Annotated in this window: 40 protein-coding genes; 28 read left to right on the forward strand and 12 right to left on the reverse strand. The window is 68.3% G+C overall.

Annotation, left to right across the window (positions count from 1 at the left end; translation table 11 throughout):
• The first annotated feature begins 640 nt into the window (after positions 1–640).
• The 14 genes from Pth03_RS19005 to Pth03_RS19070 all read left to right on the forward strand — a co-directional run bounded on the left by Pth03_RS19005 (position 641) and on the right by Pth03_RS19070 (position 15,927).
• Complete coding sequence (locus Pth03_RS19005) at positions 641–1,123, forward strand: macro domain-containing protein (protein ID WP_203945657.1); 483 nt, start codon at positions 641–643, stop codon at positions 1,121–1,123.
• Between the two features lie 117 nt (positions 1,124–1,240).
• Positions 1,241–1,885: an acyl-CoA-like ligand-binding transcription factor gene (locus Pth03_RS19010; RefSeq protein WP_239119169.1), complete on the forward strand. Its 645-nt coding sequence runs from the start codon at positions 1,241–1,243 to the stop codon at positions 1,883–1,885.
• 78 nt (positions 1,886–1,963) lie between these two features.
• Entirely contained in the window at positions 1,964–3,577 is a 1,614-nt protein-coding gene (locus Pth03_RS19015; RefSeq protein ID WP_203945658.1) for an FAD-dependent monooxygenase, read from the forward strand.
• 228 nt (positions 3,578–3,805) lie between these two features.
• On the forward strand, positions 3,806–5,023 hold the full coding sequence (locus Pth03_RS19020) for a glycosyltransferase (protein ID WP_239119170.1): 1,218 nt from the start codon (positions 3,806–3,808) through the stop codon (positions 5,021–5,023).
• Positions 5,023–5,754 (forward strand): polysaccharide deacetylase family protein, encoded by a 732-nt coding sequence (locus tag Pth03_RS19025; protein ID WP_203945659.1) that lies wholly within the window; start codon positions 5,023–5,025, stop codon positions 5,752–5,754. The genes Pth03_RS19020 and Pth03_RS19025 overlap by 1 nt, the downstream gene beginning before the upstream one ends.
• A gap of 91 nt (positions 5,755–5,845) precedes the next feature.
• Entirely contained in the window at positions 5,846–7,312 is a 1,467-nt protein-coding gene (locus Pth03_RS19030; protein ID WP_203945660.1) for a serine/threonine-protein kinase, read from the forward strand.
• Positions 7,313–7,452: 140 nt separating this feature from the next.
• Entirely contained in the window at positions 7,453–8,634 is a 1,182-nt protein-coding gene (locus tag Pth03_RS19035; RefSeq protein ID WP_203945661.1) for a cytochrome P450, read from the forward strand.
• 230 nt (positions 8,635–8,864) lie between these two features.
• Entirely contained in the window at positions 8,865–9,563 is a 699-nt protein-coding gene (locus tag Pth03_RS19040) for a FadR/GntR family transcriptional regulator (RefSeq protein WP_239119171.1), read from the forward strand.
• A 132-nt stretch (positions 9,564–9,695) separates the two neighbouring features.
• The gene (locus tag Pth03_RS19045) at positions 9,696–10,478 is read left to right on the forward strand and encodes a creatininase family protein (RefSeq protein WP_203945662.1); all 783 of its coding nucleotides are present in this window, start codon (positions 9,696–9,698) and stop codon (positions 10,476–10,478) included.
• Between the two features lie 53 nt (positions 10,479–10,531).
• The gene (locus Pth03_RS19050; protein ID WP_203945663.1) at positions 10,532–11,437 is read left to right on the forward strand and encodes a substrate-binding periplasmic protein; all 906 of its coding nucleotides are present in this window, start codon (positions 10,532–10,534) and stop codon (positions 11,435–11,437) included.
• Positions 11,438–11,447: 10 nt separating this feature from the next.
• Positions 11,448–12,230, forward strand: coding sequence for an amino acid ABC transporter permease (locus tag Pth03_RS19055; protein WP_203945664.1), 783 nt, complete (start codon positions 11,448–11,450; stop codon positions 12,228–12,230).
• Between the two features lie 4 nt (positions 12,231–12,234).
• Positions 12,235–13,002 (forward strand): amino acid ABC transporter ATP-binding protein, encoded by a 768-nt coding sequence (locus tag Pth03_RS19060; protein ID WP_203945665.1) that lies wholly within the window; start codon positions 12,235–12,237, stop codon positions 13,000–13,002.
• A 56-nt stretch (positions 13,003–13,058) separates the two neighbouring features.
• Positions 13,059–14,060, forward strand: a complete 1,002-nt coding sequence (locus Pth03_RS19065) for a CE1 family esterase (protein WP_203945666.1) — start codon at positions 13,059–13,061, stop codon at positions 14,058–14,060.
• Between the two features lie 274 nt (positions 14,061–14,334).
• The gene (locus Pth03_RS19070; RefSeq protein WP_239119172.1) at positions 14,335–15,927 is read left to right on the forward strand and encodes a purple acid phosphatase family protein; all 1,593 of its coding nucleotides are present in this window, start codon (positions 14,335–14,337) and stop codon (positions 15,925–15,927) included.
• A 70-nt stretch (positions 15,928–15,997) separates the two neighbouring features.
• Here Pth03_RS19070 and Pth03_RS19075 read toward each other — a convergent pair whose 3' ends face one another.
• Complete coding sequence (locus Pth03_RS19075) at positions 15,998–16,642, reverse strand: phosphatase PAP2 family protein (RefSeq protein WP_239119173.1); 645 nt, start codon at positions 16,640–16,642, stop codon at positions 15,998–16,000.
• Positions 16,643–16,822: 180 nt separating this feature from the next.
• On the opposite strand from Pth03_RS19075, the gene Pth03_RS19080 reads away from it, so the two are divergent.
• Complete coding sequence (locus tag Pth03_RS19080; protein WP_203945668.1) at positions 16,823–17,383, forward strand: cysteine hydrolase family protein; 561 nt, start codon at positions 16,823–16,825, stop codon at positions 17,381–17,383.
• Positions 17,384–17,388: 5 nt separating this feature from the next.
• Here Pth03_RS19080 and Pth03_RS19085 read toward each other — a convergent pair whose 3' ends face one another.
• A complete protein-coding gene (locus Pth03_RS19085; RefSeq protein WP_203945669.1) occupies positions 17,389–17,994 on the reverse strand; it encodes a cysteine hydrolase family protein in 606 nt (201 codons plus the stop codon).
• A 129-nt stretch (positions 17,995–18,123) separates the two neighbouring features.
• Here Pth03_RS19085 and Pth03_RS19090 point away from each other — a divergent pair, with 129 nt between their 5' ends.
• From Pth03_RS19090 to Pth03_RS19115, 6 genes are all read left to right on the forward strand, one after another.
• A complete protein-coding gene (locus Pth03_RS19090; RefSeq protein ID WP_203945670.1) occupies positions 18,124–18,663 on the forward strand; it encodes a nucleotidyltransferase domain-containing protein in 540 nt (179 codons plus the stop codon).
• A gap of 44 nt (positions 18,664–18,707) precedes the next feature.
• The gene (locus Pth03_RS19095) at positions 18,708–19,199 is read left to right on the forward strand and encodes a GNAT family N-acetyltransferase (protein ID WP_203945671.1); all 492 of its coding nucleotides are present in this window, start codon (positions 18,708–18,710) and stop codon (positions 19,197–19,199) included.
• A 208-nt stretch (positions 19,200–19,407) separates the two neighbouring features.
• On the forward strand, positions 19,408–21,270 hold the full coding sequence (locus Pth03_RS19100; RefSeq protein ID WP_203945672.1) for a bifunctional metallophosphatase/5'-nucleotidase: 1,863 nt from the start codon (positions 19,408–19,410) through the stop codon (positions 21,268–21,270).
• Between the two features lie 221 nt (positions 21,271–21,491).
• Positions 21,492–24,086 carry a metallophosphoesterase gene (locus Pth03_RS19105; RefSeq protein WP_203945673.1) on the forward strand — a complete coding sequence of 865 codons (2,595 nt, stop codon included), beginning with the start codon at positions 21,492–21,494 and terminating at the stop codon, positions 24,084–24,086.
• Positions 24,087–24,176: 90 nt separating this feature from the next.
• On the forward strand, positions 24,177–24,860 hold the full coding sequence (locus Pth03_RS19110; protein ID WP_239119175.1) for a formylglycine-generating enzyme family protein: 684 nt from the start codon (positions 24,177–24,179) through the stop codon (positions 24,858–24,860).
• Positions 24,861–24,961: 101 nt separating this feature from the next.
• Complete coding sequence (locus tag Pth03_RS19115) at positions 24,962–25,753, forward strand: GNAT family N-acetyltransferase (protein WP_239119176.1); 792 nt, start codon at positions 24,962–24,964, stop codon at positions 25,751–25,753.
• Positions 25,754–25,780: 27 nt separating this feature from the next.
• On the opposite strand, the gene Pth03_RS19120 is transcribed toward Pth03_RS19115, so the two are convergent.
• The 3 genes from Pth03_RS19120 to Pth03_RS19130 all read right to left on the reverse strand — a co-directional run bounded on the left by Pth03_RS19120 (position 25,781) and on the right by Pth03_RS19130 (position 27,503).
• Positions 25,781–26,371, reverse strand: coding sequence for an HD domain-containing protein (locus Pth03_RS19120; RefSeq protein WP_239119177.1), 591 nt, complete (start codon positions 26,369–26,371; stop codon positions 25,781–25,783).
• Positions 26,372–26,459: 88 nt separating this feature from the next.
• A complete protein-coding gene (locus Pth03_RS19125) occupies positions 26,460–27,152 on the reverse strand; it encodes an SDR family oxidoreductase (protein WP_203945674.1) in 693 nt (230 codons plus the stop codon).
• 9 nt (positions 27,153–27,161) lie between these two features.
• Positions 27,162–27,503 (reverse strand): SCO4225 family membrane protein, encoded by a 342-nt coding sequence (locus tag Pth03_RS19130; protein ID WP_203945675.1) that lies wholly within the window; start codon positions 27,501–27,503, stop codon positions 27,162–27,164.
• A 405-nt stretch (positions 27,504–27,908) separates the two neighbouring features.
• On the opposite strand from Pth03_RS19130, the gene qcrB reads away from it, so the two are divergent.
• On the forward strand, positions 27,909–29,531 hold the full coding sequence (gene qcrB, locus Pth03_RS19135; protein WP_203945676.1) for a cytochrome bc1 complex cytochrome b subunit: 1,623 nt from the start codon (positions 27,909–27,911) through the stop codon (positions 29,529–29,531).
• 204 nt (positions 29,532–29,735) lie between these two features.
• Positions 29,736–30,275, forward strand: coding sequence for a hypothetical protein (locus Pth03_RS19140; protein ID WP_203945677.1), 540 nt, complete (start codon positions 29,736–29,738; stop codon positions 30,273–30,275).
• A 59-nt stretch (positions 30,276–30,334) separates the two neighbouring features.
• Here the strand turns inward: Pth03_RS19140 and Pth03_RS19145 are convergent, their stop codons facing one another.
• Positions 30,335–30,955, reverse strand: coding sequence for a DUF305 domain-containing protein (locus tag Pth03_RS19145; RefSeq protein ID WP_239119178.1), 621 nt, complete (start codon positions 30,953–30,955; stop codon positions 30,335–30,337).
• A 165-nt stretch (positions 30,956–31,120) separates the two neighbouring features.
• Here Pth03_RS19145 and Pth03_RS19150 point away from each other — a divergent pair, with 165 nt between their 5' ends.
• Both Pth03_RS19150 and Pth03_RS19155 read left to right on the forward strand, forming a co-directional pair.
• The gene (locus Pth03_RS19150) at positions 31,121–32,542 is read left to right on the forward strand and encodes an LVIVD repeat-containing protein (RefSeq protein WP_239119179.1); all 1,422 of its coding nucleotides are present in this window, start codon (positions 31,121–31,123) and stop codon (positions 32,540–32,542) included.
• 306 nt (positions 32,543–32,848) lie between these two features.
• The gene (locus Pth03_RS19155; RefSeq protein WP_203945678.1) at positions 32,849–35,023 is read left to right on the forward strand and encodes a phosphocholine-specific phospholipase C; all 2,175 of its coding nucleotides are present in this window, start codon (positions 32,849–32,851) and stop codon (positions 35,021–35,023) included.
• Between the two features lie 130 nt (positions 35,024–35,153).
• Here the strand turns inward: Pth03_RS19155 and Pth03_RS19160 are convergent, their stop codons facing one another.
• The 5 genes from Pth03_RS19160 to Pth03_RS19180 are packed head-to-tail and all read right to left on the reverse strand — an operon-like array spanning position 35,154 to position 42,017.
• Positions 35,154–37,817 carry a DUF5682 family protein gene (locus tag Pth03_RS19160; RefSeq protein WP_239119180.1) on the reverse strand — a complete coding sequence of 888 codons (2,664 nt, stop codon included), beginning with the start codon at positions 37,815–37,817 and terminating at the stop codon, positions 35,154–35,156.
• The gene (locus Pth03_RS19165; RefSeq protein ID WP_203945679.1) at positions 37,814–38,920 is read right to left on the reverse strand and encodes an ATP-binding protein; all 1,107 of its coding nucleotides are present in this window, start codon (positions 38,918–38,920) and stop codon (positions 37,814–37,816) included. Before Pth03_RS19165 ends, Pth03_RS19160 begins: the two co-directional genes overlap by 4 nt.
• A gap of 9 nt (positions 38,921–38,929) precedes the next feature.
• A complete protein-coding gene (locus Pth03_RS19170; RefSeq protein ID WP_203945680.1) occupies positions 38,930–40,165 on the reverse strand; it encodes a vWA domain-containing protein in 1,236 nt (411 codons plus the stop codon).
• The gene (locus Pth03_RS19175; RefSeq protein WP_203945681.1) at positions 40,162–41,526 is read right to left on the reverse strand and encodes a hypothetical protein; all 1,365 of its coding nucleotides are present in this window, start codon (positions 41,524–41,526) and stop codon (positions 40,162–40,164) included. Before Pth03_RS19175 ends, Pth03_RS19170 begins: the two co-directional genes overlap by 4 nt.
• Positions 41,526–42,017 (reverse strand): hypothetical protein, encoded by a 492-nt coding sequence (locus Pth03_RS19180; RefSeq protein WP_239119181.1) that lies wholly within the window; start codon positions 42,015–42,017, stop codon positions 41,526–41,528. Before Pth03_RS19180 ends, Pth03_RS19175 begins: the two co-directional genes overlap by 1 nt.
• Before the next feature lie 175 nt (positions 42,018–42,192).
• Here Pth03_RS19180 and Pth03_RS19185 point away from each other — a divergent pair, with 175 nt between their 5' ends.
• Positions 42,193–42,780, forward strand: a complete 588-nt coding sequence (locus Pth03_RS19185) for a mycothiol transferase (RefSeq protein WP_203945682.1) — start codon at positions 42,193–42,195, stop codon at positions 42,778–42,780.
• Between the two features lie 87 nt (positions 42,781–42,867).
• Here the strand turns inward: Pth03_RS19185 and Pth03_RS19190 are convergent, their stop codons facing one another.
• Positions 42,868–43,797 (reverse strand): multicopper oxidase domain-containing protein, encoded by a 930-nt coding sequence (locus Pth03_RS19190; RefSeq protein WP_203945683.1) that lies wholly within the window; start codon positions 43,795–43,797, stop codon positions 42,868–42,870.
• A gap of 670 nt (positions 43,798–44,467) precedes the next feature.
• Between Pth03_RS19190 and Pth03_RS19195 the strand changes: the two genes are divergently transcribed.
• Together Pth03_RS19195 and Pth03_RS19200 are read left to right on the forward strand one after the other, a co-directional pair.
• Entirely contained in the window at positions 44,468–48,469 is a 4,002-nt protein-coding gene (locus Pth03_RS19195; protein ID WP_203945684.1) for a ThuA domain-containing protein, read from the forward strand.
• Positions 48,470–48,680: 211 nt separating this feature from the next.
• The coding region (locus Pth03_RS19200) for a cupredoxin domain-containing protein (RefSeq protein ID WP_203945685.1) at positions 48,681–49,107 on the forward strand (427 nt) is incomplete at its 3' end.

The raw sequence follows: 49,107 nt of genomic DNA on the forward strand, positions 1-49,107 counted from the left end.
GCTCGCCGTAACGGTCTTACCGGCTGCCAGGTTGGGGCCTGCCGCTGAGGCCGGCAGAACCGGTCCGGCCAGAACGAGCAGGCCGGCCGCGAGCATGGCCGCGACCAGCCGTAAAAGGTGGTGCTTGTTATTCATCGCGTTCGCTAACTCTCGTCAGGGACCAAGGGGAGCGGTGCGGAGAGTCCACCGCTGGGTGCTGATCTCAACGCAAAGGCTGGAAAGCGCTGGTTGTCGCCGCTCAGGGCGGCGATCGTCCGCGCAATGCCGTAGCCGACATCACCTGCGGCCTCCATGGGGAGATGGGGGCGGGGCGAGTGCACGGACGCGGTGCGCTCCAGACAGAACTTGCGAATTATGGAGAGAAGAGAACGGATAATTGCAAAATTCTTACAGGACGTTGGCCAAAGGTTACATACGTGCTACGGCCTCGTCAACGGGTTGAAAGCAGCTTTCCCCTTCGGCTCGACCTCATATGTGACAGAGGGTCATGGGCGGCGTGAACGCCTTCATGAAATGCGGCCATAAATCCAGTTATTTGCTGATGAAGTGCCCTGGGCCGATGCGCATGATCGCCCAGCGGGCGAAATGTCAGACGCCCTTGATATCCCTGGTACGGCCGGCCGGCGAGTAAGGGGGCGCTTTGATCACCGATGCCACGGGCGACCTGCTCCGCGACGACGCCCAGGCGCTCGTCAACGCCGTCAACACGGCGGGTGTCATGGGCAAGGGAATCGCTCTGCAGGTCAAACGTGCCTTCCCCGACGTGTTCGCCGCCTACGCCGACGCATGTGCGAAGGGGCGGGTTCAGGTGGGCCGCGTCTTTCCCGTACGGCTGGGCGACGGCGATCGGTGGGTGCTGAATTTTCCGACCAAACGCCACTGGCGGCGGCCGTCCCGGCTGGAGGACGTCGAGGCGGGGCTGGACGACCTGGCCCGGCTCCTCGTCGACCTCGGCATACGAAGTGTGGCGATCCCCGCGCTGGGCTGTGGCCACGGCGGGTTGTGCTGGTCCCAGGTCCGGCCGCTCATCGTCGCGAAAGTCGGCCATCTCGACACCGACGTCCGGCTCTACGGGCCCGTCACTTCGCCGTCCGAGGGGCGCCGCGACGGCCGGCCCCGTTGACCAGTGCCGGCCTGGCGCGCGATCCAGTGCCCGCACCGCCGGTGAAGGCGTTACGCCCGATGAATCTTGCGTGACGCGCATCTTTGCCGATCGCGCAACTTCGGTTAGGGTGATGGTGTGAGCACAGAGGACGGCGCCCGGATCGGGTTGCGCGAGCGTAAGAAACGCGAAACCAGGGCGGCGCTCAGCTGGGCCGCCGTGCGTCTGGCCGTCGAGCGCGGGTTCGACAACGTCCGCGTGGACGACATCGCCGAGGCGGTCGGGGTGTCTCCGCGCACGTTCAACAACTACTTCTCCAGCAAGGCCGAGGCGATCGTCGCGCGTCACCTCGACCGGTGCCTGCGCGTCGCGGAGGAACTGCGCCGCAGGCCCACGACCGAGCCGCTCTGGGACTCCATCACCCACGCCGTGCTCGCCCAGTTCGCCCTCACCCCCGAGATAACGGCGAATCCTCCGATGGCCGACGCTCAGCAGTGGGTCGCCGGTGTCCGGCTGATGGTCGCGGAGCCGGCGATGCAAGGCGAGTTTCTGCGCGCCGGCGCAATCGCCGAGGAGGAACTCGCCGTCGCCGTGGCCGAGCGCACCGGCACCGACGCCGAGCGCGACCTGTACCCGCGGCTCGTGGCCGGCGCGGTCATGGCCGCCACCAACGCGGCCATGCAGCACTGGATGCGCGCCGACCCGCCCATGGAACCCCTGGGAATAGCGCCGCTGTTGTCGGAGGCTTTCGCCCAGTTCGCCGCTGGTCTGCCGACGCCCTAACCCGTTCACCACCTGTCCTGTTCAACCCGGCGCCGCCGGGTCTGTTCACCATGCCTGCCGAACTTGGAGGACATTGCCATGCCCATCGATGTCGTCATCGTCGGCGCCGGGCCCAACGGCCTCATGCTGGCCTGCGAGCTGGCGCTGGCCGGCGTCCGGCCGCTCGTGCTGGAGCGGCTTTCCGAACCGTCCACCGAGCAGCGGGCCAACGGGCTCGTCGGCCAGGTCGTGCGGATGCTCGACCGGCGCGGCCTGTACGAGCGGCTCAGCGGCGGCATCACACCGCCGCACCCCGTACCTCACTACATGTTCGGCGCGTTTCCGCTAGACCTCGCATCCCTGCCCGGCAACCCCGTCTATCTGCTGATGGCGCCGCAGCGCCGCATCGAGCAGATGCTGGCCGAGCGGGCCTCCGAGCTCGGCGTCGAGGTCCGGCGTGGCCACGAGGTGACCGGGCTCGCCCAGAACCCCGACATGGTCACGGTCGAGGTCGCAGGCCCGGCTGGGCCGTACCGGATCGAGACCCGGTTCCTGGTGGGAGCCGACGGAGGGCACAGCGTCACCCGCAAGCTCGCCGGGATCGAGTTCCCCGGCGTGACCACCGACCGCACGGTCTCCCGCACCGCCCACGTCAGCCTGCCGGCCGAGCTGATCGACCCGGTCGGGGGCGGTCTGGCCGTTCCCGGGTACGGCACCGTGCCGCCGTTCATGCACCACCGCACCGAGCGGGGGCTGATCGCGTACGCGCCGTTCCCGAGCGGCCCGCCGGCGGTGACGACGATCGAGCTGCGCACACCCGATGACCGCCTGAACCAGCCGCTCACCATTTCCGAACTGCGGGAGAGCGTCCGGCGGGTGCTGGGGGCCGACGTCCCGCTCGGCCCGCCGGAGGGGGAAGGGCCGCACCTGATGCGGCGGCTTGCCGGCGGCAACACCCGGCTGGCCGACCGGTTCCGCGAAGGCCGTGTGCTGCTGGTCGGAGACGCCGCCCACGTGCACTCGGCGATCGGCGGGCCCGGGCTCAACCTGGGCCTGCAAGATGCGATCAACCTGGCTTGGAAGCTCGCCGCCGAGCTGAACGGGTGGGCGCCGACGGGACTGCTCGACACCTACGAGTCCGAGCGGCGGCCGGTCGGGCGACGCGTGACCATGCACACCCAGGCGCAGTCCGTGCTCATCGGCCCCGGCGGTGAGGTCACCGCACTGCGCGAGCTGTTCGGCGAGCTGCTGGCCGACCGTCACACCGTACGGCGTCTTGCGGACCTGGTGGCGGGAGCGGACATCCGCTACGACATGGGCCCGGCCTCCGGGGACGCCGGCGCGCACGCCCTGACCGGCCGCTGGGCGCCCGACCTGGTGCTGCACACGGAGACCGGCACGGTGCGGCTCGCCGAGCTGACCCGTACGGCCCGGCCGCTGCTGCTGGACCTCACCGACGGCGGGACGCTCGCCGGAGAGGCGGCGCCGTGGAGCGACCGGGTCGACGTCGTGACCGCACGATGCGACGACCCGGACGTCGCCGCGCTGCTCCTGCGGCCGGACTGCTACGTCGCCTGGGCGTCGGCGTCACCGCGTCCCGACGGCCCGCAGCGCGAGGGGCTGCGGTCCGCCCTCACCTGCTGGTTCGGGCATCCGGGAGACGCGGCCGAGGCCGGAAGCCGATCGGCGGGCGGTGTGCCGGCCTCTCGTTGATCGCCCACGTCACGTCAGCTTCTCCGCACGGGTCGCCCCAGGGGCCGGGCGAGGCGTGTGCTTGTATGGCCGCCGGTTGCCAACTCTGAATCGTTTGCCCTACAGTCCAACCAGCTTCTACGCGCGTGTAGAAGTTGGTTGTGTCTCGGAGGCTCACCGGCTCCTGGCCGCATCTGCTGATCGAGCGTTTCACCACGCCCCACGGGCCAGCACCAGAGAAGACGACCTATGCGCTTTTCCAGGCGCCGTGCGCTCATGCCGGCGGCCGCTCCCCACCGGATCACGATCGTTTCCGCGAGTGTGGGCGCCGGGCACGACGGTGCGGCCGCCGAACTGACCAGGCGGTTGCAGGCACGAGGATTCGGAGTCGACCGCTACGACTTCCTCGACCTGCTTCCGTTCCGGCTCGGAAGGCTGCTGCGGCGGATGTACGCACTGCAACTGCGGGCCGCGCCGGGAAGCTGGGGCTTCCTGCTGGACGCGGTGGAACGCTGGGCCGTGATGGAGGTGGCCGTACGCGGGCTGGCGAGGCTGGCCGCGCGCCGGACGGCGGCCGTGGCAGGACCGGACACCGTCGCGGTCGTGTCGACATATCCGCTGGCCAGCCAGGCGCTGGGCGGGATGCGGGCGCAGGCGTCGCTCCGGGTGCCGGTGTTCACCTATCTGACCGACCTGTCGGTCCACCCGCTGTGGGTCGCGGACGGGGTGGACGCGCATGTGGCGCTGCACCCTGTGGCGGCGGCACAGGCGCAGCGGCTGGGCGCACGCGACGTCCAGGTCACCGCCCCCGCCGTCGCACCCGCTTTTCGCGCGGCGGAGTCCGCGCTGGAACGGCACGCCGCCAGGCTGGCGTTCGGGCTGCCCCCGGACCGCCCGCTGGCGCTGGTGGTCGCCGGCTCCTGGGGGGTGGGCGAGGTCGGCCAGACCGCCCGCGACATCGCCGCGCACACGCCGGCTGTTCCCGTCGTCGTCTGCGGGCACAACGCGGGGCTGCGGCAGGCGATCGAACGGCGGGGAGACGGGATCGCGCTGGGCTGGGTGGACGACATGCCGGCCCTGCTGCGCGCCTGTGACGTCGTGGTCCAGAACGCCGGCGGGCTGAGCTGCCTGGAGGCGATGGCGACCGGGCTGCCGGTGATCAGCTATCGGTGCCTGCCGGGGCATGGCCAGACCAACGCCGCCGCCCTTGAGGAGGCCGGCTGGGCCCCCTGGATTCACCGGCCGGAAGACCTTCCGGATGCCCTGCACGCGGCACTCCACCCATCCGACGGGGCGGCCGGTCCGCTGCCTGCCGCCGGGATCCGGCTGGGCCCCGACCCCTCGGCGATCATCGCCGACCTCGTTTGTGACAGGGCGGGGATACGGATCCCGCGGCCGTTGAAGCCGCCGGCCGGCCGGGATCTGCGGTCGCCGGAGACGATGCCGTCCGCGCTGGGAGCGCGGTGATGCTCGGCGTGGCCCGCATCTGCCTGGAGGCCACCGCCGTGAGCGCGACCGCGGTCGCCGCGCACGCCGGTCCCGCGCTCACCTCGGTCGCGCCGCTCCGGCGGCTGCTGCTGCCGCGGCTGTCGGGAGTCGGCGACCGCGGTCATGTGGCGCTCAGCTTCGACGACGGGCCTGATCCGCACTCCACGCCTGCGTTCGTGGAGGCGCTGGCCGAATACGGCGTGAAGGCCACCTTCTTCCTGCTCGGCCGGATGCTGGAGGCCGCGCCCGAGCTGGGGCGTGAGCTGCTTCAGGCCGGGCACGAGGTGGCGGTGCACGGCTGGGAGCACCGGCCCATGCCGCTGCGCGGACCGCGTGCCACCTTCGCCGACCTGGCGCGGGCCACCGACCTGATCGCCTCGGTCACCGGTGAGGCGCCTCGCTGGTACCGGCCGCCGTACGGCGTGCTGACCGCGCCCGCGATGAGAGCGGCCCGGCGGCTCGGCCTCACCCCGGTGTTGTGGACCAACTGGGGGCGCGACTGGGCCGGCGGCAGCACCCCCGAGTCGGTCCTGGCCACGGTCACCCGCGACCTGAGCGGCGGTGCGACGGTGCTGCTGCACGACTCCGACTGCACGTCGGCCCCCGGCTCCTGGCGCAACACCCTGGGTGCGCTGCCTGCCCTGCTGGAAGAGATCGACCGGCGAGGCCTGACCGTCGGGCCGCTCCGCGACCACGGGCTCGACCGGTAACGAGCCGCTGCGTCGCCCGTAAGTGTGATCCACCATGCGCCGGGGGTAGGTTTGGCCGTTATTGCTGGGCCTGAAAGCTATTGGTGGAGGTATGCCGGAAGTGGTGTCGTCCTTGCTGGTCGGCCGGTATCAACTGGACGAGATGATCGGCCGCGGCGGGATGGGCGAAGTGTGGCGGGGCCGGGACCTGCAGGCCGGCCGTCCGGTGGCGGTCAAGATGCTGGTGTCGCAGGCGGCCGAGGTCGGGGGGCGGGAACGGTTCGCCCGCGAAGTGCACGCCGTCGCGCGAATCGTGCATCCCAATGTGGTGACGGTGCTCGACGTGGGCGAGCAGGCAGGGCAGCCGTTCCTGGTGATGGAGCTGCTGACCGGTCGCAGCCTCGCCGCCGAGCTGGCCGAGCGGGGCCGGTACGCCGTAGCCGAAGCGTGTGACCTGATGAGCCAGGCCGCCGCCGGGCTGGAGGCGGCTCATCGCGTGGGCGTGGTGCACCGCGACGTCAAACCGGCCAACCTGCATCGGACCGCGCAGGGCGTGCTCAAGGTGGTCGACTTCGGGGTGGCGCACGTGTCGAGCGAGGCGGCGCGGCTGACCATGGTGGGCACCGTGGTGGGCACCGCGGCCTATCTCGCGCCCGAGCAGATCGCCGGTCGTGGCGGGGAGCCGGCCTCCGATCTGTACGCGCTGGGTTGCGTCCTTTACGAGCTGCTGTGCGGACAGCCGCCGTTCGTCGGACCGGTGCCGCAGCTGATGTACCAGCACATCCAACAGCCGCCGGTTCCGCCCAGCCGCCATCGGGCGGACATCCCGCCGGAGCTGGAGGGACTGATCATGGCGTTGCTGGCCAAGGAGCCCGGCGCCCGGCCCGCAAGCGCCGGAGTGGTCCGCCAGGTGCTCGACGCGGTCGTCCGGTCGGCGGCGACCGGCGGTGGCCGGCGCCCGGGCCTGTCGATGCCGCCGGCACCGCCGGCTCGTGGAGGGGACACCGCGCTCCTCGATGCGCCGCCCGTCGGCCTGCCTCCCACACCGCCATCTCTCACACTGCCAGCTCCCGCACCGCCGTCGAGGGGACGGCGACCGCTCGTCCAGGTCGTGGTGGCCGTGGCGGCGGTGGTGGCCGTCGCGTCGGTCGCGGTGGCGTTGTCCACGGGTTCGGGCGAATCTCCGCCCTCGGCGGCGCCCTCCGTGGCCGCCTCGGAGCAGGCGACGACCACCCCGCCGGCCACGTCCGAGTCCGCCACATCCGAGCCCGCCACTGCACCGTCGACGCCTCCGCCGTCGCCTGAGGGATGGCTGGCCGACCTCGATCGCGCCGTGCTCGCGCAACAGGCGCAGGGCGGCATCGATCCCGATCTGGTTCACTCGATCCGCGAGAAGATCCAGAAGGCGCTTTCGGAGGACAAGGGGAAGGGCAACCGGGCGCCGAAGCAGATAAGGGACCTGCGCCGTGATCTGACCGATGCACAGCGGAAGGGGAAGATCGCGGCCGGCGGCCCGCTGAGCACATTCCTGAACGCATCAGGCCTCAGCGGCGACGGAGGCGACGACGAGGACGAATAGCTCGTCTCCCACAGGTCGTCCCGTGCCCCCGGCCGCACGACCGCGAAGCCGGGGAGAGGAACTGTCTCTTGGCATGCGCGCGGGCCGCGGTTACCGTCCGGGTAAGAGCGAGCCCTGGAACGCGTCCACGAGGAGACTCGATGATCGCCAGCTCGGACAGCGTGTTCCGTAGTCGTTCCTCATCCCCGGCGGCCTTCGGGAGCAGTTTGGCCGCCCTGGGCCGCGAGCAGCCGGTCGTCCACGACGAGTTCATGGCCGCGCCCCTTGTGCTGCGCCACAGGGATGTCTCGGCGGCTCTGCGCGACACGGCGACCTTCGGCAACCAGTTGTACGGCGTGGGCCCGATGAGCTCGTCCATGATCGCCCTCGATGGGGCGGAGCATAACCGCCAGCGCCGCATCCACAATCGGTTCTTCAGCGCGGTGGCCAGCGCCAGATATGCGAGCATCGTGGCGCCGATCGCCGAGCGCACATTCGGCGCGCTGGCCGCGAAGTCCGAAGCGGACCTCGTCGAGGACGCGGGGGCCCGGTATCCGATGGAGGTCTTCCTCGGACTCCTCGGCATCCCCGACGAGCTCGGCGACCAGGGACTGCAGTGGGTGCGCACCATCGTCACCTGGCTCGGGTCGCCCATGAACGAGGAACTCGCCGGCCCCGGCCGGCAGGCCTTCGCGGACCTCGAGGCCTACACCAGGCAACTGGTCGAACGAGAGCGGCGCAACCCGGGCGACAACCTGCTGGGTGAGGTCATCCGGGCCTACCTCAGCGAAGACGCCTACTCACCGGAAACGGTCGCGATCGCCCTCATGGGCCTGCTGCTCGGCGGCTTCGAGACGACCATCCAGATGTTGTCGGCCACCATCGCCTCGCTCCTGCTCAATCCGGAGTCGCTCGAACGGGTCCGCGCCGACTCCGGCCTCGTCGACGCCGCGATCGACGAGGCCTTCCGATGGGCCAACCCGTCGGCCGGGCTCTACCGGTTGGTGCGGCAGGACACGCGGATCGCGGGAACCGACATGCCCGCAGGGAGCATCGTGTATCTCTGCATCGCGGCCGCGCACTTCGACGAGCAGGCCTACCCGGATGCCGGGCGCTTCGACGTGGATCGGCGCGGCGGGCATCTCGGATTCGGTCTGGGACCGCACTTCTGCGTGGGAGCGCCGCTGGCCCGCATCGAGGTGCGGGCCGCGCTCACCGCGCTCCTCGCCGCCTGCCCGGGCATGCGCCTGAACCCCGGCTCCCCGCCCGAGTTCTACTACGGCGCGCGAGGCTTCGTGCAGCACGGCACGGACACGCTTCGCGTCCTTCTCGACCGCCGATAACGCGGCCGGCCACCGCTTTCACCTCGTGACCCGTACGCCCGGTCTCTCCGGCGTCTACCCGGCGGGCGTGTAGCTCCGTCCGCATGGGGTGCGGTCACCCCTGCGCGTCGTCCTGCCCGTCTGTTTCAGGAAATTTCCCGTTACGTCGCCGTTGACAGAAGGTCGCTCCGCTGCCAAAGTCACCAAGTGACTAGTTCACTTGGTCGTTACGAGTTGGAAACAGGGGAAACATGGCGGAGTACGACGCTCCGGTCTCCCCGTCGGTGAGGCCCAGCCTGACCGACGGATTGATGACCCAGATCTTGGAGATCATCAGGCAAGGGCACCTGCGCCACGGCGACGGGCTGCCGACGGTCCGGGAGCTGGCGAAGCGGTTCTCCGTCACGGCTCCGACCGTCCGGGAGGCGCTTCGGGGCCTCCAGGCGACGGGAACGGTCGAGTTGCGGCACGGCTCCGGTGTCTACGTGGGAGCCGGTGCTTCCCGGATGGTCCTCGCCAATCCCCATACGACCGGGATCACCACGGAGGCCACCCTCCAGCTCGTTGAGGCCCGGTTGATGATCGAACCGACCATCGCCATGCAGGCGGCGCTGCACCGCACCCCGGAGAACCTCGACCGGCTGCAGGCGGCGCTCGCGACGGCGCTGCAACCGCGCGACGACGGACAGCCCGAGGCGCGGCTGAACTTCCACCGCGAACTCGCCGCGTCGTCGGGCAACACCGTCATCTACGAGGTGATCGACTCGCTGCTCGCCGTACGCAGACGGGAGCAGCGGGAGGTGCGGCGGGTCTACGACCACCGGGCCGACTACGACCAGCACGTCGCCATTTTCGAGGCGGTGGCCGGCCAGGACGCGGAGCGGGCAGGCGAGCTGACCCGCGCGCACCTGATGGAAATTCGCAACGCGGTCGCCTCGCGCCTGTCCTGACATCGGGCCGCCCCCGGCTTCTGTGCTCACGGGCGTGTCCGGCTGTATCGAGAAGACTGGAGAAACACAGTGCAAGGGGTAGGGCCGCAGCAGCAGAGTCGCACTCGGGGGAGCGGTTACCTTCTCGCCGAGATGACCTGGCCCGAGGTGGAAGCCGCCCGCGAGGCGGCGCCGCTGGTGATCGTGCCGCTCGGCTCATGCGAGCAACACGGCCGCGGCATGGCCCTGCAGACGGACACGGTCCGCGCTGTCGAGATGGCCAAGCTGGTCGCCGAACGGATGGCGCCGCAGGCGGTGATCGCGCCGGAGACGACGGTCGGCCTGTCGGAGCACCACATGGGCTTTCCCGGCACGATCACGCTGACACCGCAGACGTTGCAGCAGGTCATCTACGAAATCGTGCACAGTCTGTACCGCCACGGCTGGCGCAAGGTGTTCCTGCTGAACGGACACGGTGGCAACAACGCGGTGGTCGACATCGCCTCGATCCGGATCCGTACCGACTTTCCTGACATGCACCTGGCCTCCAGCGGCATCTCCGCCCTGGTGCCGGATGTCATCAGCCAGGAGGGAGTCAGCGAACTACGCGGTCATTCGTGTGAGGTGGAGACCTCACAGGCCCTCTATCTGGCGCCGGAGCTGGTGCGTAAGGAGAGCCTGGTCCGGGGCACGGATCGGCGCGCGGACCTCGACGCGGCGGGCCGGCTCAGCCGGATGCACTCCGCGATCCACTTTCCCCAGCCCTACCACCGGCTCGACCCGAACGGCGCCCTGGGTGACGCCACCGCGGCGAGCGCCGACTTCGGTGAGCGGCAGGTGTCGGCCGCCCTCGACCGTCTCACCTCGTTCTTGGAGCAGTTCATCGCCCTGCCCCTGCCGGATTCCGGCTCGGCGTCCGGCCCCCGATCCCTCTGAACATCGGCCTGTTCTACGCAGAAACCCTCCGTTCGACACATCAAGGAGCCACCATGCCCCCCGCATCCGTACGCGATAGACGCCGGACCTCCTTACGGCTGGCCACGGTAGCCGTGGCGGTCGCGCTGGCCGGCACGGCCTGCGGCGGCACCGGCGCCACCGATGCCGGCACGCAGAGCGGCGCCGGCTTGGGGCTGATCAAGCCGGGCATCCTGTCCGTCGCCTTCCGCACCGACGACAAGCCCGCGTCGTTCCTGCAGGACGGCAAGGCCACGGGCATGTACGTCGACCTCATGGATGAGATCGCCAAGCGCATGGGACTGAAGGCGACCTACGTCTCCAGCGACTTCGCGAGCCTGCTCCCCAGCGTGCGCAACCACCGGTACGACACCGCCGCGTTCGGCGTGCTCGTCACGCCGGAGCGGGAGGCCGTCACGAACTTCACCGCCGCGGTTTCGTACGGCGAGGCGCAGCTGATCTCCCTCAAGAAGTCGCCGCTCGCGGCCATCAAAGACTCGGGGGGCAAGACGGTCGCCATCACCCGCGGGAGCGCGCTCATCCCGTTGCTGCAGAAGACCGCTCCCACGGTGGTCATCAAGGAGTTCCCGAACATCGCGGCGAGCGCGAACGCCCTGACCGCGGGTCAGGTGGACGGGCTGTTCTCCGGCACGGCCACCGTGCGCGAGTTGCTCGCACAGCATGACGACTTCACCGCCTCTGAGGTGATCACGTCGGGCAAGACCGCGTTCCCGGTGGCCAAGGACAAGCAGAAGCTCCTCGACGCGGTCAACAAGAACCTCGACAGCATGATCGAGGACGGCACGTACGCCCGGCTGTTCTACAAGTGGAACCCGGCGGACGCGCAGATCCCCGAGGAACTGGTCGCCGAGCATCCGGGCATGCCGACGACCGCACCCGCCGGGGCCGCATCGTCCACGGCGCCCTCCTCGAGCTCGTAGGAGGCCGCAGATGTTCGACGGGCTTCAACGCGTGTGGGAGACGTTCTTCGACCTCGACCTCATCGGGCAGACGCTGCCGACATTGCTGCGGGTCGGCCTGCTCAACACGCTGCTGCTTGCGGTGCTCGCCAGCTTGATCGGCGTCGTGGTCGGCGTCGTGATCGCGGCCGGGCTGATGTCGTCCAAGGTGGCGGTCCGCCTGCCGTGCCGGGTGTACGTCGACGTCCTGCGCGGCCTGCCGCACATCCTCACCGTGTACCTGGTCGGCCAGGGGCTGCCGCTCGCCGGCGTCACCCTGTTCGGTGAGAACACATACGGATATGCCGCGCTGGCGATCGGGCTGCTCGAAGGGGCCTACATGGCCGAGATCTTCAGGGCGGGATTCCAGAGCGTCGAGAAGGGACAGATCGAGGCGGCCCGCGGCCTCGGCCTTTCCCACCTGGAGACGCTGCGGTTCGTGGTCTTCCCGACCGGCGCCCGTCGTGTCCTGCCGCCTTTGACCGGGCAGTTCATCCTCGTCATCAAGGGCACTGCGCTGGTCTACCTCCTCGGCCTGACGGCCGGGCAGCGGGAGATGTTCGCGATCGCACAGGACACGGCGGTCCTCCACGCGTCGCTGTCGCCGCTCGTCGCGGCGGGCCTCCTCTTCCTGGCGATCACCGTGCCGATGACGTACGCGGTCAACGCCTGGGAACGGCGGCTGCGGGAGGGGCGGCAGGACATCGCGGCCGACACCGCGAGCGACAGCGCGAACGACAGGGACCGGGCGCTCGCCCCTCAAGGCACGGGATGACCCCATGACGACACAGACCACATCGCAGACCCCCACGGCCCGCGGCACCTCGGTGACCTTCGAGCACGTGAACAAGAGATTCGGGCGGACGCAGGTCCTCCACGACATCTGCCTGCAGGTTCCCGGCGGTCAGACCACGTGCATCGTCGGCCCCTCGGGCTCCGGCAAGTCGACTCTGCTGCGCTGCACCAACCGCCTCGAGGAACCCGACGAGGGCAGAGTGCTCCTCGGCGACACCGAGGTGACCGACCGGTCGGCGAACATCGACGCGGTCCGCGCGCGGGTCGGCATGGTCTTCCAGAACTTCAACCTTTTCCCCTACCGCACCGCGCTGGACAACATCACGCTCGCGCTCCGGCGCGTACGCAAACTGCCGGCGGAGGAGGCGGCCGAGCGGGCCCGCGAGCAGCTGGCGTCCGTGGGCCTGGCCGGCCTGGAACACCGGAGGCCGGCACAGCTGTCCGGCGGCCAGCAGCAACGCGTGGCGATCGCCCGCGCCCTCGCGATGGAACCAGAGGTGATGCTGTTCGACGAGGCGACGTCCGCGCTCGACCCCGAGCTGGTCAAAGGCGTGCTGTCCATCATGCGCGACCTGGCCGGACAGGGAATGACGATGATCGTGGTGACGCATGAGATGCGCTTCGCCCAAGAAGCCGCCGGACAGGTCGTCTTCCTCGACCACGGCAGGCTGATCGAGAAGGCTGCTCCCGACAAGTTCTTCGGCGCGCCCGAAAGCCCGCGACTCCAGGCGTTTCTGAGCGCGGTCACCTGACACCGCCGCTCCTCGCACCCCCCACCCGCAAACCTTCGACAGAAGGCTGGTTCAGCATGCGCAAACACACCCCCAAACTCCTGCGCGCCACAGCGTTGGCGGCGCTCGCCGTGTCGCTCGTCGGGGCGCCGGCCGTTGCCGCCGTGACGCCGGCGTCGGCGGAGCCGGTACGGCAGTCAAGCCCGCGCGGCCATCAGTCCGGGATCGTCGACCACCAGGTCCCGACCCGCGGCTGTTCGCGACAGCTCACGGGAGAGCCCGGCGTGTCGGAAGAGCGCACCATCGTCTCCGGCGGCGTGACCCGCTCCTACGTCCTGCACCTTCCCGCGGGCTACCGGCCCACCAAGAAGACGCCGCTGGTCATGGCATTCCACGGCCGCAAGGGCAGCGGCCAGCAGATCGAGGGCTTCTCCGGCATCTCGGCGCTCGACGCGATCGCCGTCTACCCGCAGGGCCTGATAGGGGAGGGCGACCACACCGCGTGGCAGGGCGCCCCGTACGCGTCAGGCGCCGACGACGTGCTGTTCGTCAGCGACCTGCTCAACGAACTGCAGAGCACCCTCTGCGTCGACCCGGCCCGGATCTACGTCACGGGAAAGTCCAACGGCGGCGGCTTCGCCGGCGTCCTGGCCTGCCGTCTCTCCCGCCGGATCGCCGCCGCCGCACCGGTCTCGGGCGCCTTCTACCAGGCCGGGGAGGAGAACTGCGCACCGCGGCGGGCCGTACCGATCCTGGACTTCCACGGCACGGCCGACTCGATCGTCGACTATCTGGGTGAGCCCGAGGACGGCCTGCCCCCGGTGTTCGACTGGACCGCCGCGTGGGCCAAGCGCGACGGCTGCGACGACACCGCGCAGACGATCGTCGCCAAGGACGACATCACCGCCTTCCAGTGGACGGGCTGCCGCGCCCATTCGGAGGTCGTTCACTACCGCATCGAGGGCGGCGGCCACACCTGGCCGGGTGAACTGGCCGACAGTGGCCCCGGGCACGTCACCAAGACCATCTCCGCCACCGCGGTGATGTGGGACTTCTTCAAGGCGCACCCGCTGCGATGAGCATCCGAGGCCGAGAGGTGACGGTCTGAACCACTTCGGCGGAGGCGGCTTTCGTCACGGAGGCCGCCTTCGTCGACGCTCACGGAGCAGGCCGGCCAGGCCGTACGCGAGCGGGGCCGCGTCGCTTAACGCGGCGCGCATGAACGCTTTATGTCGGCTTTACGCCCACCCATGTTTGTTAGACCGTTTCGCCGTGATCGGCAAGGTCGTGTTCACGGCGTGCCCATCGTGGTGCGCCAGTGTTCCTGCGTTCGTATGTAACGAAAGGGACATTGTGGACACTTCCCACAACAGCGAGGAAAAGCCCAGCCGGCTTTCCCGCCGCGGCGCTCTCGGCCTGCTTGGATCGGTCGGCGCCGGTGCCGCCGCCATCCCGATGCTCTCCGCCAGCCCCGCCGCGGCGGAGACCGGGTTCGACGCTCCCGCTTTCATCGCGACCCCCGACAGCGCCAACGCGTCGCCGGTGCAGGGTCTCCACCTCACCTTCGGGGCCGACCCCAGCACCCAGATGGTCGTCTCGTGGATCACGGACGGCGTCGTGAAGAAGCCCCGCGTGATGTACGGCACGCTGGAGCACGGATTCGGCTCCCACGTCGACGCGACCACGCGCACCTACGTCGACGGCAAGTCGGGCCGGACCGTCTACGTCCACCACGCGAAGCTGAACCGGCTCAAGCCGGCCACCGACTACGTGTACATGGTGACGCACGACGGCGCCTCGCCGGACAGCGCCATCTTCAGGACCGCGCCGCGCGGCCGCGTGCCGTTCACCTTCACCAGCTTCGGCGACCAGGCGGCCCCGCAGGTGACCTGGGGCTCGGACGGTTCGGTGACGCTCGACAACAACTCCACGGCGGCGAGCAAGGACATCGTGACCGGCATCGAGCAGGTCGCGCCGCTCTTCCACCTGCTCAACGGCGACCTGTGCTACGCCAACAGGGACGTCGACCGGGTCCGCACCTGGAACAACTTCTTCACCAACAACACTCGGTCGGCCCGCTTCCGTGCGTGGATGCCCGCGGCCGGTAACCACGAGGTCGAGTCCGGCAACGGCCCGATCGGACTGGGTGCCTTCCAGACGTACTTCGAGCTGCCCGACACCGAGTCGGATGCCGAGCTCAAGAACCTCTGGTACGCGTTCACCGCCGGCTCGGTCCGGGTCATCGTGCTGCAGAACGACGAGGTCGCGCTCCAGGACGGCGGCGACTACTACATCCGCGGCTACTCCGGCGGCCGCCAGATGGCCTTCCTGGAGCGGGAACTGAAGGCCGCGCGGTCGTCGCGTGACATCGACTGGATCGTCGTCGCCATGCACCAGGTGATGGTGAGCTCCTCCGACGCCAACGGCGCCGACCAGGGGCTGCGCCAGGCGTACGGCCCGCTGTTCGACAAGTACCAGGTCGACCTCGTCGTCTGCGGTCACGAGCACAACTACGAGCGGTCGCTGGCCGTGCGCGGCGTGGTGAGCGGCAGTGAGACGCTCACCCCCAACCCGGTGTCCAGCCGTACCGACATGATCGACACCTCGCAGGGCACCGTGCACATGATCCTTGGTGGCGGCGGCGTGTCGGGCACGACCAACCAGACGTTCTTCAAGGACGGCACCGCCAAGGTCATCCACGACGTGCAGATCGGCAGCAACGGCAGGGGCTCCTCGGTCTACGTCAAGGAGGAGGCCGTCTGGGTCGGCGTCCGCGACATCGACCACCCGTACGGATTCGCGGCGTTCGACGTCGACCCGGGCCGCCACCCCGGCGACACCACCAGCATCAAGGTGACGTACTACAACGTCAACAAGCCGAACGGCGACCTCTCGATCTTCGAGCAGTTCGTCCTGTACCGCAAGCGGTCCGACGGCCATCGCTGAGCCGTCGTAGGTTCGCCGGGTCGTGTGCGCGGCCCGGCGGACTTTGTGTGACGGCGGCCACGGGCCGCCGTCACACCCGTTGTCCCAGCCGATCCGGCGGTGGTGTGGGCGGTGGCGCGGCCCGGGTGCGACCCGGCTCGTGCCGCCACGTGCCGAACGCCGCCGCGGTGGCGGCGATCACGGCCGTTCCGAGCAGGGTCCCGGCGACCACGTCGCTCAGCCAGTGAACCCCGAGCGCGATCCGTGTGTAACCGACCGACAGGGCCAGGAAACACGCGAGGGCCCAGGCGACGCGCCGGCCCCACCGGGGCAGCATGGGCGCCACGACCAACACGACGACCCCCACGCCGAGCGTCGCGTTGAGCGCATGGCCCGAAGGGAAGGACTCGCCCGGTGCGAAGGCGACCGGGTGGGGCAGGTGGGGCCTGGCACGGCCGACGACGACCTTGAGCGCGCTGCCGAGCAACCCGCCCGCGGCCATGGTGGCGAGCGCCCACACGGCAAGCCGGTGCGCTCCGGTGCGCAGCAGCCATACGGCGAGCGCGGTGACCACGATGCGCCACGGCCAGGGTCCGAAAAGATCCGTCCACACGATGAGCAGCCCGGTCACGCCGGAATGAGTGACCGCGTAGTCGTGCAGCGTCTCTGCGGTCCGCACATCAAGCCGGCCTACGGTGAATCTGAGGATGACGAGCAGCAGAGTGAACGGGATCATGACGTGCGGTGCTCCCGTTCTCTGTTTGTCCATGCCCATTGACCAGCGGCGATGCCGATTGTAGAGGGTCGTGCGGGCATCGCAGGGTGTGGTGGGATGCTCCGTACCGCCGCGTGTTGTCGGTGGCCTTGCCTACTGTGGGGGCGGCACAGGATCCGCATCGAGCATCAAGAGGTTTCCATGACGACCCTGCCCGATCGCCCGAACACGGCGTTACTCGTCATCGACGTGCAGAACGGCGTGGTGGCCGGCGCCCACGACCGCGACGGCGTGATCGCGAACATCAACACCCTGGTCGGCAAGGCTCGTGCGGAGGACGTGCCCGTGGTGTGGGTGCAGCACTCCAGCGACGAGTTCCCGATGGGCAGCGAGACCTGGCAGTTCGTGCCGGAGTTGGTCCGCCACGATCCCGAGCCTCTCGTCCACAAGACCTACGGTGACTCGTTCGAAGACACCGACCTGGAAGATGTGCTGGCCGGGCGCGGGGTGGGCCGGCTCATCGTCACGGGCGCCCAGACCGACGCGTGCATCCGCTCGACTCTCCACGGGGCCATCGTCCGCGGGTACGACGCGACGCTGGTCGGCGACGCGCACACGACGGAGGACCTCAGCGCGTACGGCGCGCCGAGCCCGGACCAGGTGATCGCGCACACCAATCTCTACTGGCAGTGGCAGAGCGCACCCGGTCGCCGCGGTGGCACGGTCAAGACGGCGGAGGTGGACTTCGGGGACGCAGGCTGAGCCGTTCAGGAGAGCAGTCCGAGCACCTGCTCCGACGTCAGGCAGCCGGCGGTCGCCAGGTCCAGGTTGGCCAGTGACGCGATATGCGCCTCGTCGGTCGCGGCCGTGACGCAGTCGCTGACCGTGTGCACGGTGAAGCCGAGGTCGGTGCCGTGCCTGGCGGTCTGCTCGACGGTGAGGTTGGTGGCGACTCCGGTCACCAGCAGCGTGCCGATTCCGCGCTCGGCCAGCCATTGCGGGAGGCGGTTCCCGGCCAGGCCGGACAACTTCTGGTTGTCGACCACCTGGTCGGGCTCGGCCGGCTCGAGCATCTCCGGGATCAGCTGTGCCCCCGGAGCATCCGGCCGGAAGGCCTCCTGCGCGTCGCCGACGGCATTCATGAAGCCCGTGTTGCGGACCAGCTCGCCTTCTCCCTCAGGGACGGTGAACCGGGTGAAGACCACCGGCACTCCCGCGGCGCGAACGGATCGGTGGAACCGTACGGCGCGTTCCACGACGCCGCTGCGCGCGACCGGTTCGGCGAGCATCGCGCCGAAGAACCCCTCGGGTTTGATGACGTTCACCTGCCAGTGCAGGGCGAGAACGGCGGTAGTGCGCGGGTCGTAGCTCATGGTCATGATCCTGCCGCATCTGCATCGTGGCCAGGTGGAAAATCCGCTTCCTTCAGGAGCAACCCGCGCAAGAGTGCTCACGACAAATGGGATGCCTCGGAGGGTGGCTCCCGCCTAGGGTCCGGGGCTATGAGTGCAGGGCGTGAGGCCGAGCAGTTGCGCGTCATCGCCGAGGTCGTGGGGATCGCCGCGGAACGCGGCATCGAGGTCTGGCTTCGCGGAGGCTGGGCCATGGATTTCTACCTCGGTGAGATCACGCGTGATCACCGGGACGTCGACTGGTTCGCCTGGGCTGAGGACGCGCAGTCTCTTGCCGGAGAGTTGCTGAAGCGCGGTTACGAGCCGCTGCCCGGTCCGCCGCCGGAACAGCAACTCGACTTTCTCCGTGACGGTGTCGACGTGAGCTTCGCTCTCCTGGCCCGAGACGAAGTCGGCCGCGTGGTGGTCGGCGGCGGTCCCTGGAGGGGCGAGCCGTGGCCGGAAGGCATGCTCGACGGGCCTCCCGGCCGCCTGGGCCGGCTACGGTGCGCCATCGTCAGCCCGGAGGCCCAGATCGAGATCAAGCAGATGATGCCGGTCTGGGTTCCGGGCATGCCGCGCCGGGCGAAGGACGCCGACGACATCGCCCGGCTGCAAGCGGCGTTGCGCGACAGGGACGGCATCGCCTGATACGGGTTGCCGCTCGGGCTGATCTGACGGCAGTGTTGCCCGACGTGATCGAGCTTCGTGTGGTGACGCAGGAAGACTGGGCCCTTTGGCGGCGGCTTCGCCTTTCCGCGCTGGCGGAAGCGCCCCACGCCTTCGTCTCACGCCTGTCGGACTGGCAGGGAGAGGGAGACCGTGAGGAACGCTGGCGTGCCCGGCTGGCCATCCCCGGGTCGCACAACCTCGTCGCCGAGTTGGACGGGGAACCGGTCGGGATCACCAGCGGCGTCCCGGGTGAAGGAGCCGGCGTCGCGACGCTGATCTCTATGTGGGTGAGCCCGCAGGCCCGGGGTCGTGGCGTGGCCGACCGTCTGATCGGCGAGGTCGAGCGGTGGGCCCTGCAGACCCGGGCCGAGGTGCTCAAGCTGGCCGTGACGCCGGGAAACGAGCACGCGATCGTGCTCTACCGCCGTAACGGCTTCGACGACGCCGGAGAACCCGGCGATCTCATGCCCGACGGCTCGGGACGAGAACGGGTCTTGTCGAAGAAGCTCCGCTGACCGACGGAAAGTTCGGCGGCGGTTCTCCGCCCGCCTCTGGACTCCCTTACTGGAATGGACGACATCGGTGTGGTCGAACTCCGACGTGGGCGCGGTCGCAAGATCTGCCAACGTTTGAGAGCTGAGATCAGAGGGTTTAACCGTAACTAAGGGTGCGGCCGGACTCTAACGTGACTGCGCTTCTCAAGAAGGAAGGAAGTCATCAGTCATGACGAGTCCAGGGGGCCGACCCGGCCCAGCGCCTCGGTGGTGTTCCTGCCGCGTCGAGGATGAGGCAACGGAAAGTCGCGGTGTCAGCCGCAGGCAGGTGCTCGGCGGGCTGACCGCCGCGAGTGCGCTCGCTCTCGCCGGCTGGCCCGGCTCGGCTGAGGCGGCGACGACCGCAAAGGGCGCAGGCCATTCGGTGACCATCACCGTCATGGGCACGTCCGACATCCACACGCATGCGGTGAACTGGGATTACTACCAGGACGCCGCGTACAGCGACAGCGCGGGGAACGTGGTCGGCCTGGCGCGGGTGTCGAGCCTGGTGAAGCAGATTCGCGCCGACCGCGGGCGTGAGCGGACTCTGCTCTTCGATGCGGGAGACACCATTCAGGGCACCCCGCTGGGGTTCTACTACGCCACGGTGGAGCCGATCACGAAGACCGGGCACATCCACCCGATGGCGCTGCAGATGAACGCCATCGGCTTCGATGCCGTGGCACTGGGCAACCACGAGTTCAACTACGGACTCGAGTTCCTCGACAAGTGGATCAGCCAGATGAAGGCGCCGGTGCTGGCCGCCAACGCCGTGCACGCGGGCACCGACCGGCCGGCGTACCGGCCGTACATGATCAAGACGATGCACGTCAAAGGCCACCCGCCGATCAGGGTCGGCCTGCTCGGCCTGACCAACCCGGGCGTCGCCATCTGGGATAAGGCCAACGTCGCCGGCAAGCTGGACTTCCTCGACCTGGTCGAGACGGCGAAGAAGTGGGTGCCCGTCATCCGTGCGCAGGGCGCCGACGTGGTCGTCGTCAGCGCGCACGCCGGTGACAGCGGCGTGTCGTCCTACGGCACCGACATCCCGGTCGAGAACGCCGCCGCCATGGTGGCCCAGCAGGTGCCCGGGATCGACGCCATCCTCTTCGGCCACGCGCACAACGACGTCCCCCAGCGGTTCGTCATCAACGACATCACCGGCGAGACCGTGGTGATGAGCGAGCCGAAGTGCTGGGGCGAACGGCTGTCGGTCTTCGACCTCACGCTCACCCGCGACCGAGGCCGCTGGAAGGTCACCGGCAAGTCCGCCACGACGGTGAACACCAACACGGTGAAGGACGACCCAGAACTCGTCGCGCTGGTCAAGAAGCAGCACGACGCGGTGGTCGCGTACGTCAACCAGGACGTGGCGAACTCGACGGAGGCGATGTCCGCGGCCGAGTCCTGCTGGAAGGACACGGCCATCCTCGACTACATCCACGTGGTGCAGATCGCGTACGTCAAGGAGGCCGTCGCCGGCACGGCCTACGCGTCGCTGCCGGTGCTGTCGATCGCCGCGCCGTTCAGCCGGGCCGCCACCTTCCCGGCGGGTCAGGTCACGATCAAGGACATCGCCGGGCTCTACATCTACGACAACACGCTGCTGGCCAGCGTCCTTACCGGCTCCCAGATCAAGGCGTACCTGGAGTACTCGGCGAAGTACTACCAGCAGGTCGCCGCCGACGCGCCGGTCGCTCCGCAGTCGTGGACCAACGCCCACAACCTTCCCGACTACAACTACGACCAGTTCTCCGGCGTCACCTACGACATCGACATCGCCCAGCCCGAAGGCGCACGGATCCGCAATCTCGCCTACAACGGCACGCCGGTCGCCGACGACCAGCAGTTCGTGGTGGCGGTCAACAACTACCGTCAGTCCGGCGGTGGCGGCTTCCCGCACATCGCCGGCGCCCCGGTCGTCTACAACGCCCAGGTCGCGATCCGGGAGGCGATCGTCGCGTACGCCTCCGCGGCCAAGACCATCGACCCCTCCACGTTCCACGAGGAGAACTGGAGGCTGGTGCGGAACGGCGTGCCGGTCTTCTGAACCCGTCCGCATTGGCATGTACGGCCCGCCACAGGCTCCTGTGGCGGGCCGTTCGCATCGCTCAAATGCGTCGGCGACCAGCAGGCGGCCGTTTATGCGTGTCATATGACCTTGTGTGCGTATTCGTCGCGCATTCATCTCGTCGTGCGATCTGAGGCTTAGTGTCCGGCGCGACCATGGCCAAATCGCGCAGAGGTTGAAACGTGCTATTCGCGAGAAGAGTGCTGTCAATACTGGTGGCGGCCGCGGCGGTGATGACCGCGGCGGTCCCTCAGGCGGCCCAGGCGGCCGGAACCGGGATTGAGCGGATCACCCCTGCGGTGGACCCCGGTAAGCCGATGCAGGACCAGATGGTCCTCGCCGTCATCGGGGACTACGGCGGTTGCGGTGCGGACCGGGCCTGCGCCTCGGAGAACCAGGTGGCCGACATGGTCCACTCGTGGAACCCGGCCTACATCCTGACCGTCGGCGACAACACCTACCAGCAGGGACGCCCCGAGGAGGTCGTCAAGGCGCAGGCGCCGTACAAGGCCGACATCGACGCCGGCAGGTTCTTCCCCATCATGGGCAACCACGACTACGGCAACGGCTGCACCCCGGAGAGCGTCCAGCCCAGCGTGGACTTCTTCAAGGTGCCGGTGGCGTACGTGGCCGGGTTCGGCAACGGCCTGGTCGACTTCGTCAACCCCGACGCCAACTGTCAGACGTCGTCGGGCACCACGATGCCGCCCATCTACGACGCGTACAGGAACACGGTCGACGACAGCGCGGCGGCATGGGTGCTCAGCGGCGGCCACCAGCCCATCTACTCCTCCGGCAAGGCGGGCAACAACCCCGACCGGGCGTGGATGATGACACCGGGCGTCGACCTGATCCTGTCCGGCCACGACCACCATGCCGAGCACATCGTCACCCCCGGCGGCTACAACATCGCGATCACCGGCAACAGCGGCGAGGGCGTCACACCCTTGTTCAGCACGGCTCCGGGGAGCCTCTACCGCGAGGCCGAGGACTTCGGAGCGATGCGGCTGACCGTGACCAAGGACTCCCTGAAGGCCGAGTTCCTGACGCTGCCGGGCAAGGTCGACTACTACTTCATCCTGAAGAAGGACGCCCAGGGAAAGGCGTACGTCGCGGAGCGCTCCAACTGGGTCGACCCGAATCCCGACCCAGGACAGAGCCCGGTTCCCAACAAGGACAACGTCTCGTTCGACGTCGCGGCCGGCGCGAGCGACGGACTGACGTACAAGACCTATGAGGACGGCCCCTACCTCGAGACCACCGTCGACGGCCGGAAGGCGCTCCAACTGCAGAAGAACCCCTTCGGCGGCGCCAACCAGCTCTACATGTTCGTCGACGACGCGGCGATCTCCGGCGGGCCGTACTCGGTCAAAGCCACGATCACCTATCGGTCCTCGGTCCCGGGCACGTTCGCTCTCCAGTACGACTCCGCGACGAGTGGCTCGGCGTACCAGAAGTCGGCCTCGGTGACGATCGGAGCCGGCCAGGTGAACCAGTGGCTGACGTCGACGATCGAGATCCCCGACATCCGGTTCACCAACCGGGAGAACGGCGGCGCCGACATGCGGCTGTCGGCTCCGGGCAACCTCCCGCTCGCCGTCTCCGGGGTGAGGATCGACGTCAATACCCCCAGGCCGGTCGTGACCCACGTGTCGATGGACTTCTCCGGCGAGCCCAACGGGTTGGACTGGATGCCGTACGAAAGCGGCCCGGCCCACGAGATCACCGTTGACGGCCGCCGCGCGCTGCAGGTGGACCGCAACACCTTCAACAGCGGAAACAACCTCTACCTCGTGGTCGACGACAAATACATTCACGGCGGGCCGTACGACGGGAAGGCGACGATCGAGTACCGCTCTCCGGTGTCCGGGTCGTTTGTCCTGCAGTACGACTCCGCGGCCACCGGGTCGGCCTACCAGAGCACCACTCGCGTGCAGATCAGCTCGCAGATGGTGAACACCTGGCAGACCGTGACGCTGGACATGCCGCAGGTGATGTTCCGCAACCGGCAGAACGGCAACGCCGACATGCGCATCGTCGGGGCCAACAATCTGCCCTTCATCATCGGGTCGATGAGCGTGGACGTCGCCGGGGGAGAGGACGAGGCGCTCGAGGACGCGGAGAACGCGGTCGCCGCCGCAGAGGCTCACCCGTCCGCGGAGACCGTTCAGGCCGCCGAGTCGGCCATTGCCGAGCTTCCCGCCGGGCCGGACGCCGACGCGCTGACCCAGCGGCTGGAGGCGGTGAAGGCGATCATCCGGGCGCAGGAGCTGAAGGCCGCTCAGGATGCGGTCGCCGCCGCCGAGGCTCAGCCGTCCGCGGAGGCCGTTCAGGCCGCCGAGGCCGCAATCGCCAAGCTTCCCGCCGGGCCGGACGCCGACGCGCTGACCCAGCGACTGGAGGTGGTCAAGGCAGTCGTTCACGCTCAGGAACTGCTCGCGGGGATCGCTTCCCGCGACCTGACCGGCGAGGCCGGGATCGACACCTCCATCGCCGACCTCGCCCAGGTGAGGACGGTCATCGACGGGCTGCCCGACGATCGCCGCGGGTCCCTGCCGTCGGACGCCGCAGCCGCGCAGCGGCGGATCGTGGAGGCGATCACGACGCTCCTCACGGCACCGCACCAGGGGGAGCCGGCTTCGGTCGCCCGCCCCTGGCTGGACCTGCTCATCTCGGACACGTATGCGAGGTACGGCAAGGACAACCTGCAGGGCCAGGTGATGCGGATCGTGGCCGGCCACAGCACGGGCCACGAGGTCAAGGCGGCGATCGAGGAGTTCCTCGCCGCCGAATGAGCGGGTGAACACTGACAAGGGCCGTCTCCGCTGCGGAGGCGGCCCTTTCCGGCTTGACGCGAACCGCTCGTGCAGGTTGGCTCCTGCGAGATGAGCCTTGAACCGACGCCGCTCCGGGGGACGGCCGAGCACATGATCGAGATCCCGGCCGGGGAGATCGTCCTGCGGGACGAGGGCACGAAGACGAACTGGAACGTCGAGGTCGGAGCCTTCCGGCTGGCGGCGTATCCCGTCACCCGCGAGCTCTATGCCGCCGTTCAAGGCGAGGCGCCCGAGAACCCGGCCGCGCCGGTGACCGAGGTCTCCTGGACGGATGCCGTGCACTTCTGCAACATGCTCTCGCAGGCGGCGGGGCTCAGCCTCTGCTACTCGATGGGCGACGACCCAAACGGGCGGGACGTGGCCTGCGACTGGGAGGCCGACGGCTACCGCCTGCCGTCCGAGGCGGAGTGGGAGTACGCGTGCAGGGCCGGGACTTCCGGTGTCCGCTATGGAGAGCTTGACCAGATCGCCTGGTACCGCGAGAACTCCAGCGGCGAGGTGCACGACGTCGGCACCAGGGCGCCGAACGCATGGGGTCTCCACGACATGATCGGCAACGTGTGGGAGTGGTGCTGGGATCTCTACGATCCCGCGGTCTACGGCCCGTACCGCGTGTTCCGGGGCGGGGGAGCGCATGATCTGCCCCGAGCGTGCCGGGCGTCGTGCCGGCGCAAGAGCCACCCGACCTTTCGTATCGACGACCTCGGGTTCCGGCTCGCCCGCTCGTTGTGAGCGAGAACTGCCTTCCAGGTGATCGTGGCGTTGCCGACCGCCCTCCTTGCCGCGTCCCGACGCTCGGAAAAGCAGTTGCACCCCCTCGTACTGTCTATTCCGTGCTGGATATCGACAATTTGCTCACGGCCTACGACGAACAGATGCGGGGAGCGCCGCCCATCCCTCCCGTGGGGGTCACCTACGAGAAGGACGGCCCGCTGCTCCGGATCGTCGGCCACTATCGGGGCCTCGTCAGCGCCCCACGCGACATAGGACTCCGCGGAGCCGAACTCGACCGCCTGATCGCTCGCCAGCGTGACTATTTCGCTGCTCGCGGCGAGGCGGTGGAGTGGAAGACCCGCGGGCACGATCAGCCGGCCGATCTCACCGACCGTCTGCGCGCCGCGGGCTTCGTTCCCGAGGACGAGGAAGCCGTCCTCATCGGCCTCGCCCAGGAGATGGCCGCGGCACCGGTCCTGCCGGACGGTGTCACGCTGCGTCAGGTGACCGCGGACGCCGACATGCACCGCATCGCCGCCATGGAGTCGGCCGTCTGGGGAGACGACTTCAGCTGGCTCAGCGACGACCTGATCGGCCGCGTCTCGGCGGCCCCGAACGAGATCGCCGTCATGGTCGCCGAAGCCGAAGGCGAGGTGGTTTCCGCGGCCTGGCTGGTCTTCCGTGAAGGAACGGAGTTCGCCAGCCTGTGGGGCGGCTCGACGTTGCCTGCTTGGCGAGGTCGCGGGATCTACCGCGCACTCGTGGCCGCCCGCGCCCAGTTGGCCGTCGCCCGCGGCGTCAGGTTCCTGCAAGTCGACGCCTCCGACGACAGTGCCCCGATCCTGGGCCGACTTGGTTTTCACGCCGTGACCACCACCACGCCCTACGTCTGGTCGCCGCCGCAGCCCTGACACGGGCTCCAGTTGCTGCCCGCGCTCTCAGGCGATCGGATGGCGGGCCTGGAAGGCGAGCCGCTCGTCGGCGTCCCGGGCGAGAGCGTCCAGGACGTCGTCCAGGACCATGAACGCCTGCCAGGGACTCTCACCGGAAACCCGGCAGATGCGCTCGACAACGAGATCCTCAAGGTCCCGGAGCCGTTTCGCCTTCCAGATCTTGTCCGCGAGGCTGACCAGGAGGTCCTCCGTACTGATGTCACGGGCGGTCCATGTCGCGTGGTTCCTGGCGAAACGGGCGAGGCGGTCGTCGACGCCGTGAGCGAGGAGCAACTCGTATCCGGCCTGCTCATGCGCGTGCCCCGGACCCGTGAGCTCGTCAGTGTGGATCACCTTGCCGATGTCGTGGGTGGCGGCGCCGAACAGGACCTCCTCCTGGTCGAACCGCAGCCGGGGACACGCGTCGCCGAGCGCGTCGATGAGCCGGCGAGCGGTGTCGTGGACCGCCCGGAGGTGAGCGGCGAGCCGCGGCGGCGCTTCCAGATCGAGGAGAAGGCGGGCGGCATCCTGCGGCAGGGGTCCCATGCTGGACACCGCCGGCTCGGTCAGGGCACGCCGCAGGGCGATCACGCTCATGCGAGAAGACCGAGCCGGACCGACCGCGATGCGTCAGGGGCTTTCCGTGCGACCGTACGAGGGCCGCAGCGCCGGAAATCGCATCCGTTCATCGGGTGGGACCGGCCCAGGGGCGCACGGTGATCTCGGTGACATGGGCGTCGGGCGTTGCGCTCACGGCGGCCAGCACGGCCCGCGCGACCGAAGCCGCGTCAAGGTACCTCTCCGGCTCGTACGGGCCGGACTCCTGGGCGCGGACGTCCCTTTGCATGTCGGTGTCGGCCCGCCCGGGATAGATCGAGGTGACCCGGATGCCTTCACCGTGCTCTTCCTCGCGGAGGACGTCGGCGTAGGCGCGCAGCGCGAACTTGCTCGCCGCATAGGAGCCCCAGTTGGGGTTGGCCCGCTGGCCGCTGCCCGAGTTGATCAGAACGACGTGGCCGTGAGCCGCCCGGAGGGCGGGGAGCAGCAGCCGGGTCAGCTCGGCCACCGCGACGACGTTCACCTCGAACGTCTGCCGCCACACTTCCGCGGGCGTCTCAGCCAGGGCGCCGAGCCGGGCGATGCCGGCGCTGTGGACGAGCAGGTCGAGCCTGTCGATCTTCTCGACATCGGCCGCGTTCACGGCGGTGAGCTCCACCGCCCATGGGCGGGCGCGGGGCAGTTCGGCGCACAAGGCGTCCAGTGCCGTGCGGTCCCTGCCGCCGAGCAGCAGATCGTACGTAGGAGCGAGGGCTCGGGCCACGGCGGCCCCGATCCCGCGCGAGGCGCCCGTGATGAGCGCCACCGGTCGTTCGGACATGGGCTCACCTTAGAGCTCCGGACGCAGGTCCCCGTCGGCGGTCGTGCGGGTTCTGCGTCCGCGGGCGATGAGCCAGATGAGCCATGCCTGGAACAGCCCGGCGGCGGTGAACGGCAGCGAGGGGATCAGAGGGCTGGGCAAGCCGAGTGGCAGGAACATGAGGAGTTCCGAGAGGGGAGAGGTGACCGCGAACAGCACGAGTGCTTCCAGTCCCTGGCTGTCGGGTTGGCGTGTGGCGATCTCGACGTAAACGGTCGCGGCGACGACGATCAGCGCGTAGGGGCCGGCGATGGCCAGGGCGAAGGTTCCGCGCTCATATCGGGAGACGTAGTGGGTCAGCGAGGGTCGCATAGTTGGCATTCTGCGCACCTTGCGGCGTTTATTCCTGAGTAAGGCTACTCAGCTGAGCTAGGCACCTGACGGTCCTGATCTGGGCCAGGTGGGTACAGTCAAAGAAAGAACTGAACAGGGCACCGTCCGGCCGGATTTCATCTGCAAGCACGGGGACGCCCGTAAGGCCGCCCACACCGGCCACGACCAGTTCACCGCAGGTCTCCCGTCCGCCGTTCCGGCCCGCCGACTGTCCCGTGTCGGCATGCGCGTGGTGATCGCCGCCCTCGCTGACGGCGAGGCGGATCGCCGAGGAGGAGCAGCAACGGGGCTTATGCGCCGGATGGGGCCCGAGGGTCTGGCTCACCAGCGGCTTCACCGGCCAGGGGTGAGCCCCACTGCGGCCGTCGCTTGAAGAGGGGCATCATGAAGGCTCCCCCGAAAGTCATCGCCGGCGTCTTCGGCTTCGTCGACGATCGCCTCGGCACGGGGAGCTTCCTCAAGCGCAACCTGAGGAAGATCTTCCCGGACCACTGGTCGTTCCTGCTGGGTGAGATCGCGCTCTACTCGTTCATCATCCTGCTGCTGACCGGCACGTTCCTGACGTTCTGGTTCAAGCCCAGCATGGGAGAGGTCGTCTACTCCGGGTCCTACCAGCCGCTGGTAGGTGTGCGGATGTCCGAGGCCTACGCCTCGACCCTGAACATCAGTTTCGACATCCGGGGCGGTCTGCTGATCCGCCAGATTCACCACTGGGCGGCCCTGATGTTCGTCGCGGGCCTGACGGCGCACATGCTCCGCGTGTTCTTCACCGGCGCCTACCGCAAGCCACGCGAGCTGAATTGGCTCATCGGCCTCGGACTGTTCACCCTGGCACTCCTGGAGGGCCTGACCGGCTACTCCCTGCCGGACGACCTGCTCTCCGGCGCCGGTCTGCGGATCACCCAGGGCGTGATCCTCTCGATCCCCGTGGTGGGGACGTATCTGACATTCCTGCTCTTCGGCGGCGAGTATCCAGGCACTGACATCATCTCGCGGTTCTTCACGATCCACATCCTGCTGATCCCGGGCCTCCTGGTGGCGCTGATCTCGGCCCACCTGATCCTCATGTGGGTGCAGAAGCACACGCAGATGCCGGGCACCGGCCGCACCGAGCAGAACGTGGTGGGGGCGCCGTTCTTCCCGGCCTTCATGGCCAAGGGGGGCGCGTTCACCCTGTTCACGTTCGCCGTCCTGGCGCTGCTGGGAACGTTCGCCCAGATCAACCCGATCTGGCTGTTCGGCCCGTACACGCCGGCGAACATTTCGGCGGGATCCCAGCCCGACTTCTACATGGGCTTCCTGGAGGGATCGTTGCGCCTGATGCCCGCGTGGGAGATCAACTTCCTGGGGTACACGATTCCGTTCAGCGTGCTGATCCCCGCGCTGGGGCCGATGGGGCTCGTTCTGACGGGCTTGGCGATCTTCCCGTTCGCCGAGCGGTGGATCACCGGTGACCGCCGGGAGCACCACATCGCCGACCGGCCGCGCAACAACCCGGTCCGCACCGCGATCGGCTTCGCGGGCATCACGTTCTACGGCGTGCTGTGGCTGCTCGGCGCCAACGACGAGATCTCGGCCTTCTTCCACATCAGCCTGTACCAGACGACGATCTTCGGGCGGTTCGCGATCATTCTCGGCCCGATCATCGCCTTCTTCGTGGCCTACCGCACCTGCATCGGCCTGCAGCGCAGCGACCAGGCCATGCTGTCCCACGGTGTGGAGACGGGCGTCATCAAGCGCCTGCCGCACGGCGAATACATCGAGGTGCACGCCGCCCCGATGCAGGACATCGCCGACCACGCCCGCGGCAAGAAGGAGATCCCGGTCATCGAGAGCCGCGAGGACACCGACGGCGTCCCGCCGAAGGGAGCCCGCACCGCCCTCGGACGGCTCCGCGCCAGGATCAGCCAGGCGTACGGCGCGGACCACGCCCCCCTCGGCGAAGCTCACAAGGGGGAGCGCGCTGCCATCGGTGCAGGAAAGCGCAAGCCGCCCGCAGAGCACTGACGACAGCGCTCCGACAGGTCCCCTGGGGCGTTTCCTCTCGGCAGGCACCGCCGACCCCGGCGTCGGCTGAATGCCGTACGGCTGGTAGAAGGTCAGGTGGACGTCGGAGCGCCGGTCGCCATTTCTCCGTGATGGTTTCCGTACGGCTGTCGCTCTGGCGTGGGCGACTGTTCACCACAACGTGCAGCTAATAAAGGAATCGGTATGCGCAGCGTCTTCGCGGTCATGGCCGCCGTGGCCGTCACCATTGGCGGATGCTCGGGAACGACGGGCGCTGTGAGCCGGCCTGGTTCCTCGGCCGCCCCATCGATGGATGGATCTGCCACGACGGTTCCCACCCCGGCTCCGGCGAAGCCGCTGTCTCAGAAACAAGCCGCGATTCGTTATCTGAAGACCGTGAAGCCCTACGACATCGCCCTTGAGCGGCTGGAGCAGGCGATCAACACAGGCCGGCCCGCGGCCACGCTGAGGGAGCTTGCCGCAAAAGTCGCGTCGGCCAATGCGGCGCACATGCGCGACCTCCGAGACGTCCCCTGGCCTCTTGCCGTTCGCGCGCCGATCAAGGCACTTCGCGCTGAATCCGCCAAGGCGCAGGTCTACTGGCGGCAGGCGGCCCAGGCCAAGACCCGTGGCGAGTTGGTCCAGGCGGTGCTGGAAGCGGCACGACATGACGGTTCCGTAGCCGCCGGCAAGATCCGCAGTCTTCTCCACCTGGCGAAATATGAAGAAAGTGTCTACTCCTGAGTGGCCGAGTCTTCATCCTCGGTCGAAGCGACGGAGGGCTCCAGCTGCGGCGTCTGGTTTCAGAGTATTTCCTGCATGCGATGTATTTCGGCGGTCTGCTCCGCTATGACATCTTGGGCCCACTGCTGGACGGTAAGGTGCGAGCCGCCGGTCAGTTCGTCCGTGGCCATCGTGATCGCACCCTCATGGTGATTGATCATCAACTGGAGGAAGAGCCGGTCGAAATCCGCGCCTGAGGCTGCCCTGAGCGCGTCCAACTGCTCGGGCGTGGCCATGCCCGGCATGTTCGTGTGATCCGTGTGGTGGCCGGGCTGCTGAATGTTCTCCTGCGTCAGCCAGGTCGTCATCGTGCGGATCTCCGGCCCCTGCACGGCGAGAATTCGGTCGGCAAACCCCTTGACCTTGGGAGAACTGAACCGTGACGGTGCGAGGGCTGCCATGTCCAAGGCCTGCCGATGATGAATGACCATGTTTTGGGCATATCGGACGTCGGCTGCATTCGCGACGGGTGACGGGACGGCGGTGACCGCCTCTCCAGGGCTGAGCGTCCTGGCTGCCTCGCCGGGCCGGCCCGGAGCGATCACGGGCGCGGTCGACTGTGCGGCGGTGTCGTTCCCGTCGTTGGAACAGGCGCCCAGAAACAGGGCGGCGCCGGACATCAGGATAAGCGCGGCGCGCACCCTACCTCCTTGCGACAAGGCGATGAGGATCGACATTAATCGATACGGGCGCCCTTGAAAAGATGACATGTCTAAAGAATTTGCTGACATGTTGCTATCTGGCCAGAAGAATTATTGCGAGTCATGATCCTGTCATTTATGTCCCCTTTATGAGGAGGCTCCTACGTGTTCACCTCCCGCCGGCGTGGCCTGACCGGCCGTGTCCTGGCCGTGACGGGCACGGTGCTGGCCATCGGGCTGGCCACCGTCCCGGCTCAGGCCGCGGACGTCCTGGCTCCCGACGAGATCGCCATGAGCGGCAACGTCACGCACGTGGCGAACGTGCCGAAGCCGACCGCCCTCGCAGGCACCATCAACACCGACATCGCCTTCCAGGGTGATTACGCCTATGTCGGCAACTACGGTGGCTTCAGCATCGTCAACATCAAGCATCCGAAGAAGCCGGAAGTCGTCAGCTCGGTCGTGTGCCCGGGTTCCCAGATGGACATGTCCGTCTACGGCGACCTGCTCTTCGGCTCCGTCGACTCCTCCCGCAACGACGACTCCTGCAGCAGCGTCGGCCAGAGCGCTGCGAACAAGGACTCGTGGGAGGGAATCCGCATCTTCGACGTCAGTAACAAGTCCAACCCGAAGTACATCAAGTCGGTCGAGACCAGCTGCGGTTCGCACACCCACACCCTCGTGCCGGACAAGACCGGCAAGGCGGTGTACATCTACATCTCGTCGTACAGCCCCTCGGCGTCCTTCCCGGACTGCCAGCCGCCGCACGACCTGATCTCGATCGTCAAGGTCCCGCTCAAGAACCCCACGGCCGCGTCCGTGGTCGCGACGCCGAACCTGTTCCCTGACGGCGGCAACCCGGGGGAGAGCCTCCCCTACCCCTACCGCACGTCGGCGACCACCGGCTGCCACGACATCACGGCTTACCCCGAGAAGGGCCTTGCCGCGGGAGCCTGCATGGGCGACGGCATCCTGCTGGACATCAAGGATCCTGAGCACCCGAAGGTTCTGGACGTCGTCCGCGATGACGAGAACTTCGCGTTCTGGCACTCGGCGACCTTCAACAACGAAGGCACCAAGGTCATCTTCACCGACGAGCTGGGCGGTGGAACCGCGGCCACCTGCAACGAGGCCATCGGCCAGACCCGTGGAGCCGACGCGATCTACGACATCGAGGACAACCAGTTCACGTTCAAGAGCTACTACAAGATCTCGCGTTACCAGGCGGACACGGAGAACTGCGTGGCCCACAACGGCTCGCTGATCCCCGTCAAGGGCCGCGACATCATGGTGCAGGCGTGGTACCAGGGTGGCGTCTCGATCTGGGACTTCACCGACTCCGCCAACCCGCACGAGATCGGCTACTTCGAGCGGGGTCCGTGGGAGCAGCCGCTGAACGGCGGTTACTGGTCCGCGTACTACTACAACGGCTACATCTACGGCAGCGACTTCAACGAGGGATTCGACGTCTTCAAGATCAACGATCCTCGTACCAACCAGGCCAACAGCGTGAAGGTCGACCGGCTCAACGTGCAGACGCAGGGCTCGTACCCCGAGCGCGGCAAGGGAGTGCCCGGAGGGCACTGACGGGTCGCGTGACGAGTAACAGGCAATGAGAAAGGAGCGGGCACTGATCCGGTGCGCCTCATCCTCAGGTACCGGCCCAGTGCCCGCTCAACCCCACCGCGCCTGACTGGCGACCGCCACACCTGCCGCCGTCAGGGTGCCCGTCGGCGGAAAACATCCCGGTTCTTTATCGTTCGTCCCCTTTGGGGGTGTTCGCTATATGGACAGCACCAATCGGCAATTTTGGCTTCGGCTCCTCGTCGCCTGGGGGCAAGATCTCGCGGCTAGCTTCGTGCGGCACGTCCCCGCACGCGGAGGTCTGAAGCCATGTCTGAACTGTCCCGCAGAAACTTTCTCGGCACTGCCGCTGCCGTAACAGGAGCGGCAGCCGTCGGCGCTGCGTTGCCCAGCACGAGTGCTGCCGCAGCCACCACGCACAACAAGCCCGGTCACTCCCCCAAGCCGTACGGCGACATCCGTGACATCAAGCATGTCATCGTGATCATGCAGGAGAACCGCAGCTTCGATCACTACTTCGGCGCCATGAAGGGAGTGCGCGGTTTCGGTGACCGCTCGACCATCATGCTCCCCGGTGGCAAGACGGTCTGGGAGCAGCCGAAAACGCTGACGGCCGGAGCCGACACCCAGTACCCGTGGCGGCTGAGCGGAGCCAAGACCTGGAGTGGAGCGACGCCGCCGAGCGCCGAGCTCGGCGCCGCCAACTACGGCGGCACCAGCCACGGCTGGACCGACCAGCACGGCGCCTGGTACGGCGGCCTGATGACCGGCTGGTACTACGCCAAGGGTGGGCCGACCACGCTGGGTTACCTGGACCGCCGCGACCTGCCGTTCCACTACGCCCTCGCCGACGCCTACACGGTCGGCGACGCGTACCACTGCTCCGTGCTCAGCGCGACCGGGCCCAACCGCACCTACCTGTGGAGCGGCACGATCAACGCCGACCACAAGCACGGCACCTTCACCGCCAGCGACGGCGGCGACGAGCTCGGCAAGTTCCTGCCGTGGAAGTCCTACGCCGAGACGCTCCAGGAGGCGGGCGTCAGCTGGCGGGTCTACCAGTGCGCCGACGACTACGGCGACAACGGCCTGGAGTACTTCAACACCTTCGCCAAGCTCGACCCCGACCAGGGCGGGACCGCCGCTCCGGGCAACGTCTACTACGACAACGGCGTGAAGAACGTCCCCGAGCCGATCACCGGGCTGTCGGGCAATGCCGACAACCTCATCGCCGCGATCCGCGCCGACGTGGTCAACGGCACGCTGCCGCAGGTGAACTGGGTCGTGAACAACCAGTTCTTCTCCGAGCACCCGGTCACGGCGCCGAGCAACGGTGCGTACTTCCTCCGTGGCGTCCTCGAGGCCCTCAACGCCGACCCGGATGTGTTCAACTCGACCCTGGTGATCATCAACTACGACGAGAACGACGGTCAGTTCGACCACGTTCCGCCGCCCATGCCGGCGCCGGGCGAGACGGACGAGTTCGTCTCCGGCACCATGGCCGCGTACGGCGTCACCGCTCCGCTCCCGGTCGGGCTCGGCTTCCGCGTGCCGCTCATCCTCGTCTCGCCCTGGACCCGTGGCGGCTGGGTGACCTCGGAGGTCTCCGACCACACCTCGGTCATCCAGTTCATGGAGAAGTGGACCACCGCGCTCGGCAAGCCGGCCATCTCGCCCAACATCAGCGACTGGCGGCGCAAGGTCTGCGGCGACCTGACGAACGCCTTCGACTTCGAGAAGCCGGTCTACGGCATGCCCCTTCTTCCGCAGACCGGGGCGCTCATCCCGGAGACTCGGTACACCCCGCTCCCGGGTGACAACACGATGCCCACGCAGGAGAAGGGCACCAAGCGGGCGCGCCCGCTGCCGTACCAGCCGAACGCCAACCTGGCCGGATTCACCAGCGGTGCATCCGGCGTCGTGGCGAATCTGACGTTCAGCAACGAGGCCGAGTTCGTGACCAAGGCGAGCCACTTCGCCGTGTACAACAACCGGGCAGGGCTCCCGACGCTGGCGCAGTACCCGGCCGCGTTCCCGGGCCAGTACACCGTCGCGGCCAACTCGACGGTGTCCGGTGTCGGCGTCGTGGGTGCCTCTGCCGACGACACCGCGTACGACATCACCGTCACCGGGTCGAACCGGTTCCTGCGCCGGTTCACCGGTGACGTCACCACCGCCGGCAAGGACCTCGAGGTCGAGGCGGACTACTACGACGGCAAGTCGACCAAGCACCCGAAGCTGAAGCTCTGGCTGCGCAACCACGGTGACTCGCGCGTGACGTTCACGATCACGCACAACAACTACAGCTCGGACAGGCCGCACACCGTGAAGGTCAACGCGCACGGTAAGGAGGCGTGGACGGTGAGCCCGGTGAAGGACAGCGACGGCTGGTACGACGTGACCGTCACGGCCGACTGCGACGAGGCCTGGTCGCAGCGGTTCGTCGGCCACCTCGAGACCGGTGAGGCCAGCATCACCGGCTGATTCGGCACCGCATCGAGAGTCGGCCCTTCCCGCCGTGCCCGGACCGCGAGTGAATCGCGACCGAGCCCGCGGGGAGGGCCAGCCCTTTTCCGGGCGCCGTGAACTCAGCCGCCCTACGTGGACCGCGCAGTCAGTTCACGGCGATCAGCACGCCCGCGACGGCCTCGCCGGTCTCGGGATGCGATGCGAGCAACTCCGCCACCTCACCGCTCGCGCCGGCGATCGTGACCGCCGCCTCACAGCCCAGCACCTCCGCCACGGCCGCACCGGTCTCGGGATGTACGGCCAGCAGCCTGCCGACCGGCCCAGAAGACGGGAGCGCGACCGCCTTCCCGGTTGCCCGCGCCAGCCACGGGGGCGTGAAGGAATCCACGTCGGCCAGCCGTGCCGGGAAGGTCCGGCCCGCCTCCCGCACGAGCATCGGCACCAGTTCAGGCGCCTGGTCACGCAGGGTCGTGATCAGCTTCGGCAGCCACGGCAGCAGCACGTCGTCGGGAAGCTGTCCGAACGCCCGGGACAGCACCTCGACCACGAACGGTGCCAGCGCCGGCGCGGACTCCAGCGCCTGGACGAATCCGCTGATGTACTGCGGGACCGACGGCACCACCAGCGGGTTGCCGAGCAGTTCGCCCACCTTCTCGCGAAGCTCGGCCATGCTCAGCAGCCCGAGCTGGAAGCGCGCCGTCCACAACAACGCGACTTTGGCGGGGCTTTCCGGGTGCGACTGCTGTACGGCCAGCTCCAGCTGGGCCCGGTCACAGCCCAGCGACAACGCCAGGCCCTCCATCGTGAACAGGAACGCGAGCATCGCCCCCACCTGGCGCACACTGGTCTCCTGCTCCACGAACGCGGTGGGCAGCAGCGTGCAGTAGTGCGCGTATCCGGTGGTCACGAACGACTTGACCCACGCCGGCAGCTCGGGCTCCGCGGCCCGGTAGTGCGCGAGCAGCCGGCGGATGCGCCGCACCACGTCGGGTGCCTCGTCCACGGTTCGCTCGCCCGCCAGCAACTCCACGGCCCGGACCCCGAGCTCGTCGGTGCACCGCCGGCTGCCCAGGTAGAGGATGGAGTCCTCGACCGCGTCAAGCGCGGTGGCCGCGGTGGCCTTCTCGTCCCAGCATGCGCGCCGCAGCCGCTGCTCCAGCACCTGCTCGATCGTGACGCCCTCGTAGCCGAGTTCGATGATCGAGCGCTGGTTGCGAGCGATCGCCAGGTCCCAGCTCTCCTGATGGGAACGCTCGCCCAGCCTCCGCGAGCCCATGATGGGCCGTACGGCGTCGCCCGGCAGCAGGCGGCGCAGGATCCACAGCAGGTGCGAGCAGGATTCCAGCTCAGGATGAGCGTCGAGGTCGATCAGCGCCCGCTGAATCGTCCGCTTCTCCAGGTCGAGTCCGAGCGGCCGGAGCCGGTCGAGCACGTCGCGGGCCAGCGGCGGGAGCGAGTCGTAGCCGACCTGGCCGATCTTGTCGCCACCGAGCAGGATCTCGCACAGCCGCCGCACGTCGCGGCGGCCGGGCACCGCGTCTTTCTCGATGCACGTGACCGCCGCGTCCTGGAAGTCGTACGGCGTGGGCCGCTTCCTGCCTCGCATGCCTGCGAGCAGGATCGAGGTCTCGAAGACCGCGATGGCGTCGGCGGTGCTGGCGAGATATCCGTTGCGGCGGGCCAGCCTGACGATCTCCACGCACCAGCCGAGGAGTTCCGCCTCGTCGAAGCCGTCCAAGGAGGGCGGCTGGGTGAGGAAGCCGGAAAGCCGGTCTTCCGTCACCCCCGGCGTGCTCGGCGGCGGGCCCGTGCGTGTTGCCGTCCTCGTGGCCTTGCCGCCCAGTGTGTACGGCGTGAGCCCGGTGCGCTTGACGGCTTTCCTCCAGGTGGCCGCGGCGATCGAGACCGAGCCGGGAGCCAGCCCGAACTGTTCCTCGATCGCCGAGTGGCTGGAGGGGATGAGTCCGTACAGCCAGGTGGTGGAGGTGCGCGGGCTGATGTCGAGGTGCTCGCCCATCACCGGGCTGGCGGCGTGGAAGGCGCCGCACACGTACAGGCACTCGGCCGGGTCGGTGCCCGTCGTGGCCAGGTGCTCGCGCATCCTGGTCCACATGTAGCGCTCGCGATCCTCGTCCACCTCGTTGCCCTCGGGCTTGAGCCGGCGGAAGAGGCTGCCGATGAGCACCATGACCTGGCGGTAGGTGTCGTGGTCCGCGCCGGACAGCGGCTGCTCGACGTATTGGTCCCACCACTCCGACCAGTGCCGCACTTTGCCGTGGTGGAGCAGGTGCTCCTCCAGCGCGGCGAATCCGGGCCGCAGGTCGCCGATCTCGATGCCGACGTCGGCCGGGGCGCCGGCGCGCGGCTCCCACTGGAAGACATGGTCGACCGACCGGTCCACCAGGACGATCTCCACGCCTGGCGTGTCGAGAGCGTAGGCGATGGCCTGGTATTCCGCGGAGGACTCGGTGATCGGCGCGATCACGCTCAGCGGCGCCCACTCGGCAGGGAAGCCGTCGATGTCGGAGGCGAACGCCTGCAACGCGACCGGCAGCCTGCAGTTGCGCAGTTCCTCCAGCACCGGCCGCAGATCCTCGCACAGCTCCAGGTAGATGACCTTGGGCCGTTTCTCCCTCAGCCGCCTGACCATCGCAAGGGCGGAGGCGGGCGAGTGATGGCAGACGGGGAAGATCTCCACGTCCGTCTTCAGCGCCTGCTCGACGTCGTCGACCAGGCCGGCGCCGAAGGCCGCGGCCGCGCTCGCGAGCTGCTCGCGCAGGGGATCGAAGGGGTTCACGACAGCGCTCATGAAAGGGTGGCGATCGCGTCTCGCCCGCCGTCGAGGAATTCCTTCCACGATCCGTTCTCGTCCCGCTTGCTGCGCGGCTCGACGACACCATGCAGGTACTTGTTGAGGATGGCCAGGTCCTCCGGGGTGCGCCGGGCCAGTGAGCCGACCAGCGAACCGGCCAGCGTGGCGGCCTTCAGCGTGCTGTCGCCGAAGAACCTGCTGTGCAGGATGGCGTCCTCCAGAACGCCGATCTGCTCGGCCGTGGACAACGCCGACTCCAGCTTGTCGTCGTCACCGGTGGCGGAAGCGGCGGCCGCCCGCAGGTCGGCGAAGCTCTGCAGCAGGATGTCCAGCAGCGTAGGCGGCAGCTCCAGGTCGATCTGGTGCCTGCGCAACAGCTCCGCCGTACGGAACCGCACGATCTCGGCCTCGCTCTTCTTGTTCGTCACCACGGGGATGCGGACGAAATTGAAACGCCGCTTCAACGCCGAGGACAGGTCGTTGACGCCGCGGTCGCGGCTGTTGGCGGTGGCGATGATCGAGAATCCGGGCTGGGCGAAGACGATGTTGTCGTCGTCGAGCTCGGGGATGGAGACGTACTTCTCGGAGAGAATCGAGATCAGCGCGTCCTGGACGTCGCTGGTGGATCTGGTCAGCTCCTCGAAGCGGCCGATCACGCCGCGCTCCATGGCGGTCATGATGGGCGAGGGGATCATCGACTCCCGGGACTGGCCCTTGGCGATGACCATGGAGACGTTCCAGGAGTACTTGATGTGGTCTTCCGTGGTGCCTGCCGTACCTTGCACGACCAGCGTGGAGTTGCGCGAGACGGCGGCCGCGAGCAGCTCGGCCAGCCAGCTCTTGCCGGTGCCGGGGTCGCCGATGAGCAGCAGGCCGCGGTCGGAGGCCAGGGTGACGATGCTGCGTTCGACGAAGCTGCGGTCGCCGAACCACTTCTGCGGGATCTCGCGGTCGAGGCCGTCGGAGCGCTCGGAGCCGAGCACGAAGATCCGTACCATTCGCGGGCTGAGCCGCCAGGAGAACGGCTTGAAATCGGTGTCGATCGACTCGAGATAGTCCAGCTCGTCGGCGTACTTGATCTCTGCGGGGGCGCGCAGCAAGGAAGTCTCCTAGGTGTTCAGGAAGGTCTTGAGCTCGAGCACGAGCTTGCGGATGTGTCCGGAGATGACCGGAGTGCCGAGGGCTTTGAACTTCGTCCGGAACCAGGGGTTCACGCTCTGATGGCCCGAGCTGTTCACCGAGCCGACCGGGATGAACTTGACTCCGGAACGGTGAACGGACTCGATGCCGTCGAACAGGGGCTGCGACCGGTCGAACTCGTAAAAATCGGAGATCCACACCATCACGGTGTTGCGTGGATCGGCGATCTTCGGCCGCGCCATGGCCATGGCCACAGGACCGTCGTTGCCGCCACCGAGTTTCGTCCTCAGCAGCACTTCGAACGGGTCGTTCACCCACGGCGTCAGGTCGATGGCGCGCGTGTCGTACGCGATGAGGTGCACGTCCACCTTGGGCAGCCCGGCGAAGATCGAGGCGAGGATCGTGCAGTTGACCATCGAGTCCACCATCGACCCCGACTGGTCGACCACCACGATCATCTTCGCCGGCGTGGTGCGCTTGGCGGTCTGCCTGTAGAAGAGCCTGTCGACGTAGAGCCGCTCGTCCTCAGGGCTCCAGTTGGTGAGGTTCTTCCAGATCGTGCGCTCGAGGTCGAGGTTGCGGAAGACCCGCTTCGGCGGCACCGATCGGTCGATCACGCCCGTGCTGGTCTTCTCCACCTGCGTGCGCAGCACCTCGGCGACCTCGTCGACGAACCTGCGGATCAGCGCCTTGGCGTTGGCCAGGGCCACTCCCGACAGGTTGGACTTGTCCCGCAGCAGCTGTTCGATGAGCGACATACTCGGCGTGAGCTGCTTGGCCAGCACCGGGTCGGCGAGCACCTCGCGCAGATGCATGCGCCTCACGAGGTCGCCTTCGACGGCGGCCAGATCGCCCGCGCCCTCCTCGCCGAGCGCCTGCCGCAGCCAGCCTGCGTCCTGCTTCCACCCGGCGAGTTGCGTGGCGGTGACCGTACCGCCGCCGGTCGCGAAGACGTTGAGCAGCAACTTCGACACCAGCGCCGCGTTGCGCACCTCGTCGCCGTCCAGGTCGCGCAACTGCTCGCGCAGTTCGGGGAAGCGCTGCACCAGGTTGTCCACCGAGACGCCGGGATCGAGCAGAGCCGGCGGCAGCCCGAGGTCCTCGACGATGGCGACACTCGCCGCTTCCAGCGACGGTTGCTCCTCGGAGTCGAACACGCGCGCCAGCAGCCGCCAGTAGAGGATCTGACGTCGGGTCTCGTTCATTTCCGCAGCAACCGCCCCGCCCGCTCGCGCAGCACGGCGACCGGGTCGCCGGCCTTCGCGCCGCTCTTGACGACCTTTTCGTCAGTGGGTCCGAGCGCCCAGTCGCCGTTGTGCGCGGCGACCGGCTCCTTCTTCGCCTTCGCCTGTACGGCCAGCGGTTGCAGGCGCCACTGCCCGCCGTCCCAGCGCATCAGCCCGATGCATGAGGTCGACGCCTTGAGCAGCTGAGGCGTCAGCGGACCCGACCGCGGCAGCCGGTCGAGGTCGAAGGCCAGCCCGGCGCCGTCGAGCTCGAGGGTGCGGCCGTCGGTCTTGTAGCCCTCGACGAACACCGGCTCGGCGATGCGGACCGGGTGGCGTTCGAGCGGCGGCACCGCAGGCGCGCTCGCCCCGCTCAGCCGGACCCGCGCGGTGGCGAACGGGTCGGCGTGCGGGCCGGCGGTCACGTTCTCCTCCCGCCACAGCAGGTCGCCGCCGGGCAGCAGCGGCATGTCGGTGATCTCCAGGCTGAGCTTCCTGGCCAGCGCGCTCAACAGCACGGGATATGAGCTCAGCAACTGCCAGACGAACGGGCCGGCGATCGTGTCCACCTTGGCGGCGGTCACACTGGCGCGGACCAGGCGGTCGTGCGGCTCCAGGATCGCGTGGACCTGGATCTGCACCGCCGTACTGTGCTCGTGGACGTCGACGCCGAGGGGGAGCAGGCGTCCCGAGACACGCTCGGTCGCGTCGAGGCCGCCCGTCTGGGTGAGAAGCAACGCGCGCGCCCACAGATCGGCCCAGCGGCGGGCGGGCAGCTGCTCCATGGCGCCGATCGGGGAGCAGGCCCTCAGCTCGGCGGCGAGCCCGTCGAGCAGCACCGCAAGGCGCCGCAGCCGGGGCTCGGCGAGCAGGTTCTGGATGGCCTGGTCGGCGGAGGAGGCGAGGTCGTGGTCGACGCCGCGCCATCCCGTGACGGCCAGCTCGGCGAGCCAGGAACGACATGCGCCGGCCAGGGGATCGGCGCTTCGGAGCTGCGCCCCTTCCCAGGCCGTTCTGGTACGGCCGAGGGCACCGTCGAGGCGAGTCAGCAGGGCGGCGTGGACCGCGCCGAACAGTGTGGTGCGCGCTCCGGCCAGCGTCTCAAGATGCTCTTCTGAGATCGAACCGGCCGCGATCTTCTCCGCGGCCTCGGCGGCAGGAGAGCCAAAAGCGGTCCCACCCATGGCCCCGGCCAGCGCGGCGACGGCCGCGGTTCGCTCCTCACCCAGGCGAGCGAATCCGTTGGTCAGAGCGTCGTCGAAACCCGCGATCAGGCCGAGCGCCTCGTCGACGCCGGGCAAGGCGCCGTCGTGCAGCGCCGCCAGCTGTGTTCCGAGCATCAGCCCACCGCGCCAAGCGAGGGGAACCAGTGCATTTCGGCGACGGGCTCGGATGTGCCGGGCAGTTCGAGGTAGGCCAGGTGCCGGAGGAATCGGCTGAAGACCACGGCGGCGGGGATGGACTCGTGCCCACCGCTCAGGTTTCGCACGAGGCTCGCCGCGCTGTCACCCTCGACGCGAAGGTAGCGTGCCACGCGCTCCAGGCCGTACTGGATGACGGCCTCGTCGACCAGTGACTGCAGGTGCTTGCACGGCGCGCCGCGCAGCCCGCCGCAGGGCCTGTTGTTGTTGGTGCTGCAGTTGTATCCGTGCGTCCCGGCGGTGATCGAGGAGACGTACACCCTCTCGATGTCGGAACCGCTCGACACGACGCCCTGCAGCCGTCCCTCCGCCATCTCGACGAAGGGCACTTTCGCCAGCTTGCGCGGCTGGACGGGGGAGAGCACCCCGGCCCCGCTGAGCTGCTCCCACGCGGGTCTTTCCGCGTTCAAAGGACAACCTCCGATTCGGTGGCGGTCGATCAGCGAACGGGAACTTACCCGAGCGGTCCGACAAAGTTCGATCAACGAAGGCTTCGGCCGATCATGCGCCGCCCGAGGGGAGCCGATCCGTCCGGCCCCGGAATTCCGGACGGAAAACGTCGGGCACGCGGTCTACGGTGGCGCCATGACCGACAGCGACCACGCCCCATGGGAACCGCCCCTCGCCGGCAGCGAGATCGAGCATCTCGTCGGGGCGCTCGACCGCCTGCGCACGACCTTCCGCTGGAAGGCCGACGACCTCGACGCGGCCGGGCTGCGGGCCCGCGTCGGCGCCTCTTCGCTGACCCTCGGCGGCCTGCTCAAGCATCTCGCCCTGACGGAGGACAACACCTTCACCAGGAAGTTGACGGGTGAAATGATCGGCGCCCCGTGGGACGCCGCCGACTGGGACGGCAGTGACGACTGGGAGTTCACCTCCGCCGCCGACGACACCCCCGAACAGCTCTACGCGCTCTGGGACGGTGCCGTCGAACGCTCCCACGCGAGGCTCGAAGCGGCCCTGGCCGACGGCGGGCTCGACCAGCTCGCCCACATCTCCACGCCTGACGGGCGCCATGCCAGCCTGCGCAGGCTCCTCTGCGACCTGATCGAGGAGTACGGCAGGCACACCGGGCACGCCGACCTGCTGCGCGAAGCGGTGGACGGCGTGGTCGGTGAGGACCCTCCGGCTGGATGGCGCGCACGAGCGGGCCGATCACCCCTTAACAGCTGAAGAGCCGGCACGGCAGAGTGAAAATCCGGCCAGGACCTCACGGCCCTGGACCAGGCAGCGTCCTCGTCCAGGGCCGGCGCGACGGCGTCAGTGGTGCATGTTGTCCATCGAGTGCTCCGGAGCGCTCCCGTTCGCCTGGTTCATGTCCATCGGGTGGCCCGGAACGTTTCCGTTCTCGTCGGTCACCATGAACACCCCGGCCATTCCCATGTCGGAGTGGCTCTGGACGTGGCAGTGGTACATCCACATCCCGGGCCCGACGCGCTCGCCGGCGATCACCTGGAAGCCGAACGACTCGGCCGGTCCGGTGATCTTGGTGTCGATGATCCTGCTCGGGTCCTGATTGCCTTCCAGCAGGCCGGTACGGTTGTCGGCCCAGCGGTGCCCATGGATGTGGAACGTGTGGAAGAAGTCCCCGTGAGTGATCACGATGAACTCCACTCGCTCGCCGATCTTCGCCATGAAGTGGGGTCCTTCGTGGCTCGTGCTGTTGTTGATCGTCATGTCGTTGAAGACGACGGTGAACTGCTTGTCCGGCAGCACGTCGCCCTTCCGGCGGACGATCAGCGGCCCGTAGAGCCCTGCCCGGATGCCGCCCGTGCCGTGGTCGGTGCCCACGACGTGGTCGTGGTAGTGCCAGTAGCCGGCGCTACCGGGTTCGATGGTGCCGCCGGGCCGGCGGCCCTGCGCGTGGGTGCGCCAGGTGAAGATACGCCGGCCTCCCGGTTCCACCACGCCGTCGTTCATCCGCGTGCCGTCGCTGGCCACGTCGTAGTCCACGCCATGCACATGGAGGCTGGCGGCCACGTCCAGATTGTTGACCATCTCGATCTCGAGGGTCTCGCCCTCGATCATCTCGATGAGCGGCCCGGGGATCGTGGCCTTGCCCGGCTCCAGGCCGTAGCCCAGTTGGCCACCCGGCAGTTTCTCGGCATAGAGGGTGATGCGGCGGACGTCGCCCCCCGGCTTGCCCGCGGACTTCTCGGCCAGGGCTGCGCCGGCCGGAACCGATGCCACTAACGGTGCGAACGCGGCCACTGCCGCGGACGCGGTGAAAGCGCGCCGGGAGAACGAGCCTCGCGCCATGCCTCTGCCTACCTCGGTCATGGTTCCCCAATCGGTGACGGCGCCCCATCTGCGTGAGGCGAGCTGCTGCTGTTCGTGACGCCGACGGAGAGCCGGCCTGAACGACGTGGTCGAGCCGGCCTGCGGAACGTGTCCGTTGTCTGCCGGGTGGGAGGAACGGGGCGAAGTCGGTTGCGGTGAGGGACTTTCGATGGAAGTAGGCGACACTTTTGATGAAATGTCAAGAAGTGCTGCATAAACTTGCAGAACTTTCTCACATATCTGGATGAAGTCCAGTGAAGCTGTTACGTTGCTCGACAACCGCCCCCTGCACGCATTTCTGGACAGCCAGCGTCCACGCCACCCCCGCGGAAAACACATGCCGGCGGCATGGAAGTGCCCCGAGCAGCATCGATGGCCCTCGATCCACCCATCCGCCACACGCAACCAACCGCCACGGGCGTCGCCGGCGGGCCGGCGCCAACAAGCACGAGGCCAGGGGCAGGCCGCCGCCCCGGAGCCGACCTGAAGCCGGAGACGTATGCCCTCTCCGCGCTGCCACGGCTGACCAGACAGCTCTCCGCAGGTGCCGATGTAACCCCCCAACCCGAAGGAGCGCACGATGGGTCGAAAAGGCCTTTTCGTACAGCCCCGACCACCCGCCTGGCGGCGCACACTGATCATGGTGTCGAGCGCCGCCCTGATGCTGGGACTGGCGACTCCGTTCGCCGTTCCGGCGCAAGCCCAGCCCAATGACCAGTCGGCGGCCGCCGCCGACGCCGCCGCCGACGCGGTCAACGTGCTGGTCTTCCACGGCCCGGCGGCCCAGCAGGACGACCCGGTCGAGCAGGCCACGGCCGCGGTCAAGGAACTGGGCAAGAAGAACGGCTTCTCCGTCGCCGTGTCCGAGGATCCGGCCGTCTTCACCGCCGACAATCTGGCGCGCTACCGCGGCGTGGTGTTCCTGTCCGCGAAGGGCGCGACGCTGAACGAGGCCCAGGAGGGCGCCTTCCAGGCGTACATCAAGGATGGCGGCGGGTTCGTCGGCGTCCACGATGCGGCGCGTGCGCAGGCGAACTCGTCCTGGTTCACCGAGCTGATCGGCACCCGCCCCGCCGGCAGCCTTCCGCCGGCCGAGAAGGTCGTGGAGAGCGCGGCGAGCGGGAACAACCCGCCGAACGAGACCGTGGACAAGCTGTTCGACGGGAACAACAACAGCAAGTGGCTGGTCCGGACGCCGACCGGGTGGGTCCAGGCCAAGCTGGAGAAGCCGGCGGCGATCGCTCACTACGCGCTGACGTCGGCCAACGACTTCGACGGCCGTGACCCGAAGAACTGGACCCTGCAGGGCTCCCAGAACGGGACGGACTGGACCGATCTGGACAAGCGCAGCGGGGAGACGTTCCCCCAGCGGTTCCAGACGAAGGAATACACCTTCGACAACAGCACGGCGTACCTGTACTACCGGCTCAACATCACCGCGAACAGCGGCGAGCCCCTGACCCAGCTGGCCGAGCTGCGGCTGTTCGGCCCCGCCGCCGGGCCGCCTCCGGAGAGCACGGTGCAGAAGGCGACCGTGGACCTCACCGACCGCCAGCACCCGGCGAACAAGGGGCTGCCGCTCACCTGGGAGCGGTCGGACCAGTGGATGAACTGGAGCCCTAGCCCCCTGGGTAAGGTCCAGACGGTCGCGCAGGTCGAGGAGCGGACCTACAACGCGGGTCTGAACGGCAACGGCGCGTTCCACCCGATCTCGTGGTGCCGCGACTACGACGGCGGCCGGTCGTTCTACACCGGCATGGGCGGCACCGAGGCGAGCTACACCACCGACGAGAAGTTCCAGAGCCACCTCAGCGGCGCCATTCAGTGGGCGGCCGGTCTCGTCCGCGGTGACTGCCAGGCGACCATCGCGTCGAACTACAAGACCGAGCGGTTGACCGGGCAGAACGCGTCAGGTCAGCTCGACCAGATCGGGGAGCCCCACGGCCTGACCATCGCACCGGACGGCAAGGTGTTCTACATCGGCAAGGCGGCCTGCCCCACCGGCCCGATCGCCGACTGGAACAACCCGAATGTCGGCCTCGGCTGCGGCACCATCCACCAGTGGGACCCGAAGACCAAGCAGGTCAAGCTCCTCACCACCCTCCCTGTCATGGGCAACCGCGGCAGCGGCGACGAGCTGGTGAAGAACGAGGAAGGCCTGGTCGGCATCACGCTCGACCCCAAGTTCGAGCAGAACGGCTGGGTCTACGTCTACTGGATGCCGCACGAGTCGATCGACAGGGACAAGCGGATCGGCCAGCGTACGGTCTCGCGGTTCACCTACGACGCCGCCAAGCAGTCGATCGACCAGGGCACCCGCAAGGACCTGCTGCACTGGAACACCCAGATCCACAGCTGCTGCCACGCGGGTGGAGGCATGGCGTTCGACAAGGACGGCAACCTCTACATCGGTTCGGGTGACAGCAACTCCTCGGGCGGCTCGAGCGGTTACTCCGGGAACAACTGGACCCAGGACTACAAGGGCACCTCGTTCCAGGACGCCCGCCGTACGGCCGGCAACACCAACGACCTGAACGGCAAGATCATCCGGATCCACCCGGAGCCCGACGGCACGTACACCATCCCCAAGGGCAACCTGTTCACCGGACAGGAAGGGGGCGGGGGCAAGGCCCGCCCGGAGATCTACGTGATGGGTGTCCGCAACATCGCGCGGATCGCCTGGGACAACGTGAACAACTGGCTGACCGCGGGCTGGGTCGGTCCGGACGCCGGGGGCCCGAGCGAGACGTGGGGTCCGGCGAAGTACGAGACCGCGACGATCCTCACCTCGGCGGGCAACCAGGGCTGGCCGTACTGCATGGGCAACAAGCAGCCCTACCGCGACCGCAGTAACACGGACGCCACCCAGCCTGCCGACTGGTACGACTGCGACCACCTGAAGAACACCTCGCCGCGTAACACCGGCCTCGTCGACATCCCGCCGGCGCGCAGCAACATGATCTGGTACTCGCCGCAGGGCGGAGGCCCGGTCTACCCGAAGCGCACCGACGGCAGCGGCCTGCCGACGTACAAGCTGGGCGACGAGACCTTCACTCAGCCCTACCTGAGTGGCGGCGGCCAGGCGATCATGTCGGGCCCGACGTATCACCGCTCCCTGGTCGACACCGGCAGCGGTGTCGCGTGGCCGGCCTACTGGGAGAACAAGTGGCTCATCGGTGACGAGTCCAACGGCAACAACCGCGTCGCCGTGACCGTCGACCCGAAGACCGTTCCGGACGCGGGCGCGCCGGCCTTCGCCGAGGACGTGCGCAGCATCATCCAGCCCGGCGGCGGCGCCACCCAGCTCCAGGCGTGGATGGACGCCAAGTTCGGACCGGACGGCGCGCTCTACATGCTCGACTACGCCGGCGGCTTCTTCAGCCTCAGCTCGAACCAGAAGCTGATCCGCATCACCTATCAGGGTGGTCCGGCGACGCCGAACCCGAGCAAGGCGGATGTGCGCGCGGTCAGCCAGAGCACGCCAAAGACTGTTCACTTCTCCAACACGAAGGCCGGCGGCGTGTCCTGGGAGTGGAACTTCGGTGACGGCAGCAAGCCGTCGACGGAGGCCGACCCGACGCACACCTACGCGGACTTCGGCACCTACAAGGCGACGGTGAAGGTCACCTACGCCGACGGTGAGGTGGCCACCGGGACGATCGACGTCAACGTCGGTTGCCCGGCGCCCGACGCCCGGCCGACGGTCCGCCTGCTCGACACCGACACCGGTGTGGCCAACCGGGTGGTCGGCGGCGGTTGCACGATCAACGACCTGATCGACGACGAGCGCACCTGGAAGAACCACGGTGAGTTCGTGAGCAACCTCAACCATCTGGTGGACGAGTTCCGCAAGGACGGCGTCATCGACAACGGTGAGGCGTCCACGCTCAAGAAGGCGGCGGCCCAGTCGGAGATCGGCAAGACGAACGGGTACGAGTCCATCTTCGACGGGACGGCGCAGTCTCTGCAGGGATGGTCGCAGGCTCCGTCCGGGCAGTTCACTCTGCAGCAGGACGGCACGATCCGCAGCTCCGGCGGTCTGGGAATGTTGTGGTACTCCAAGAAGGCGTACGCCGACTTCTCCGTGAGACTGCAGTTCCGTGACGTCGCGCCCACCGGCTTCAACGCCAACAGCGGAGTCTTCGTACGGTTCCCGGACCCGAGAACCCCGCTGGAGCAGCGTCCCACCGGAAGTTGCGGGACCGTCGGGTCCGCCCGCACGTCCCCCGCGTGGGTCGCGATCTTCTGTGGCCACGAGATCCAGATCTACGACGGTACGGGGAGCGAGCCGCAGAAGACGGGCTCCGTCTACAACTTCTCGTCCAACGGTCTGGACAAGGCCGGCGTGACCCCGAAGGGCCAGTGGAACGACTACGAGGTCCGCGCGGTCGGACAGCACTTCACGATCATCCGTAACGGTGCGGTGATCAACGAGTTCGACAACACGCCGGGCAAGCAGTCGTCCCGCGCGGGTGACCCGCCCACGGACCTGCGCCAGTTCATCAGCGGGTTCATCGGGTTGCAGAACCACAGCAACAACGACCTCATCGAGTTCCGCAACATCCGGGTGCGCGAGCTCTAAGCCGGTAGCCGGTCGGTGCCGGGCGGGGGGCGAGCATGCCCTGCGTCCGGCACCCCACTCCGCAGGTCCTCGGCCGGAGCCCGCAGTCGGCCGGCACACATGCAGATCGTGAGAGGTGCAACGGTAGATGAATGTCCGATCTCTTCCCTCCACCTTATGGAGGGTCCTCAAGGCCTCCGTCACGGCGCCGCGCCTTGCCGTGGCGCTGTTGATGGTGACACTTCCCGCGCTCTTCCTGACGTCGGTCAAGGCCGGCGCGCAGACCCCGATACAGCTGCAGGCGGCTCAGGCGGACCAGGTGCTCGTCTGGACGGCCGACAACGGCATGACCACGTACAAGTCGGCGCCGACCACGGCGACGGCAGGACCTGCGACGATCGTCTTCGAGAACAGTGCGGCGACCGGCAACACGACCGGAATGACGCACACCCTGACCTTCGACACGTCGACTCCCGGCTACAACCACGACGTCACGCTCAACATCATCGCCAGCCCCTTTGACGCCGCCGGGGGCCGGCACGAGGTCCAGGTGAACCTCACCCCCGGGAAGTACCGCTTCTTCTGCGCCATCCCCGGTCACATGATGGTCGGCGAGCTCGTGGTCACCGACGGCGGTAGCACGGACACCACGGCACCCC

This window comes from Planotetraspora thailandica (genome assembly GCF_016863335.1).
Taxonomy (GTDB): domain Bacteria; phylum Actinomycetota; class Actinomycetes; order Streptosporangiales; family Streptosporangiaceae; genus Planotetraspora; species Planotetraspora thailandica.

Coding starts and splice junctions, on each gene's coding strand:
- Pth03_RS19080 (WP_203945668.1), top strand. CDS start 16,823: ATGACGACCCTGCCCGATCGCCCGAACACGGCGTTACTCGTCATCGAC.
- Pth03_RS19185 (WP_203945682.1), top strand. CDS start 42,193: ATGACCGACAGCGACCACGCCCCATGGGAACCGCCCCTCGCCGGCAGC.
- Pth03_RS19140 (WP_203945677.1), top strand. CDS start 29,736: ATGCGCAGCGTCTTCGCGGTCATGGCCGCCGTGGCCGTCACCATTGGC.
- Pth03_RS19175 (WP_203945681.1), bottom strand. CDS start 41,526: ATGCTCGGAACACAGCTGGCGGCGCTGCACGACGGCGCCTTGCCCGGC.
- Pth03_RS19020 (WP_239119170.1), top strand. CDS start 3,806: ATGCGCTTTTCCAGGCGCCGTGCGCTCATGCCGGCGGCCGCTCCCCAC.
- Pth03_RS19120 (WP_239119177.1), bottom strand. CDS start 26,371: ATGAGCGTGATCGCCCTGCGGCGTGCCCTGACCGAGCCGGCGGTGTCC.
- Pth03_RS19075 (WP_239119173.1), bottom strand. CDS start 16,642: ATGATCCCGTTCACTCTGCTGCTCGTCATCCTCAGATTCACCGTAGGC.
- Pth03_RS19110 (WP_239119175.1), top strand. CDS start 24,177: ATGAGCCTTGAACCGACGCCGCTCCGGGGGACGGCCGAGCACATGATC.
- qcrB (WP_203945676.1), top strand. CDS start 27,909: ATGAAGGCTCCCCCGAAAGTCATCGCCGGCGTCTTCGGCTTCGTCGAC.
- Pth03_RS19065 (WP_203945666.1), top strand. CDS start 13,059: ATGCGCAAACACACCCCCAAACTCCTGCGCGCCACAGCGTTGGCGGCG.
- Pth03_RS19170 (WP_203945680.1), bottom strand. CDS start 40,165: ATGAACGAGACCCGACGTCAGATCCTCTACTGGCGGCTGCTGGCGCGC.
- Pth03_RS19085 (WP_203945669.1), bottom strand. CDS start 17,994: ATGAGCTACGACCCGCGCACTACCGCCGTTCTCGCCCTGCACTGGCAG.
- Pth03_RS19015 (WP_203945658.1), top strand. CDS start 1,964: ATGCCCATCGATGTCGTCATCGTCGGCGCCGGGCCCAACGGCCTCATG.
- Pth03_RS19125 (WP_203945674.1), bottom strand. CDS start 27,152: ATGTCCGAACGACCGGTGGCGCTCATCACGGGCGCCTCGCGCGGGATC.
- Pth03_RS19100 (WP_203945672.1), top strand. CDS start 19,408: ATGACGAGTCCAGGGGGCCGACCCGGCCCAGCGCCTCGGTGGTGTTCC.
- Pth03_RS19055 (WP_203945664.1), top strand. CDS start 11,448: ATGTTCGACGGGCTTCAACGCGTGTGGGAGACGTTCTTCGACCTCGAC.
- Pth03_RS19040 (WP_239119171.1), top strand. CDS start 8,865: ATGGCGGAGTACGACGCTCCGGTCTCCCCGTCGGTGAGGCCCAGCCTG.
- Pth03_RS19090 (WP_203945670.1), top strand. CDS start 18,124: ATGAGTGCAGGGCGTGAGGCCGAGCAGTTGCGCGTCATCGCCGAGGTC.
- Pth03_RS19060 (WP_203945665.1), top strand. CDS start 12,235: ATGACGACACAGACCACATCGCAGACCCCCACGGCCCGCGGCACCTCG.
- Pth03_RS19030 (WP_203945660.1), top strand. CDS start 5,846: ATGCCGGAAGTGGTGTCGTCCTTGCTGGTCGGCCGGTATCAACTGGAC.
- Pth03_RS19130 (WP_203945675.1), bottom strand. CDS start 27,503: ATGCGACCCTCGCTGACCCACTACGTCTCCCGATATGAGCGCGGAACC.
- Pth03_RS19155 (WP_203945678.1), top strand. CDS start 32,849: ATGTCTGAACTGTCCCGCAGAAACTTTCTCGGCACTGCCGCTGCCGTA.
- Pth03_RS19195 (WP_203945684.1), top strand. CDS start 44,468: ATGGGTCGAAAAGGCCTTTTCGTACAGCCCCGACCACCCGCCTGGCGG.
- Pth03_RS19025 (WP_203945659.1), top strand. CDS start 5,023: ATGCTCGGCGTGGCCCGCATCTGCCTGGAGGCCACCGCCGTGAGCGCG.
- Pth03_RS19160 (WP_239119180.1), bottom strand. CDS start 37,817: ATGAGCGCTGTCGTGAACCCCTTCGATCCCCTGCGCGAGCAGCTCGCG.
- Pth03_RS19035 (WP_203945661.1), top strand. CDS start 7,453: ATGATCGCCAGCTCGGACAGCGTGTTCCGTAGTCGTTCCTCATCCCCG.
- Pth03_RS19045 (WP_203945662.1), top strand. CDS start 9,696: ATGACCTGGCCCGAGGTGGAAGCCGCCCGCGAGGCGGCGCCGCTGGTG.
- Pth03_RS19050 (WP_203945663.1), top strand. CDS start 10,532: ATGCCCCCCGCATCCGTACGCGATAGACGCCGGACCTCCTTACGGCTG.